At 55.1% G+C, this 57,671-nt stretch carries 52 protein-coding genes (2 of these 52 running past the window's edge); 19 read left to right on the top strand and 33 right to left on the bottom strand.

Translation table 11 applies throughout. From position 1 onward, the window contains the following. Positions 1-2,176, bottom strand: partial view of a [protein-PII] uridylyltransferase gene (locus H142_RS15590; protein ID WP_017932323.1) — the 5' portion only. Its footprint begins 578 nt before the window's first position; 2,176 of the gene's 2,754 nt are visible here — the first part of the coding sequence; it begins with the start codon at positions 2,174-2,176; its stop codon lies beyond the left edge, outside the window. Continuing rightward, positions 2,176-4,887, bottom strand: coding sequence for a DNA mismatch repair protein MutS (gene mutS / locus H142_RS0111665; protein ID WP_026148022.1), 2,712 nt, complete (start codon positions 4,885-4,887; stop codon positions 2,176-2,178). The genes H142_RS15590 and mutS overlap by 1 nt, the downstream gene beginning before the upstream one ends. Positions 4,888-4,996: 109 nt before the next feature. On the opposite strand from mutS, the gene H142_RS0111660 reads away from it, so the two are divergent. After that, positions 4,997-6,649 carry an MFS transporter gene (locus tag H142_RS0111660; protein WP_017932321.1) on the top strand — a complete coding sequence of 551 codons (1,653 nt, stop codon included), beginning with the start codon at positions 4,997-4,999 and terminating at the stop codon, positions 6,647-6,649. Positions 6,650-6,655: 6 nt separating this feature from the next. Here the strand turns inward: H142_RS0111660 and H142_RS0111655 are convergent, their stop codons facing one another. Together H142_RS0111655 and H142_RS0111650 are read right to left on the bottom strand one after the other, a co-directional pair. Further along, on the bottom strand, positions 6,656-7,894 hold the full coding sequence (locus H142_RS0111655) for a response regulator (RefSeq protein WP_017932320.1): 1,239 nt from the start codon (positions 7,892-7,894) through the stop codon (positions 6,656-6,658). A 99-nt stretch (positions 7,895-7,993) separates the two neighbouring features. Then, on the bottom strand, positions 7,994-9,568 hold the full coding sequence (locus H142_RS0111650) for a YifB family Mg chelatase-like AAA ATPase (protein ID WP_017932319.1): 1,575 nt from the start codon (positions 9,566-9,568) through the stop codon (positions 7,994-7,996). Positions 9,569-9,664: 96 nt separating this feature from the next. On the opposite strand from H142_RS0111650, the gene H142_RS0111645 reads away from it, so the two are divergent. Continuing rightward, positions 9,665-10,099 carry an EF-hand domain-containing protein gene (locus H142_RS0111645; protein ID WP_017932318.1) on the top strand — a complete coding sequence of 145 codons (435 nt, stop codon included), beginning with the start codon at positions 9,665-9,667 and terminating at the stop codon, positions 10,097-10,099. Positions 10,100-10,108: 9 nt separating this feature from the next. Here the strand turns inward: H142_RS0111645 and H142_RS0111640 are convergent, their stop codons facing one another. From H142_RS0111640 to H142_RS0111630, 3 genes are read right to left on the bottom strand one after another with little or no spacing between them, the layout of a single operon-like run. After that, positions 10,109-10,741: a hypothetical protein gene (locus tag H142_RS0111640; RefSeq protein WP_017932317.1), complete on the bottom strand. Its 633-nt coding sequence runs from the start codon at positions 10,739-10,741 to the stop codon at positions 10,109-10,111. Between the two features lie 48 nt (positions 10,742-10,789). Next, positions 10,790-11,014 (bottom strand): helix-turn-helix domain-containing protein, encoded by a 225-nt coding sequence (locus tag H142_RS0111635; protein WP_017932316.1) that lies wholly within the window; start codon positions 11,012-11,014, stop codon positions 10,790-10,792. Between the two features lies 1 nt (position 11,015). Beyond that, a complete protein-coding gene (locus H142_RS0111630; protein ID WP_017932315.1) occupies positions 11,016-11,651 on the bottom strand; it encodes a DUF2975 domain-containing protein in 636 nt (211 codons plus the stop codon). Positions 11,652-11,758: 107 nt separating this feature from the next. Here H142_RS0111630 and rdgB point away from each other — a divergent pair, with 107 nt between their 5' ends. Both rdgB and hemW read left to right on the top strand, forming a co-directional pair. Then, positions 11,759-12,373: an RdgB/HAM1 family non-canonical purine NTP pyrophosphatase gene (gene rdgB, locus H142_RS0111625; protein ID WP_017932314.1), complete on the top strand. Its 615-nt coding sequence runs from the start codon at positions 11,759-11,761 to the stop codon at positions 12,371-12,373. Further along, positions 12,370-13,509, top strand: coding sequence for a radical SAM family heme chaperone HemW (gene hemW / locus H142_RS0111620; RefSeq protein WP_017932313.1), 1,140 nt, complete (start codon positions 12,370-12,372; stop codon positions 13,507-13,509). Before rdgB ends, hemW begins: the two co-directional genes overlap by 4 nt. A 7-nt stretch (positions 13,510-13,516) precedes the next feature. Here hemW and H142_RS15585 read toward each other — a convergent pair whose 3' ends face one another. Further along, complete coding sequence (locus H142_RS15585; RefSeq protein WP_169331857.1) at positions 13,517-14,863, bottom strand: penicillin-binding protein activator; 1,347 nt, start codon at positions 14,861-14,863, stop codon at positions 13,517-13,519. 39 nt (positions 14,864-14,902) lie between these two features. Here H142_RS15585 and rsmI point away from each other — a divergent pair, with 39 nt between their 5' ends. From rsmI to H142_RS0111590, 5 genes are all read left to right on the top strand, one after another. After that, positions 14,903-15,853 (top strand): 16S rRNA (cytidine(1402)-2'-O)-methyltransferase, encoded by a 951-nt coding sequence (gene rsmI / locus H142_RS0111610; RefSeq protein ID WP_017932311.1) that lies wholly within the window; start codon positions 14,903-14,905, stop codon positions 15,851-15,853. Further along, the gene (locus H142_RS0111605) at positions 15,850-16,221 is read left to right on the top strand and encodes a YraN family protein (protein WP_017932310.1); all 372 of its coding nucleotides are present in this window, start codon (positions 15,850-15,852) and stop codon (positions 16,219-16,221) included. Before rsmI ends, H142_RS0111605 begins: the two co-directional genes overlap by 4 nt. Positions 16,222-16,243: 22 nt before the next feature. Continuing rightward, entirely contained in the window at positions 16,244-17,335 is a 1,092-nt protein-coding gene (gene hrcA, locus H142_RS0111600; protein ID WP_017932309.1) for a heat-inducible transcriptional repressor HrcA, read from the top strand. After that, positions 17,335-17,991: a nucleotide exchange factor GrpE gene (locus tag H142_RS0111595; RefSeq protein ID WP_017932308.1), complete on the top strand. Its 657-nt coding sequence runs from the start codon at positions 17,335-17,337 to the stop codon at positions 17,989-17,991. Before hrcA ends, H142_RS0111595 begins: the two co-directional genes overlap by 1 nt. Before the next feature lie 213 nt (positions 17,992-18,204). After that, positions 18,205-18,990, top strand: a complete 786-nt coding sequence (locus tag H142_RS0111590) for an SDR family NAD(P)-dependent oxidoreductase (protein ID WP_017932307.1) — start codon at positions 18,205-18,207, stop codon at positions 18,988-18,990. A gap of 71 nt (positions 18,991-19,061) precedes the next feature. Here the strand turns inward: H142_RS0111590 and H142_RS0111585 are convergent, their stop codons facing one another. The 5 genes from H142_RS0111585 to H142_RS0111565 form a co-directional block, all read right to left on the bottom strand. Then, the gene (locus H142_RS0111585; protein WP_017932306.1) at positions 19,062-21,140 is read right to left on the bottom strand and encodes a TonB-dependent receptor; all 2,079 of its coding nucleotides are present in this window, start codon (positions 21,138-21,140) and stop codon (positions 19,062-19,064) included. 124 nt (positions 21,141-21,264) lie between these two features. Next, entirely contained in the window at positions 21,265-22,236 is a 972-nt protein-coding gene (locus H142_RS0111580; RefSeq protein WP_083899024.1) for an FAD:protein FMN transferase, read from the bottom strand. 36 nt (positions 22,237-22,272) lie between these two features. After that, positions 22,273-22,899: a CC0125/CC1285 family lipoprotein gene (locus tag H142_RS0111575; protein ID WP_083899034.1), complete on the bottom strand. Its 627-nt coding sequence runs from the start codon at positions 22,897-22,899 to the stop codon at positions 22,273-22,275. A gap of 69 nt (positions 22,900-22,968) precedes the next feature. Next, a complete protein-coding gene (locus H142_RS0111570; protein ID WP_017932303.1) occupies positions 22,969-23,448 on the bottom strand; it encodes a hypothetical protein in 480 nt (159 codons plus the stop codon). Positions 23,449-23,531: 83 nt separating this feature from the next. Beyond that, positions 23,532-24,410, bottom strand: coding sequence for a DUF1295 domain-containing protein (locus H142_RS0111565; protein ID WP_017932302.1), 879 nt, complete (start codon positions 24,408-24,410; stop codon positions 23,532-23,534). A gap of 131 nt (positions 24,411-24,541) precedes the next feature. Here H142_RS0111565 and rlmN point away from each other — a divergent pair, with 131 nt between their 5' ends. Next, positions 24,542-25,735, top strand: coding sequence for a 23S rRNA (adenine(2503)-C(2))-methyltransferase RlmN (gene rlmN / locus H142_RS0111560; protein WP_017932301.1), 1,194 nt, complete (start codon positions 24,542-24,544; stop codon positions 25,733-25,735). Here rlmN and H142_RS0111555 read toward each other — a convergent pair. Genes H142_RS0111555 through mtaB form a run of 3 tightly spaced genes read right to left on the bottom strand, consistent with a single transcriptional unit; the run spans position 25,713 to position 29,716 of the window. Then, entirely contained in the window at positions 25,713-26,582 is an 870-nt protein-coding gene (locus tag H142_RS0111555) for an EamA family transporter (RefSeq protein WP_156812007.1), read from the bottom strand. The two genes, rlmN and H142_RS0111555, sit on opposite strands and share 23 nt — an antisense overlap. 45 nt (positions 26,583-26,627) lie before the next feature. Further along, positions 26,628-28,403, bottom strand: coding sequence for a signal recognition particle-docking protein FtsY (ftsY, locus tag H142_RS16700; RefSeq protein WP_017932299.1), 1,776 nt, complete (start codon positions 28,401-28,403; stop codon positions 26,628-26,630). Next, on the bottom strand, positions 28,403-29,716 hold the full coding sequence (mtaB, locus tag H142_RS0111545; protein WP_017932298.1) for a tRNA (N(6)-L-threonylcarbamoyladenosine(37)-C(2))-methylthiotransferase MtaB: 1,314 nt from the start codon (positions 29,714-29,716) through the stop codon (positions 28,403-28,405). The genes ftsY and mtaB overlap by 1 nt, the downstream gene beginning before the upstream one ends. 117 nt (positions 29,717-29,833) lie before the next feature. Here mtaB and H142_RS0111540 point away from each other — a divergent pair, with 117 nt between their 5' ends. Beyond that, on the top strand, positions 29,834-30,622 hold the full coding sequence (locus H142_RS0111540; RefSeq protein ID WP_017932297.1) for a hypothetical protein: 789 nt from the start codon (positions 29,834-29,836) through the stop codon (positions 30,620-30,622). Between the two features lies 1 nt (position 30,623). Here the strand turns inward: H142_RS0111540 and H142_RS0111535 are convergent, their stop codons facing one another. Together H142_RS0111535 and H142_RS0111525 are read right to left on the bottom strand one after the other, a co-directional pair. After that, positions 30,624-30,968, bottom strand: coding sequence for an ArsC/Spx/MgsR family protein (locus H142_RS0111535; RefSeq protein ID WP_017932296.1), 345 nt, complete (start codon positions 30,966-30,968; stop codon positions 30,624-30,626). Between the two features lie 458 nt (positions 30,969-31,426). Beyond that, positions 31,427-32,638, bottom strand: coding sequence for an FAD-dependent monooxygenase (locus tag H142_RS0111525; protein ID WP_017932294.1), 1,212 nt, complete (start codon positions 32,636-32,638; stop codon positions 31,427-31,429). 388 nt (positions 32,639-33,026) lie between these two features. Here H142_RS0111525 and H142_RS0111515 point away from each other — a divergent pair, with 388 nt between their 5' ends. Both H142_RS0111515 and H142_RS0111510 read left to right on the top strand, forming a co-directional pair. Then, positions 33,027-35,459, top strand: coding sequence for an FtsK/SpoIIIE family DNA translocase (locus H142_RS0111515; RefSeq protein WP_017932292.1), 2,433 nt, complete (start codon positions 33,027-33,029; stop codon positions 35,457-35,459). Between the two features lie 541 nt (positions 35,460-36,000). Then, positions 36,001-37,527: a hypothetical protein gene (locus tag H142_RS0111510; RefSeq protein WP_017932291.1), complete on the top strand. Its 1,527-nt coding sequence runs from the start codon at positions 36,001-36,003 to the stop codon at positions 37,525-37,527. Positions 37,528-38,146: 619 nt separating this feature from the next. On the opposite strand, the gene H142_RS0111500 is transcribed toward H142_RS0111510, so the two are convergent. The 4 genes from H142_RS0111500 to H142_RS0111485 all read right to left on the bottom strand — a co-directional run bounded on the left by H142_RS0111500 (position 38,147) and on the right by H142_RS0111485 (position 41,426). Beyond that, a complete protein-coding gene (locus tag H142_RS0111500) occupies positions 38,147-39,541 on the bottom strand; it encodes a sensor histidine kinase (RefSeq protein WP_233341676.1) in 1,395 nt (464 codons plus the stop codon). A 473-nt stretch (positions 39,542-40,014) separates the two neighbouring features. Further along, positions 40,015-40,212, bottom strand: a complete 198-nt coding sequence (locus tag H142_RS0111495) for a hypothetical protein (RefSeq protein ID WP_017932288.1) — start codon at positions 40,210-40,212, stop codon at positions 40,015-40,017. Positions 40,213-40,539: 327 nt separating this feature from the next. Beyond that, positions 40,540-40,692, bottom strand: a complete 153-nt coding sequence (locus tag H142_RS16885; RefSeq protein ID WP_156812006.1) for a hypothetical protein — start codon at positions 40,690-40,692, stop codon at positions 40,540-40,542. A gap of 137 nt (positions 40,693-40,829) precedes the next feature. After that, a complete protein-coding gene (locus tag H142_RS0111485; protein WP_017932286.1) occupies positions 40,830-41,426 on the bottom strand; it encodes a DUF1134 domain-containing protein in 597 nt (198 codons plus the stop codon). Between the two features lie 114 nt (positions 41,427-41,540). Here H142_RS0111485 and H142_RS0111480 point away from each other — a divergent pair, with 114 nt between their 5' ends. The 3 genes from H142_RS0111480 (at position 41,541) to H142_RS0111470 (ending at position 43,985) form a co-directional block, all read left to right on the top strand. Beyond that, positions 41,541-41,828, top strand: coding sequence for a GNAT family N-acetyltransferase (locus tag H142_RS0111480; RefSeq protein ID WP_017932285.1), 288 nt, complete (start codon positions 41,541-41,543; stop codon positions 41,826-41,828). Positions 41,829-41,894: 66 nt separating this feature from the next. Then, complete coding sequence (lepA, locus tag H142_RS0111475; protein WP_017932284.1) at positions 41,895-43,697, top strand: translation elongation factor 4; 1,803 nt, start codon at positions 41,895-41,897, stop codon at positions 43,695-43,697. Positions 43,698-43,802: 105 nt separating this feature from the next. After that, positions 43,803-43,985: a YodC family protein gene (locus H142_RS0111470; RefSeq protein ID WP_017932283.1), complete on the top strand. Its 183-nt coding sequence runs from the start codon at positions 43,803-43,805 to the stop codon at positions 43,983-43,985. A gap of 110 nt (positions 43,986-44,095) precedes the next feature. On the opposite strand, the gene H142_RS0111465 is transcribed toward H142_RS0111470, so the two are convergent. Continuing rightward, positions 44,096-44,518, bottom strand: coding sequence for a group III truncated hemoglobin (locus H142_RS0111465; protein ID WP_017932282.1), 423 nt, complete (start codon positions 44,516-44,518; stop codon positions 44,096-44,098). 6 nt (positions 44,519-44,524) lie between these two features. Further along, on the bottom strand, positions 44,525-44,695 hold the full coding sequence (locus H142_RS16960) for a hypothetical protein (protein ID WP_017932281.1): 171 nt from the start codon (positions 44,693-44,695) through the stop codon (positions 44,525-44,527). A gap of 81 nt (positions 44,696-44,776) precedes the next feature. Here H142_RS16960 and H142_RS0111455 point away from each other — a divergent pair, with 81 nt between their 5' ends. Beyond that, positions 44,777-45,220, top strand: coding sequence for an RrF2 family transcriptional regulator (locus H142_RS0111455; RefSeq protein WP_017932280.1), 444 nt, complete (start codon positions 44,777-44,779; stop codon positions 45,218-45,220). On the opposite strand, the gene H142_RS0111450 is transcribed toward H142_RS0111455, so the two are convergent. From H142_RS0111450 to H142_RS15580, 4 genes are all read right to left on the bottom strand, one after another. Then, positions 45,221-46,390 carry a saccharopine dehydrogenase family protein gene (locus tag H142_RS0111450; protein WP_017932279.1) on the bottom strand — a complete coding sequence of 390 codons (1,170 nt, stop codon included), beginning with the start codon at positions 46,388-46,390 and terminating at the stop codon, positions 45,221-45,223. A gap of 69 nt (positions 46,391-46,459) precedes the next feature. Then, a complete protein-coding gene (locus H142_RS0111445; RefSeq protein ID WP_017932278.1) occupies positions 46,460-47,563 on the bottom strand; it encodes an SMP-30/gluconolactonase/LRE family protein in 1,104 nt (367 codons plus the stop codon). Positions 47,564-47,621: 58 nt separating this feature from the next. Then, positions 47,622-48,665 carry a YeiH family protein gene (locus H142_RS0111440; protein WP_017932277.1) on the bottom strand — a complete coding sequence of 348 codons (1,044 nt, stop codon included), beginning with the start codon at positions 48,663-48,665 and terminating at the stop codon, positions 47,622-47,624. A gap of 3 nt (positions 48,666-48,668) precedes the next feature. Further along, positions 48,669-48,917, bottom strand: coding sequence for a DUF6356 family protein (locus tag H142_RS15580; RefSeq protein WP_017932276.1), 249 nt, complete (start codon positions 48,915-48,917; stop codon positions 48,669-48,671). Between the two features lie 115 nt (positions 48,918-49,032). Between H142_RS15580 and H142_RS0111430 the strand changes: the two genes are divergently transcribed. Next, the gene (locus tag H142_RS0111430) at positions 49,033-49,503 is read left to right on the top strand and encodes an Lrp/AsnC family transcriptional regulator (protein WP_026148013.1); all 471 of its coding nucleotides are present in this window, start codon (positions 49,033-49,035) and stop codon (positions 49,501-49,503) included. On the opposite strand, the gene H142_RS0111425 is transcribed toward H142_RS0111430, so the two are convergent. The 4 genes from H142_RS0111425 to H142_RS16425 form a co-directional block, all read right to left on the bottom strand. Beyond that, positions 49,500-50,276 carry an enoyl-CoA hydratase/isomerase family protein gene (locus H142_RS0111425; RefSeq protein ID WP_017932274.1) on the bottom strand — a complete coding sequence of 259 codons (777 nt, stop codon included), beginning with the start codon at positions 50,274-50,276 and terminating at the stop codon, positions 49,500-49,502. The genes H142_RS0111430 and H142_RS0111425 overlap by 4 nt on opposite strands. Then, positions 50,273-52,096 carry an AMP-dependent synthetase/ligase gene (locus H142_RS0111420; RefSeq protein ID WP_017932273.1) on the bottom strand — a complete coding sequence of 608 codons (1,824 nt, stop codon included), beginning with the start codon at positions 52,094-52,096 and terminating at the stop codon, positions 50,273-50,275. The genes H142_RS0111425 and H142_RS0111420 overlap by 4 nt, the downstream gene beginning before the upstream one ends. 143 nt (positions 52,097-52,239) lie before the next feature. Beyond that, positions 52,240-52,713, bottom strand: coding sequence for a gluconokinase (locus tag H142_RS0111415; protein ID WP_017932272.1), 474 nt, complete (start codon positions 52,711-52,713; stop codon positions 52,240-52,242). A 21-nt stretch (positions 52,714-52,734) separates the two neighbouring features. After that, positions 52,735-54,315 carry a glycoside hydrolase family 5 protein gene (locus H142_RS16425; RefSeq protein WP_017932271.1) on the bottom strand — a complete coding sequence of 527 codons (1,581 nt, stop codon included), beginning with the start codon at positions 54,313-54,315 and terminating at the stop codon, positions 52,735-52,737. A gap of 177 nt (positions 54,316-54,492) precedes the next feature. Here H142_RS16425 and H142_RS0111400 point away from each other — a divergent pair, with 177 nt between their 5' ends. Next, positions 54,493-57,051, top strand: coding sequence for a glycoside hydrolase family 3 protein (locus tag H142_RS0111400; RefSeq protein WP_026148010.1), 2,559 nt, complete (start codon positions 54,493-54,495; stop codon positions 57,049-57,051). A gap of 204 nt (positions 57,052-57,255) precedes the next feature. Here H142_RS0111400 and folE read toward each other — a convergent pair whose 3' ends face one another. Beyond that, a protein-coding gene (gene folE, locus H142_RS0111395; RefSeq protein WP_017932268.1) for a GTP cyclohydrolase I FolE crosses the window boundary here: on the bottom strand, positions 57,256-57,671 show its 3' portion. The gene runs 202 nt beyond the window's last position; 416 of the gene's 618 nt are visible here — the last part of the coding sequence; the start codon falls outside the window, past its right edge; the stop codon is at positions 57,256-57,258.

Raw genomic sequence — 57,671 nt, 5'->3', positions numbered from 1 at the left:
CCGTAATATCGCGGCGCTTATCAAGGCGGGTGCGTACGGCTGTGGTCATGCCGTCCTCGATCATAGCGGCGAAAAAACGCGCATGACGGGTTTGCTCCGTCAGATTATTGGACAGCCAGTAACTATCCGGCAGGGCCATCATGGGCTCGCGCGCATGCTCTGCCAGTCCGTCCGGCAGACGTTCAAACAGATTTTGCCGCCCCGCCTCGGCGCGGCTTTGCGGCGCAAGATTGGGCTTATCGTCCAGATAAGCCGCAGTATTGGCGTAAAGCTCGCGTAAAAGCGTTCCTTTCCAGTCATTCCATATGCCCGGCCCGACGGCGCGGATATCGACAATGGTCAGCGCCATTAACAGCTGCAACCGCTCCAGCGATCCTATCATTTTTGCAAATTCGGCTATGGTTGCCGGGTCAGAAATGTCGCGGCGCTGCGCGGTTTCGCTAAATTCCAAATGACGGCGTATCAGCCAGCTAATGGTTTCAATCTCGGACGGATCCAGACCCAGCCGCGCGCAGGCGCGCCGCGACAGGCGCGCGCCCTCGACGCATTGATCGCCCACGCCCTTGCCGGTGTCATGGAGCAGGCAGGTCAGATATAAAATTCGGCGCTGCGACGTCGTAAACCGGGCCACAAATTCCGTCGCGACCGGATTATCACGCGAGAGCTGCCCGGTCTCCAGATCATGGAAATAGCGGACAAGTCCGATCGTATGCTCATCCACCGTATAGGCATGATGCATGTTAAATTGTGTGCGCGCGACGATGCCGCCAAATTCAATCAGATACCGGCCCAGAATGCCCGCATCATTCATCACCCTCATGACCGCTCCCGGCGCTTTGGACTCCAGAAGTGTATCTAAAAATATCTGCGCGTTATCAGGGTCTTTGCGAAAAGCATTGTCGATTAAATTACGGCGAAAATTAATCGCCGATACCGCGTCGGGATGAATGTCTAGATTATTTTTTCCGGCGAGGCGGAATAGATGCAAGATAAGATCAGGCCGCTCTTTAATCTGCATGGGGTCTTCAAAATTCAGGCGCCCATGATCAATAGTAAAACCGTTTTCACGGTTAATGCGGCGGCCACGCGGCAGGAACCGGTCCAACCCAACCGGAAGATTGATGCGGTGATCATGCTCCAGCTTGGCGCAGGCAATCCGGGTCAGCGCCCCGACCTCGCGGGTATTGGTAAAATATTCACGCATAAAGCGCTCGACCGCAACTTCGATAGGGCCGGACGCATGCCCCATTTTCGGCGCCAGCTGCGTTTGATAATCAAAGGTCAGCTTTTCTGTAGGACGGCCTGATAAATAATGCATGTATATGCGTGTGCGCCATAAAAAATCGGCCGCGCTGGCAAACCGCGTCGCAGATTTATGGTCAAACAACCCAAGCGCGACATAATCTTTGCTGCGCTGGGGATCGGTTATCTTGTCTGCTTTGTTCAAAAACCGCGCTATCCAATACAGTACATGAAGATCGCGCAGACCGCCTTTTCCTTCTTTGACATTGGGCTCAATTACATAGCGCGAATTGCCTTCGCGCTCATGGCGCTCATCGCGCTCGGCCAGTTTCGCTTTGATATAAGGCCGGCCCTTGCCGCGCGTAATATCACGGGTAAATTTCTTCTTCAGGCGTCCGGCCAGCGCCTCGTCCCCCGCCAGATAGCGCATATCCAAGAGTGAGGTCAAAACGGTCTGATCGTCTTTGGCCATCTTAATACATTGGTCAATGGTGCGGATGCTTTGTCCGACTTTTAGCCCCAAATCCCACAACATGTACAAAATATATTCTGTGACGCTTTCGCTCCACGCGGAAAGTTTCTGGTCGGCTTGAATAAAGAGTAAATCCAAATCCGAGTGCGGCGCCATTTCTCCGCGTCCAAATCCACCCACAGCGCAGAGACTTATGCGTTCTGCTTTAGTCGGATTTGCAACGGGCAGGATTTGCGAAGTTGTAAATTCGAATATGGCCTGCACAAGCTGGCTATGGGTGACCGATATTCTCTGCGCGGTTTCCAGACCGCCCAGACGTCCCATTTCGAACATGTTACGCGTCAGGGCATTTTCGTCATCCAGCCATGATTTTGCCAGCGCCATTGCTGAGGCGCGCTTGTCATTGTCGGTATCTTCGGCGTCGATCTGCGCGCTTAAAATCTCGGATAGACTCTGGGTCATTATGATTTTCGGGCCTTGGATTTAAGGTCGTAAAGAACGTCCAGTGCTTCACGTGGACTCAAATTGTCAATATCCATAGCGCTAATCGCGGCCTCGACGGGAGAAGCCTTGGCGCGCGCGGGCGGCGGCGGCGCGGTAAAGAGCGGCAGCGCGTTCAGATCGGATGCCGATCCGCTATGCTCAGCCTCAAGACGTTCTAAAACATTGCGCGCGCGCGCGACGGCGGCGGGCGGAAGACCGGCCAGCTTGGCGACTTGGATGCCATAGCTTTTATCCGCCGCGCCGGGCTTAACGTCGTGCAAAAACACCAGATCGCCATCCCATTCTTTGGCCCGCAGACTGGCATTGCTGCCATGCTCCAGCCGCTCAACCAGATCGGTCAGCTCGTGATAATGCGTCGCAAATAATGTCCGGCATGTATTGACCGCGTGCAAATGCTCCGCCGCCGCCCAGGCAATTGACAGGCCGTCAAAGGTCGCTGTGCCGCGCCCGATCTCGTCCAGAATGACAAAATTACGCGGCCCGGCTTGATTTAATATCGCGGCGGTTTCGATCATTTCCACCATAAAGGTCGAACGCCCGCGCGCTAGATCATCCGACGCGCCAACGCGCGAGAACAGCGCGTCTGCAAATCCAATATGGGCGCGCCGCGCGGGCACGAAACTGCCGGCCTGTGCGAGGATAAAGATTAGTGCATTCTGGCGTAAAAATGTCGACTTACCCGCCATATTCGGGCCGGTGATGAGGGTCAGGCGCGGCGCGCTTTGCCCTGAGGCGTCAAGGCGGCAATCATTAGGGGTAAAGTCAGGCTCCCCGCGGCTTTTCAAATTTGCCGCCACGACAGGATGCCGCCCGCCCTCGATCTCAAGACGCAGGCTGTCATCGACGATGGGGCGCACGGCCCCGCTCTCCATCGCCCATTGCGCCAGCGCGCTATCGACATCCAGTTGCGCGAGGGCGCTCGCCGCTCGCCGCACGGCAGGCGATATCAGGTTTAACCGGTCGCAAAAGCCGTTGAAAATGTCCTGCTCTATGGCGAGCACTTTTTCTCCTGCTGCCGCGATTTTGGTATCCAGATCCGCCAGCTCTGCCGTCGTGAAGCGCACGCCGGAGACCAGAGTCTGGCGGTGAATAAAGGGACTGTCCGGTCCTTTACTGAGCAGCGTATCGGCATGGCGTGGCGTGACTTCGATAAAATAGCCCAGCACATTATTATGCTTGATTTTTAGCGTCGATATTTCAGTCTGCCGCGCATAATCGCCCTGAAGGCCTGCGATAATTTTGCGGCTATCATCGCGCAGGCTTCGCAATTGATCCAGCTCCGGCGCCCATCCCGCATTAATAAAGCCCCCGTCGCGGGCGAGCATTGGCGCGCTGTCGCTAATGGCTTTTATACAGTCGCGGACAAATCCAGACAGTTCAGGGTGTTTTGCCAGCGACAAAGCGTCAAAGGCTGCCGCGATATTATCGGGCGGCGCGAGCCAGTTTTTGGCAACGGCATCGGCGCAAAGCTGCTCTCCGCATTGCAGAGCGGCCGCTATGGCGCGCAGGTCGCGCGGCCCGCCCCGTCCCAATAATAACCGTGACAAGCTGCGCGCGGGGTCGCCCGTACCGTCCAGCGCGCCGCGCATTTGCGTTCTAATCGCGGGATTGTCATGGAAATAAGCAACGCCGTCATGGCGGGCTTTGATCTCTTTTAAATCAGTGAGCGGACGGGTCAGACGATAGGATAAAAGCCGCGCGCCCGGCCCGGTCACAGTGCGGTCCATCACCGATAAGAGCGATCCGGCTTTGCCGCCGCGGCTGCTTTGCGTGATCTCAAGACTGGCGCGTGTGGCCGGGTCAATCGCCATATATTGCGCGCGTGAAACCCGCACAGGCGGAGCAAGGCGGGCTTTGTCTCCGGCCTGGGTCAGCTGCAGATAATCCAGCAAAACGCCGCCCGCACTGATTTCCGCTTTGGAAAAATCGCCATAAGCGTCCAGCGCCGTAACATTATAATGGTCGCGCAATACGCGCTCTGCGGCTTTGGCCGAAAAGCGTGATGTGGGCAGCGGGGTCAGCGCGGCGGAGATATTATCAATGATCAGGCGCAGGCGGGGATCTTCATAGGCGCCGTCATGCACGATTAATTCGCGCGGATTGATCGCGGCCAGTGAAGCCGGAAGATCGTCCAGGCTTGTCGCCAATATGGAAAACTGACCGTCGGAAATATCGGCCCAGCTGAGCGCAACGTCCCCCGCCGCTGTGACGGCCAGCGCAGCAATAAAATTGCTCCCGCGCGCATCCAGCAGGCTATCTTCGGTTAGGGTGCCGGGGGTGACCAGACGCACAATCTCGCGGCGCACAACGGATTTACTGCCGCGCTTTTTCGCCTCGGCCGGATCTTCGGTCTGCTCGCATACTGCGACGCGAAAGCCTGACCGAATAAGCTTTTGAAGATAGGTTTCGGCGGCGTGAACCGGCACCCCGCACATGGCGATGTCCTGACCTTCATGCTTGCCGCGTTTGGTCAGCGCAATGTCCAGCGCGGCGGCGGCGCGCACGGCGTCTTCAAAGAACAGCTCGTAAAAATCGCCCATACGGTAGAACAGCAACACCTCCGGTCCGGCTTCGGCCTTAATCGCCAAAAACTGCTTCATCATCGGCGTCGGCCCGACTGATTTTGCCTTTTTGGACGATCTTTTGGATGATGTAGCGGGCGCGGTCATATCGCGCAAATTGGCCAGTTCGCTGTCAAAGCGCAAGGGGCTGTTGCGCGAATAATCTTGATAAATTTGCGGGGTCAATTTAGGCGTGAGGCCGATAAGGGAGATTGACATGGCCAAAGTTTCAACGCGCATGGCCTTAAGTGCGGCGCTAAAAGACCGGCAGGTCTTGGCCATGCTGATTTTAGGATTGGCGTCGGGGCTTCCTTACGCCGCTGTCGGCGGCACGCTTAATGCCTGGCTGACCACCGTTGGCGTTAAGCCCGTTGCCATTGGCCTACTCTCCTGGGCGCTACTGGCCTATGCGTTTAAGTTCATGTGGGCCGCTGCTCTGCAAAGTCACCGGACACCGTTTAATCTAGGGGTCGGGCCACGCCGCTTCTGGATGAGCGTTTTTATGCTTCTGGTTTCTGCCGGACTCCTGGTTCTCGCGCTCTCCAATCCTGCCGCCAATTTAGCCTTTATCGGGATTGTCAGCATTTTAATTGCGGTAGCCTCTGCCAGTCTTGATATCGTTGTTGCGGCGTGGCGAATCGAGATTGCCCGCGACGACCAGCATTTGGATATTTTGTCCAGCGTGGAGCAATTCGGTTACAGAATCGCCTCATGGGTCGCCGGGTTTGTGGCGCTTATTCTGGCCGACCATATTGGCTGGCGGCTGACATTTTTTGGATTGGCGCTGGTTATGGCGCTCTGCCTCGGGGGTGTGGCCTTGGCCTCGCGCACGCCGCTCACGGCGTCCGGTGAAAAAACGGCGACATTTATCCGTCAGGGCGGCCGCCTGTCAGCACGCCAGCGGCGCATAGGCACATGGCTGACTCTCGCAGGTTGGGTTATCGGATTCTACCTCATCGGAGATTTTATGTTCGGTGCGCTGACGGATCCTGAAAACCATAAGGCCAGTACCTTTATCCGTATGCAAGGGCCGTTTGTTATCCTGTCGACTGTTATCTGGCTAGGCATTGTCAGCGCAGTCTTGGTCTGGATGAATGGACGCAATTCTACAGATATCTCCGGCCCTGTTGTCGCAAAGAGTAGCGTCACGGATATTTTATACCGCGCTATATTAGAGCCGATGATGGAGCTCATCTCGCGTCTGCGCTGGGTCGCGGTATTAGTGCTTATGGTCGTGTTGTCCTACCGCTTTACCGACCTGATTTGGGGCGGCTTTGCCTATCCCTTTTATCTTGGCGAAAATTATGGCGCGCTGGGTCACACTCTGACCGAGGTCGGTTTTGCGTCCAAATTTATGGGCGTTATCGCCACGATTGTCGGGATCGCCTTGGGCGGGTTGGCCATGCTTAGATTTGGCCGCATGCCGGTTTTCTTTTTCGGCGCGGTTCTCGCCGCCATTACCAATCTCCTCTTTGCCGATCTGGCGCTGGACGCGCGGTTTACAGACTCTGTGCTGGGGTTTTTACACATTGATGATGTGTTTGCGCTCTTTAGCCTCGATCTGCGCATGGCGCGGCTCACCTCGGTTATCTTCGCTGAAAACCTCGCAGTGGGACTCGCCAGCGCAGCATCTGTGGCTTATCTTTCGTCTATCGTGAATAAGGAATACGCTGCGGTTCAATATGCGCTGCTTGTTTCTTTAATTATGCTGCTCGGCGTATTGGGTCGTCCGACCATCGGAGAGATTATTGAAACTCAGGGGTTTGCCACAGCGTTCATCGTCTGCGCGGGTCTGGGCGCGGTCGCCGCCGTGCTGGCTTTGATAGAATGGATCAGACTGTCACGTCACCCGAAAGAGACGGCCGGATAGCGTCGGCTATGCCGCGCTGGATTGTTGCTCGTCACGTTTTTTAGTCCATGTTTGCACCATATTGGCCAGTTCGTCAGCGCTAACCGGCTTGGTCATAAAATCGTTCATGCCACTGTCAAAACAGGCATTGCGGTCATCATCAAATGCATTGGCAGTCAGTGCAATAATCGGTAATTTCGAGGCTTGCGTCCCCATGGCACGGATTTTACGAGTCGCCTCAAGTCCGTCCATATTGGGCATGCGCATATCCATAAATATGAGATCATAACGCCCGCTTTCCATGGCCGCGACCGCTTCAAGACCGTCTTCGACCGTTTCAACGCTGCAGCCCTCGGCTTCCAGCAATGTCCGGGTGAGCAGAGCGTTGATGGCATTGTCTTCGGCCAGCAGGATTTTCAAACCTTCGCCGGTGGTCGTGACGGGCTGGTCATAGTTTTGCGGGGCCGGCGCGCTGGCCGGCGTAACTTCGACAGGCGCGTCTGATGCGCCAATGGCTTTGGCAATCACGGCATCGCGCCAATTTGAACCTAAAACAGCGTCGCCGTCTTCGACAGGTAATGTGCGGCGCTCAAATTCACGTTTCGGTTCAGGTTCCGGCGCGGCAGGTGGCGGCGCTGTAAATGCCGCTTGTGGCGGCGTAGCAGGTTCTGGCGCGGGTTGCGGTGGGTCGACAGGGTCAGGCTGCGGCGCGGGAATCTCCACCGGAGGCGCTGCAGGTTCAGGTGCCGGCTCAGAAGGTGGATTATGTTGAGGCTGCGCAGGTGCGGGCTCCGTCTGCGGCGGTGAATTGAAATGCGTCTGCTCAGGCGCGGCAGGGGCCTGCACAGCTGCCGGCGGCTGAAATTGAGCCTCAGGCTGAACTTGTGCGCTGGCTTGCGGCGGAGGCGCAACAGGCTCGGCTGCGGGCGGTGCAGTATTGACCAGCACAGATGCGGCCTGTTGATGAAACACGGTTACATCACGGGCCAAAGCAATCGCATTACCATCGGATAATGTGGTTTCAACCCAATCATAGATAATTTCATTTTCGCCCTGTCCGGCGCGGGTTTCAAACCGGTATGGCATGCCTTGGGCGTTAGGCACAGGCCATCCCTGTACAGGATGACCGGTCCAATTTTCTATACGTCCGCCGTAAAGCTGTAAAAATGCGGCATTGACGAATATAACGCGGCCCATGGGATCACGCTTGAGCATGGGATCCGGCCAGGGCCACATATGGGCCGCGAAAATATCATCCGGTGACATGGACTACCCTTATTGTAGCGATTCAATAATCAATTAATCGAAGCCTACAGGGCTATGCTAAACAAGATGTTACTAGATGGGGGATAATTCTTAAAAAGGTTAACCCCCGTAATTGCCGCGATTAGGTCGCGCAGGCACGTGCATCTGAGCGCTTCGCGGGGATGACGCAAAGTGCTGCGGTGTTTGGCGTGACCGTCTGTGTGACAGGGCCTCGGCAATATGCAGGCGGTGGACTTTATCGGCGCCGGATAGATCGGCCAGAGTCCGCGCGACCCGCAAGACGCGGTGATAGCCGCGCGCTGTGAGACCCAATGTCTCGGCGGCCTGAACAATTAAAGTTTGCCCGTCGCGGTCAAGTTCGGCCACATGATCCAGCCGGTCAGGGCTGAGATGGGCATTGAGCGCCCCGCCATTACGCGTGATCATGATCTCACGGGCGCGGGCAATACGCGGCGCGATATCGGCGGTGCCTTCAACTGAAGGCGGTAAGGCCAGATCGGCGGGCGTGACCGCCGGGACGTCAATTTGAATATCCATGCGGTCCATAAACGGGCCGGATATACGGGCTTGATAATCGGCGGCGCAGCGCGGCCCGCGGCGGCACGCCACCCCGTCGGCTCCGCCGCTGCCGCAGCGGCAGGGGTTCATCGCAGCGATCAGCTGAAACCGCGCCGGATATTTGATATGGGCATTCGCGCGCGCGACAATGATCTCGCCGGTCTCCAAAGGCTGGCGCAGGCTGTCTATAACCTGCGGCGTGAATTCGGGAAGCTCGTCAAGAAACAAAACGCCGTGATGTGCCAACGACGCTTCTCCGGGTTTAGCCTTGGTGCCGCCGCCCACCATGGCCGCCATAGAGGCGCTGTGATGCGGGCTGCGATAGGGGCGTACGCGCGATAATTGCCCGCGCTCCAGAAGTCCGGCAACGCTATGGATCATCGAGACATCCAAAAGCTCATGCGGGGCCAGCGGCGGCAACAGCCCCGGAAGCCGCGCCGCCAACATGGATTTCCCGCTGCCCGGCGGGCCGACCATAAGAAGATTATGTCCGCCCGTCGCCGCGATTTCCAGCGCCCGTTTGGCAGTTTCCTGCCCGCGTACATCACGCATATCCGGGCCGTCCTCCGCCGCGATTAAATCCCCTGCGACGGGGGGTGAGAGCAATTGGGCGCCCTTAAAATGATTGATGATCTGCACCAGATTTTGTGGCGCAAGGATATCCAGATCCCCGGCCCAGGCTGCTTCAGGCCCGTTGCCTTGCGGGCAAATCAGTCCCAGACCGTAACTATTGGCCATAACAGCAGCGGATAATGTCCCCGGCACATCAGAGATAGACCCATCCAGACCCAGCTCTCCAATAGCGGCATAGCGCTCCAGCATATCGGCGGGCACGACGCCAATGGCGGCCATAATGGCCAGCGCAATCGGCAGGTCGTAATGCGAGCCTTCTTTGGGCAGGTCGGCGGGGGCGAGATTAATAATAATGCGCTGCCCGGGAAGGCGCAGGCCGAGAGAGGCAAAGGCCGCGCGCACACGCTCGCGCGATTCTGCAACAGCTTTGTCGCCCAGACCGACAACATTAAACATCGGCTTACCCGGGGTAAGCTGAACCTGCACATTGACGCGGCGCGCCTCTGTACCCTCAAAAGCAACAGTTGATATGGCAACAGACATAGGGTCTCTAATCACAAATAATAGAACAAATCAAGAACTAACATTAAGCTTTTTGGCCGCTATTGCCCGCCTTTATGTTCTCGCTTAAGACGGGTTATGCATATTATATCAAACATAGCCTGTCTGCTTCCTCCCGTCATTTTACTCTGCGCCTGCCAGACACTGCGCGGCGCCGCCCCCGTTCACGGCGCGTCAGATTTAGCCGCGCGCATGGGCAGTAATGTAGCCGAGCTTGGGGCTGTCGTGACCCGTCCCATTGGCGCATTGGCGTCCAAGGGTGACATGGCTTATATGGATAAAAACGGGGATATGCGGCTCAGCATTGAAGAGTTTTCAAATGCAATGACGCCGCCTGCCGCCTACCGTTTGGAGGCGGCGATGCTGAACCTGACTGTTGATCGCTATGTCCGCGCGGATTTCTATCTCACAGATATCAATCAAGACGGATTTATTGACCGGGCGGAGCTAACGGCTATGCGCCGCCGTGACGCGCAAGACCGCCGCGCTGCGTTTTTAAACGCGCCCTTATGAGGGTTTAAATTAGACCCTGATACCAATACAGCGCACGGATTGTATCCCGGACGTGCGGGACGATAGCGGTATAGGCGATTTCATATTGACCATAGGGTCGCGCACGTAAAACCCCCGCGGGCTGTCGGCGACAACCATAACCCAGTGGCTGCGGCGGCTGGCGAGACTGAATTTGACCAGTGGATAATAGCCATCGGCCAGACAGCTGCGGACATCTTTATCCGTCCCGTTTTTGAAAAACCGCGCTTTGGCCTTGCCGTCAGTGACGCGCTCCAGCCCGCTCCAGATCAGCCAGCCCTTGGGCGTAAAGCCGTTCTTAGCCGTCAGGCGCGCGTTTAGATCCCCCGGATTAGTCGCAAACCCCAGATTGGACAGCGCCATGGCCGCCGCGGTCACCAAACAGCCTTCGCTGCTCAGAGTGGTCGTCGTCGGGCCCAGAATATGAGCGCCCCAGCGGGGGTCTTGCTGGTGATAATAATTATGATCGGGCAGCGCCAAGCTGGCATCTTTAACGACAATGCTGGCAGGCAGCGGCCCTTTGGCTGACGTCTGCTGAGCGCCTTTAATGGGCGATGGCGTAGAAGCGCAGGCTGTCATCAGCGCGGTGGCCAAAAGCGTAAAATATAACTTATAAAATCTCATCCGCCCCCTATAGAGGCTAAACTTTAAAACAGAGTTTAGACGGGAGAGTTAATTTGCGGCCTCTTCATCATCCGCTTCATAAATCAGCAGGTCGGCGGGTTGGCAGTCCAGCTCGCGGCACAGCGCTTCTAATGTCGTAAACCGCATGGCGCGGGCCTTGCCGGTTTTCAGGATCGACAGATTGGCCAGTGTGATCCCCACACGGTCGGCCAGTTCGGTCAGCGACATACGCTTTTCCAGCAAGATCAGGTCGAGATTGACACGTATAGCCATGTTAAACCGTCAACTTTTCTTGCTCGCGCATATCCGCGCCCTGCCGGAACACCTGCGCCAATACGATCAGGATTAAGACAAGTGACCAGACTTCCCAGCGTAGCGGAATTTTTTTCTCGCCCTCATTCAGCCCGGTCATTTCACCAAACCAGTGATTAGCAAAATTGAGGTCCGGATTATTCCAGACATATACCGTCACCATAAACATCAATATGGTAAATATAATTTCTCCAATCGCGACGGTGATCCATATACGCCGCAGGCGCGCGGCATTGCGCGGCACAAAGGGATCGCCGCGCAGCAGTGTGGCCGATATTTTACGCAGCTCATAAAGAACTAAAATCGCGACAACCGCGCCGGTGACGCGCACGCCGAGTATAATAATCAACACGCGCTCGGGCACATCGGCCAAGGTCTCGAAACCGGGAATCATCTGACCGGTCGCGAGAAAGAGCGCAATCCCGAAACCGATCAACATTAAGGCCAGCCACACCCAAGCGAGGACATTCATAAAGGCGAGGAAAATATCCAGCGCCATGGCCGAGCGCAGGGGCTGCCCGTCCAGCGCGACATCATCAAAATCGATAGCGAGGTCGTCCCCGTCCGAGAGGGATGAATCTGTGTTTTTTCTGCTCATGAAACATTTGCCCGTTATTTAATGTCACAGGGTTAAACAATTGGCGTAAGCGTGGCAAGATGGCACGGTGATAACAATAAATGTACTGACTGGTGACTGGAGACACAATGGGCCTTGATTTTGACCGCATTATTGTGGCCTCGCATAATGAAGGCAAGGTGCGCGAAATCCGCGACCTGCTTCGCCCTTATGGCCTAAACGTACAAAGCGCGGCGGAGCTGGGCCTGCCCGATGTCGAGGAAACAGGCGCAACCTTTATCGCAAATGCAGAGCTTAAATCCATCGCTGCGGCCAAGGCTGCCGGCCTGCCGGCCCTGTCCGACGATAGCGGCCTTGCGGTCGACGCACTGGGCGGCGCGCCGGGCATTTATTCCGCGCGCTGGACCGAAGAGGACGGCGGCGCGCGCAATTGGGCGCTGGGCATGACGCGCGTGCAAGAGGCGATGGAAAAATCCGGCCGGACTGAGACGGACGCGCATTTTGTCTGTGCGTTGTCCCTGGCCTTTCCGGACGGCAGCGCGCGGACATATGTTGGCAAAGTGCACGGCCATATCATATGGCCTGCGCGCGGCAATAGCGGCTTTGGCTATGATCCGATATTTTTGCCGCAGGGTTTTGATCAGACCTTTGGAGAGATGGACCCGGATAAAAAACATGCCATCAGCCACCGCGCCGATGCGTTCACCCAGCTGATTTGCGCGGAGTTCGACAGCCGGCTATGACCCCGCTGGCGGTTTATATTCACTGGCCCTATTGCGCGCGCATCTGTCCCTATTGCGATTTTAATGTGTATAAGTCGAAAGGCGCGGGCGGTGATGATCTCGTTACCGCAATTCTTGCCGACCTGAGGCAGTGGCGCGAGATGTCGGGGCCGCGCGCGCTGACCTCTATTCATTTTGGCGGCGGGACGCCCAGCTTGATGAGCGACTGGCAAATCGGAACACTTATCACCGCTTGCGGCGATTTATGGACAGCGGCAGATACACTAGAAATCGGGCTGGAAGCCAATCCTGATGACGCGGACGCCGCGCTCTGGCAGGGCTATCGCGCGGCGGGTGTGAACCGCCTGTCGCTGGGCATTCAAAGTTTTGATGATCAGGTTTTATCTTTCCTCGGCCGCAATCATGATGGCGCGGCGGCGACCGAGGCGCTGGATATGGCGTGCCGCATTTTCGATAATGTCTCGGCAGATTTGATTTTTGGTCATGACGGGCAAAGCGCGCCGGACTGGGCGGCTGATCTGGACGCGGCGCTGGCCTTTCCGATCACCCATTTATCGGCTTATCAACTCACTATAGAGCCGGGCACGGCTTTCGGACGCGCGGCGCAGCGCGGCAAAACGCTGGATGTTAATGAGGATATGTCGGCGCAGCTCTACGAGCTGACAGAAGCAAGACTCGGCGCAGCAGGCTTCACCCATTACGAAATTTCCAACTATGCGCGCCCCATGGCGTCACAAGCGCAAAACCGCTCGGCCCACAATATGGCCTATTGGACGGGCGTGGATTATGTCGGGGCCGGGCCGGGCGCGCATGGACGGCTCACCACGGATGCGGGCCGTATAGCCACTACGGCACATATGACTCCCGGCGCCTATATTAACGCCGTCGCCGCTACAGGCTCGGGAATCTTAGATACAGAGGCGCTGAGTTCTGATGAGGTGGCCGAGGAATATGTCATGATGGGACTGCGTATCGCCGAAGGGTTTGACGCCGCGCACCCGTATCTGAACGGACGTCATTTTGACATGGCTGAGCTATCTGCCGCAGATTTGATTGAGACCAAAAACGGACGCATTATGGCGACGGATAAAGGGCGGCTTGTGCTCAATGAAGTCACCCGCCAGCTCTTGGCTTAGCTGCGGCTTAGTTCAGCGTAATACCCAAATCCTCGGCGGTTTTCGGGGCAGGATCAATCAGAACGAATTGTCCCTGACGCACTTCATAGACGGCGAGGCCGCGCTCGGGCGTGCCATTTACCCGAAAGCGGACAAATCCGTCCACGCCGTAAAATCCTTGCGGATCCGTCAATCTGGCCTTGCGGTCTTTGGGATCATCTTCGGCTATAAGGGCGGCAATACTGATCCCGTCATAGGCCTGTGAGGCCAAAGTGGACGGCTTGGCGTCATATGTCGCCTCAAAAGCTGATTTGAAATTCGCGCTGGCATCTTTATCAGGCGCGGCAAATATGCCGCCGCGCAGGGCGGGCTCGCGGGTGGTTTCCAAACGATCCCACAGGCTGGTGCCAATAAATTTCACCGAGGCCGGGTTCACATTATAATAAGGCAGGAGCGGACCGAGAGAGCGAAGCGCCGTTCCGGACTCCGGTAAGAGCACCGCATCAAAGCGCTGGCCGCCCTGAAGATAGGCGCGCGCCAGTTCTGATGCAGGCCCCTGCATGTCGTTGATCGAGCTGCCTGAATAGGTTTGGGTAATGACATATTGCGCGCCAACGCCGGAGACGGCGCGGCGATAGGCCGGCTCGACGCGGCGCGTATAGCCATTATTTGGCCCCAGCAGCGCAAAACGGCGTGCGCCCTGCGCAGCGGCGTAGCGGGTAATACGCTCGACCTCGGCTTCAGGCGGGAATGACAGCAGATAAACGCCGTCACCGGCAACAGCCTGATTAGTCGAAAAAGCGATAATCGGAATATCGACGCGGCGTGATTGGTCACGGGCCGCCGTGACATTCGGGGCGAGCACAGGGCCGAGAATGATATCCGCGCCGGCGTCCATGGCCTTTTGTGTGGCCATGCGGGTGCCGTCTTCTGTCCCCGCCGTGTCCAGCGCGATCAAAAGAACATCAGCGCGGTCGCGATCAAATACGGCCATTTCCGCAGCTTGAAGCATGGATCCGGCTTCAGTGCGCAGACGGCTATTGGAGGCTGAAAAGGGAAGGAGCAGCGCAACGCGGCGGATCGGCCGGCCTTGCATATGCGGCGGGGTTAGGCCTTCGCGCTTAGCAATCTCGGCGTCCTTTTCATCGGCCTCTTCTTCAGGCGTTTTTTCCGGCTCTTCTTCGCGCGGCTTAGGTAGCTGCGGATCAACACCGTCGGGATTTTGTATCACGGGTCTGTCGTAAACAGGCGGGCGCGTTGTGGGGTTTTGGGGCGGGGTGGCGCAGGCGGTCATCATCACGCCAAGCATGAGCGAGGCCAGCCATGGCGTTAATCGGGGGGCAAAGGCGCTTGCGCGGCGTTTGGAAAACGTCATGATAACCTCTTTCACATCCCGATACATATAGGAGCCTGCGTGGCCAAATCGGAAAAAAATTCAATTGTGTCTGATACTGGGTCTAAAGCCAGCGCGGCGCTTTCGCAATCCCCGCTTGCTGCTGCGCCGCAGGATAATCCGGCCCGTCAGGTTGCGCTCGATCCTGCCCTTTATCTGGTCGCGACGCCGATCGGCAATTTACGCGATATATCGCTGCGCGCGCTGGATGTGCTGCGCAGCGCCGATCACCTTTATGCCGAAGATACTCGAAACTCCCTTAAACTGCTGCGCGCTTTCGGTCTGACCCGATCCTTAGCCGCCTATCATGACCATAATGCGGCAAAAATGGTGCCAAAACTGGTGGCGCAGATCGAGGCGGGGCGCTCTGTTGCTTTAGTCAGCGATGCGGGGACGCCGCTGGTTTCTGATCCGGGCTTTCGTCTGGCCCGCGCCTGCGCCGCCGCCGGGCTGACGATCCGCGCCGTGCCCGGGGCGAGCGCGCCTTTGGCGGCTCTGTCGACAGCGGCTTTGCCAAGTGACCGCTTCTTTTTTAACGGTTTTCTACCGCCCAAAAGCGAGGCGCGCCGGACCGCGCTGGCAGATCTGTCCGCTGTGCCCGGAACGCTAATCTTTTTTGAAACCGCTCCGCGCCTGCAGAGCAGTTTGTCGGATATGAGAGATATTTTCGGGGACCGCGAGGCGGCGATTGCGCGCGAGCTGACGAAAACTTATGAGCAAACGCGGCGCGGAACACTGTCGGAGTTGATGGAGGGCGTGATCGCCGATCCGCCGCGCGGCGAAATTGTTGTTCTGGTCGGCCCGCCTGATGCGGGTGAATCTATCTGGGACGCCGCGCGGCTTGACGCCGCTCTGCTGGCGGCCATTCCCGAGCGCGGGGTCAAGCGCGCGGCAAATGAGGTGGCGGCGCTGTCAGGGCATAATCGCCGCGAAGTCTATGCGCGCGCTTTGCAGCTTAAAGATAGCCTATGAGCGAGCGGCGCAGGCAGGCCGAACGCGCCGGACGCAAAGGCGAAACGCTCGCGGCGCTTTATTTGCGGCTCAAGGGCTATAAGATATTAGAGAGCCGTTACCGCAGCTATTACGGCGAGATTGACCTGATCGCGCAAAAAGGCCGCGCTATTATTTTTATCGAGGTCAAACACCGCCGGAATTTGACGGACGGCTTAGAGTCGGTCACGGATTTTCAAACGGACCGGATTATGGATGCGGCAGAGGTCTATATGAATACGCTTTTTGACCGCAGGCCGGACGCGCTGAATTTCGAAACCCGCTTTGATATTATCATCACCGGCGCAAAACTCCGGCCCGTCCATTTTAAAGATGCTTGGCGCGGATAGGGCACGTCCTTATATAAAGACTATGACCCCGCCCGATCTCATCCTCCCCGGTTCGCCGCTCGCCGCAATTGACGCGCGCGCGCGGGCCGTTTTCGCTGATCTGGTGCAGACCTATCTGGCGACGGGGCAGGCGGTGGGATCAAAATCGCTGGCGGAACAATTATCCGGCCGCGAAGGGCTGTCATTCTCGGCGGCGACCATCCGCAATATTATGGGCGAGTTGTCTCAGCTGGGCCTGCTCGGTAAAGACCATATCAGCGCCGGACGCCGCCCGACACAGCACGGGCTGCGCCTCTTCGTCGACGGCCTGCTTGAAATTGGCGACCTCTCCAAGGCCGAACGCCGCCAAATGGAAGCACAGATTACAGCGTCGAACCAGTCTCCTGATGATGTGCTGGCGCGCGCCTCGTCATTACTCTCGGGTCTTGCCGGCGGAGCGGGACTTGTTTTGACGCCGTCTATGCAAAATGCGCTGCGTCATGTCGAATTTGTCGGGCTGGACGTGGACCGCGCCCTCGCCGTTCTGGTTTATGCCGATGGACAGGTCGAGAACCGGATTATGAATCTGCCGCGCGGCGTTTTGCCGGCGCAGCTTGAGCAGGCGGGTAATTATCTCTCCGCGCGCCTTAAGGGCCGAACGCTGGATCAATCGCGCACACAGATTTTAGCCGAGATCAGCGATGGCCGCGCGGCACTGGACAGCGCGGCGGCGAGCCTGATCAAACAGGGGCTGGCGGATTGGTCAGGTGATAAAAAACGCAGTTTGATTGTACGCGGGCGCTCGCGACTCCTTGACAATGTGCAGGCGCAAACCGATTTAGAACGGGTACAGCGTCTGTTCGAAGAGCTCGAACGCAAAGAAGCGCTGATTGACCTGCTCGACAGGACAGAAACCGCAGATGGTGTGAAAATTTTTATCGGGTCGGAAAACCCGCTTTTTGCATTATCGGGTAGCTCTATGGTGGTGGCCCCTTATCTGGGTGCTGACGCCCAAATTATCGGAGCTGTGGCGGTCATCGGGCCGACGCGGCTAAATTATGCGCGGGTTATTCCGATGGTGGATTATACGGCCCAAATTGTAGGGCGGCTTCTGGGCCGTCCAAAGGATGAATAATGAGTACGAACAAAACCGAACCGACAATGGATGAACTGGACGCTGTGCTGGAGCAGATCGCGCAGGGTCAAAAAGACAGCCCGCCTGCCGCTGCCGCGCCTGACATGGCCGATGCCGCGTTTTCAGATAAAGCTTCTGATCCCGATCCTGAACCGCGCGACGCGCCCGATGCCGATGAAAAAATCGCCGCGCTGGAAGCTGAACTGGCGGATATGAAAGACCGCGCCTTACGGGCCATGGCCGACGCGCAAAATGTTAAAAAACGCGCCGAACGCGAAGCGGTCTCCGCACGCGCTTATGCGATTGAACGCTTTGCTGTTGATATGCTCTCCGTTCATGACAATCTCTCCCGCGCTCTACATAATCTGGACGGTAAAGCCCGCGAAGATATGGGTGAAAATGCCATTAGTCTGCTGGAAGGCATTGAGCTGACGGAAAAGAACCTCATGGCGGTGCTGGCGCGTCACGGCGTCACAGCCGTGCCGGGCAAAGGCTCCAAATTTGATCCGAATGTGCATCAGGCTGTCGCCAATATCCCCTCGACCGAGACCAAAGGTGACGTCGCCGAGGTGATGCAAAACGGATTTAAATTGGGCGAACGCACATTGCGCGCCGCTATGGTGGCTGTGTCTACCGGTCCCGCCCATCTCGGTTAAGGATTAGCGGGATATTAACCTCGTATTACTTTGATGTGAGACTTCAGTGACAGAGGGAACTAACAGGCTCACAGGGCATTGTCCCTATAGCTGATTTGCCCCACATTGAATCAGCGGAGCCGTCCCAGCGCCTTGCGCAGGGACGGTTTTTTGGTTTTACGCGTCCCCATTTATCTTTATACGACCCACGCATAGGTAAAAAAGGATATTTCCATGAAACTTGACAGCTCGACAACCGCTATTGTGACAGGCGGCGCCTCCGGACTCGGAGAAGGGACCGCCCGGCTTTTCGCGTCGCGCGGCGTGAAAGTCGGTATTTTCGATATGAATGAAGAGCGCGGCGAGGCTGTTGCAAAAGAGATTGGCGCAAGCTTCCATAAGGTCAATGTCGCCGATGAGGCCAGTGTTCAGGCCGGATTTGACGCGGCCCGCGCGGCGAATGGACAGGAACGCGTCATGGTCAATTGTGCCGGTATTGGCGGCGGCATGAAAACGGCCTCGCGCAAGCGCGATACCGGAGAGATTAGCGCTCATGACATCGCTTTTTATACCCGCATTATCAATATTAATTTGATCGGCACATTTATCTGCGCCTCGAAATCCGCCGCCGGCATGATGAGCCTTGATCCTACCGCGCCTGATGGTGAGCGCGGCGTGATTATCAATACCGCTTCCGTGGCTGCGCAGGACGGACAAATCGGACAGGTCGCTTACGCCTCATCCAAAGGCGGCATATTAGCTATGGCTTTGCCGATGGCGCGCGATCTGGCGCGCGAAGGCATTCGCTGTAACACCATCCTGCCGGGCTTTTTCGAAACGCCGATATACGAGCAGATGAAACCCGAAGTGAAAGAAAACCTGCGCGCCCATGTACAGTTCCCCGCGCGCTTCGGCACGACGCAGGAATACGCCAAAGTGGTCGAATTTATGGCCGAGAATATTTATATTAACGGCGAATATCTTCGCGCCGACGCAGCGGCCCGCATGCCCCCGCGCTAAATATATCTCTTTTCAAAATAAAAACGCCGGGTCACAGCCCGGCGTTTTTTGATTTTAATTTAAAATTAAATCTAGAAGGTTTTGGCGACAGTGAAGCGCGCATTGAGCGGCTTGCCGGTCGAGATATTATCATTGCTGTGCGCGTCAGGAAAATAGCTGACATCAAACAGGTTTTCGACATTGAGCTGCACGCGCAGATCCTCGCTAAGATTATAATAGGCGGCGGCGTCGACGCGCGTATAGCCCGGAACTTCTACGGCGTTATCTTCGCGCACAAATGAAGCGCTCTGATAGGTCACGCCCAGCCCCAGACCGAAATCCTGGGTGACGTCATAGCGGTTCCAAACTGACAGCATATTTTCCGGTGTCTGGCGGGTTTCATTCCCGTCCAGCGCGCCGCCTTCGACCTGCCCGTCCATATAGCTATAGCCCGTACTGATGAACCAATCGTCCGTGATATTACCGGCCAGCTGGACTTCAAAGCCGCGCGTTGTTGATCCGTCAATAATCAGCGTTTGCGCCGGATCGGCCGGATCAACCGTTGTGAACGCTTCGCGGCCTAATTCGAACACGGCGGCCGTCAGGCTGAGATTTGAGCGAATATCCCATTTCGCGCCGATCTCTTTATTTTCATAAAATTGCGGGCGCGTGCCTTCACTGTCCAGACTAAGCGTCAAAAACTGATCGCCGGAGCGCGGCAGGAAGGTTTCGCTATAGCTGGCATAAAATGAGATATTATCCGCAGGCTTATAAATTGCGCCGACACGCGGCGTAATCTCAGCATCGCGGCGGCTAAATTGCGCGCCGCCCGCAGCAATGTCAGTGACGTCAATATCGAAGACATCATAACGCGCGCCCAGAACGATTTTAAACGCTTCGGTCAAGCTGACCTGGTTTTGGATATAAAACGAGCTGAACTGCACATCCGAGGCGCGGTTACGGGCGGGATTGGAAAATGAGAAGGCCGGAATGTTGAGCGGATCCGTGAATCCGATTGTGATCTGGTCATCATTATTGGCGGTAAAGACATTATCATTGCGCGCATTGCTCGTGTCTTGGCTTCCCACTTCCGCACCGACCAGTAGGGTATGCCCGATTGCACCGGTTGCAAACTCGCCAACCAGATTGCCTTGCAGGATCAGATTCTCGCGGCCTGTTGTATCCTGATAGCCGTCCAGCACCAGAGTATTCGCCGCTGCGTCATAACCATTGACGTAAATGTTTTGGTACAGCTTGTCATAATCAGCATAGCGCAGAGTGACATTGGCGCGCAATGTTTCGGTCAATTCATGCTCAACACGCCCCGTAAAAATATTGGCTTCCAGCGTGGTTTGGTTCTCATCAGCTGAGCCGAAAAATGTAGTATCAAATCCTTCGAGCGGACGATCCGGCGCGCCTGCAACGCTAACAGACGGCACGCCGCGATCGACAACGCGGTCATCGCTAAGATATTCATAAGACAGGTTGACCCGCGTCTTTGGCGAAATATCAAAGCCCACGGTTGGGTTGAGGCCGTACCGCTTACCGTCATAAAAATCACGGTGATTGTCGAGCTGTTCGTAAAATCCGTTTAGCCGAAACGCGCCCGTCTCACCGACCGGCATATTGGTATCCGCGGAGAGCTGGAAGGCGCCGAATGTGTCGACGCTGCCCGAGAGCGTGGTGAAATTATCGCTGTTATCCGCGCGCTTTTGCACGCGGTTAATCACGCCGCCCGCGCCGCCGCGCCCAAACAGCAATGCGTTGGATCCGCGCAAAATTTCAACTTTTTCAAGATTATATAAAGGCCGGAAATATTGCACGTCATCACGTAGACCATCGAGAAAGAAGTCGGCTGTGCTCTGGTTTCCGCGAATATTAATCGCGTCGCGGTGACCTTCGCCTTGGCTGATTGAGAGGCCGGGCGTGTAACGTAAGATGTCGCCTATAGTGGTGAAGGCCTGCTCTTTCATCTGAATTTCCGAGATAATCGACAGGCTTTGCGGCACATTGATAATCAGTGTCGGCGTTTTCACCGCGTTTAATTGATCAAGGGACAAATATTGGCCCGTAACGATGATTTCATCGTCATCGCTTTGCGCCGCGCCATATGCAGGGGAGGAAAATATACCGGCCAGAACGGTGCCGATGAGCAGGTGGGTACGCAACATGAGAAGTCTCCGATAGATGTTGCGTAGCCTTTAATAAGAATGAATTGCAATTACAACAGCAAATGCGAATGATTCTCAACAAACTGCAGAGTCCTAAGAAATTAACCTCTCATTTACTTATGATTTACCCCCTAACGGCAATTTGCTGTCCGGCTCTATTGACCAGATGCACATCCAACCGCGCGCTCAGTCCACCGGCCAGAAGCGCTTTGCGGCGCGCGGTTATTTCCGCCATGGGCATAAGCGAAAAGGCCGAAGACAGCGCATCCGCCAGAACGGCGCGGTCAGCGGTCACGATAACATTGCGGTAAAGGGCGGGCTGTTGTCCCTGGCGCGGATCCACCATAAATCCGTCTTGCGCAAAGCTCTCAGAGGACAGCCCTGCGCCGTCTAGCGGTAGTGACATCGCATCAGGGGCTGAAATATCAATTGACCACGGGCGGCCATCAGACCGCGTGCCAATGGCGGCAAAGCTGCCCGTATTGATCAGCGCGCTTCTTATGTCAGCGCCGGTCAATTGCGCTTTGATAATATCGGCAGTAAAGCCGGTCAGGCAGGTTTTAAAATCCAACTGCATATCGTCGCGGCTGAGCTTTAGTCCGAAGCGGCCCGGCAGCGCATAGCCCTGCGCGGCGATCAGAGCGGCGGCGAGCGATTCGGGATCAGGCTGGCCACCCTGCACGTAAAGCGCGGTAATAGGCGCCGCCGCAATATTAAATGCGCCGCCCGTGCCGATCGTAATCTCCCGGGCAAATTGATTGAGCGCCAAAAGATAATCTGACGGCGTATCCAGATGCCCCTCGCGGTTCAGGCGTGAGAGCTCGCTATCCGGATTATCCAGTGAAAATACAGCGTCCAGCGCGGTCATACGCGCCATTATGGCGTCGCACAGGCGTTCCGCACGATCCTGATCGGTCAGATCGAAAATGACGGACATATTCCGCCCCAAGGCGCTGGCGTCCATACGCAATAGCGTTTCATCTTCGCGGCTAATTTTATAAGCGCCCCGCTTACTGCAGGCTGGAAGTCCCAATGCAAAGGCCGCCCCGAACGGAGCGGCCATGAGGCGTGATGTAAAGGCCCGTCTTGAGAGCATAAGGCGTCGTCCTGATAGTGCAGATATAATCAGGGTTTAGGACGGCTCTTCGGGGAAGACAACTTTAGGGCCAAGATTTTGCAAGACTTCGCGGGCGTTAAAGCTGCGGATATCGCCGTCGGGTTTTGTCCCGTGGCCCATCACGACCTGCGCGCCGGCTTTGAAGCGCGTGACTTCGCGGTAGTCAAAATCGTCATAGAACGGGTCGTAAAACGGGCTGCCAAAGCCGTTGTAAAACCCGCCGCGCCGCGCGCGAAAAGCGCTGCTAAATTGATAGCGGGACCGCCAGCCATAACGCGGATGGTAAAAATCATAGCGCGGAGAAAATCCGCGGTAATATGGATCATTAAAGCCGCTATAAGGCGAGGGCGTCGCGACTACGCGGCGGTTAGCGTCAGTTTCCGCCTCGGCCACGGTGAAATAATCAAAGCCATTGGCGACGGCCAGCTCTGCTGCGCGGTATAAGAGATAGGTTTCAACGGTTTCGCGCTCGGTCAGGCTATTACCGGAAAAGCTCACTGAAAACCGATTGCTCTCGATCTGTTGTTGGTCAAAACCATAAGCGCCGACTTTGGCCGCCGGTTGATAGGGTGTCGCCGTGGCGCAGGCCGCAAGCAAAGCTGCGGCGGAGGCTACCATGAGCGATTTAATATGTGATGCCATCATCAACTCCTTTAAATCTGCCTCTCTCAATCAAAATATAGAGAGGCAGCAGCCGCCCTGCAAGTCACATCACTGTGCTCGCCGCCTCATCCGCCCTGCCGCACGCCAGATTACGGTGGCGATAAGCGCCAGCGCGATAACACAGATTAAAGTCAGAGCGGCCCAAAGCCGTCCGTTATAGTGATTTAAAAACCCGGCCAGGCCGATAAGGGGCAGCGTAAAGGTCAGGAGGTACAGCGCCAAAGCGCGGCTTGCGCCGCGGCGCAGCAGGGTGTTTCCCCAAACATATAAAAGCGCGCCGGGCACCATGCCGAAGCTGCCCGCAAAAAGATAGAGCGGCGTGCCCGACAAACGTTCGGGAATATTTTGCCCGTCCATCAGACCGAGAAGCGTAAAAATTAGGGTCGCCGCCAAAAACACACTGAACACTATTGCGCCCAAACAGATGAACCACAGCGCGATGCCCAAATTGGCCGGCCGTACAGGCACAGGCGGGAGAGGCTCTGCGGGCCGGATAATATCGGCCGGATTATGGGGCGTATCGATCACTCAAAGGTCTCCGGCGATGCAGGCATTGAGATGAGCATGCATCTCGAAGCTCTATCGGGCCTAAGCGGATCAGGCAATTTAATTTAGTCAGCGGCGGGCGGCCAAGGCAGCAATCGATTGGTATTCGCCAAATAAGCTTGGTACTCTGCGTCGTCGCCCCATTTCTGTTTCCCGCGGCGTTCCAGCATGGGAATGCCCGAGACGCGGGTGAGCAGCAGATAAATAAAGACGGGCGAGATCAACACGGCATATTGCCAGCCTGACAGGATGGGGAACGCCAGGATTGCCATGCCTGTCCACAGGGTAATTTCGCCGAAATAATTGGGGTGGCGCGACCAGGCCCACAGGCCCTCATTGATAAAGTCGCCTTCATTTTTTAGGTCATTTTTAAATCGCGTCTTTTGGTGATCGGCGATAGCTTCTATGGCGCACCCGATAATCCAGACCGCTATTCCGATATAGCCGACGAGGCCTATGGGTTTATCGATACCCGACGTGATAATCGCCAGCGCGCAGGCTACGGTCAGCACGCACCACAGGCCTTGAAGTGTCCAGACTTGAAAAAAGATAACGGGATGGGTTTTAAGATCGTCAAAGCGCCCGTCTTTGCCCGCCTTTTTCACGCGCCGGAATAAAAAAGCGCCCAGACGAATGGCCCATATCGCGACCATCGTGCTGGCGATGACCCCGCGCGCGCTGAAATTTCCGCTCATAAATAAAGCCGCTGCGATCATCGATAAATAGGTCAGCGCGCCCGTCAGATCGAAATAATGTTCGGTCTGCGCCAGGGCTGACGGCACATATATAATCCAGTTGATGAGATAAGCGAGCAGGGTGCAGAGCATGAAAATGCCGATACCGCCAAGTTGCAGCCCGCCTTGGCTCCCGGCCCAGCCCATCCCTAATCCGATGAGCGTTCCAAAGATAATGGCGATGACGGCGCGGCGCGTATGTTTTGGCATGATGTTCTCCCTGCCCCTATCAGGCTTAGACTGGTTACGCGTCAAATGTCCATCAGGATGCATTCGGGCAAGATACGGCAGCCGCCATTGCCCGTTTTAAATATTTTACGCCCGTGTTAAGGGCGCGCTCTATGGCAACAGAGCTTTTAAATAAAACACCGGAGGTTCCGGATCTTCTCCCGCGCGCATTGCGTGATGGCGAAGGCCGCATCATGCTGGCCGGTCTGGGGCGAGACGAGCTGGCGCAGGCGCTGGCCAGTATCGGTATTGAGCCCAAGAAAATCCGCATGCGGGTGAAACAGGTGTTTCACTGGATTTATAATTACGGCGTCACGGACTGGGACGCGATGACCAATATCGCCAAGCCCCTGCGCGAAACATTTGCCGGAGCCTTCTCGCTGGCCCGCCCCGAAATTGTCGAGCGCCTGATCTCCAAAGACGGGACGCGTAAATATCTGATCCGCATGGCGCCGGGCATAGAGGTCGAAAGCGTCTTTATTCCTGACGTGTCCAAAACCGGCGCGCTGTGCGTGTCATCACAAGTGGGCTGCACGCTGACCTGCACCTTCTGCCATACGGGAACGCAGCGTCTTGTCCGTAATCTGACTGCACAGGAAATCGTGTTGCAGGTCATTGCGGCGCGTGATGATCTGGATGAATGGCCGACGACGCAGGATGTGCGCAAATTGACCAATATTGTGTTTATGGGCATGGGCGAGCCGCTATATAATACCGATGAGGTCGGCGACTCTCTGGATATCATTTGCGACCCCGAAGGTCTCGGTATTGGCCGCCGCCGTATTACTGTCTCGACCTCTGGCGTGGTGCCGCAAATTGTGCCGATGGGCGCGCGCACCAATGCGATGCTGGCGATATCCCTTCATGCCGCCAATGACGAATTGCGTACGCAGATTATGCCGATCAATAATAAATATCCGCTGGCGGAGTTGATGCAGGCCTGCCGCGATTATCCCGGCCTGTCCAATTCAAAACGGATCACCTTTGAATATGTTATGCTCAAAGGCATTAATGACAGTCCGAAACATGCGCGCGAGCTGATTAATTTGCTGCGCGGCATACCGGCCAAAGTGAACCTCATTCCGTTTAATCCGTGGCCGGGAACAGATTATGTCTGCTCCGATTGGTCAACGATTGAGCGGTTTTCCGATATGGTCAATGCGGCGGGCTATGCCAGCCCGATCCGCACGCCGCGCGGCCGCGATATCTTCGCCGCGTGCGGACAACTTAAATCTGACTCAGAGAAAAAACGCGCCAGTACGATCAGAAAAGAGAAATTGGCGGCTAGCCAAATTGCATTGCAATAAGCCCGGCTGATAAAATAACGGCGAGAATAATTCGCCGCTGTCCAAACGGTTCTTTTAAAATTACGGCCGCGAACACCGCGCCAAAAACAACGGACGTTTCGCGCATGGCGCTCATCGGGCCAATCGGCGCGAGCGAAAACGCGATCAGGGCCAGTCCATAAGAAAACAGAGACGCTATGCCCGCAATTGCGCCGGAACGCATCGCGCCTTTTACGGCGGTGCTTAACTGGTTTCGCCGCATATATATCGCGACCGGAACCAGAAAGACCCAATCGAGCAGGAAAAACCAGACGAGGTAACTCCAAATCTGTCCCTGCCCCTCACGCGCAATTCGCATTCCTGCGCCGTCTATTACGGAATAAAATGCAATCATAATGCCGCAGATGATAGCAAATATCATCGCGCTACCCCACCGCTCAGGCCGCCCGCGCGAGGGCCAACCAAAGGCGATTAGGGCAAAGGCTGCGATCAATAAGCCTGACAGCTCAATCGGGGAGAGCGTTTCTTTTAAAATTAAAAAGGCAAACCCCGCCGCCAAGGCCGGGGCCATGCCGCGCATGACGGGATAGACCAGCCCCATATCGCCGCGCTCAAAAGCGCTGATCTGGCTCAGCTGATAGACGAAATGAATAACCGCCCCGCCGATTAAGAACGGCCAGGCCTGCGCGGCCGGAAGCGGAATAATAAAGGCGAAAGGCAGAACCAGCAAAGCCGTAGAGAGTGCGAGAACAGCGCGAAAGGCGAGCTTGTCGTCTGATTTTTTTAACCATAACCCTATCGCGGCATGAATGACCGCTGATGCCAACATCATTGCGGCGGGAAGAAAGGATACAGTGTTAAGGATCAAATTAATTCTGAACGCCGATATGGTAATTATATTTGTTAGTCACAATTATCCCGCCACCATCTCATCCGCGACGCCGGAGATTGCCGCCGCAAAGACAGGCGCGGAGAAATATTCCAAATCTTCAATGCGCTCGCCAATACCGATGGCGTGGATGGGCAGTTTAAATTTATCTGATAGCGCGACAAGCACGCCGCCTTTGGCCGTACCGTCCAGCTTGGTCATGATCAGCCCCGTGACGCCGGCTGTATTTTTAAACGCCTCGGTCTGCATCAGCGCGTTTTGGCCGACCGTGGCATCGAGCACTAATATAGTGTGATGCGGCGCGGTGGGGTCCTGCTTGTTAATCACGCGCACGACTTTGGACAGCTCGTCCATCAGCTCGGCGCGGTTTTGAAGACGCCCTGCCGTATCGATCATTAAAATATCAACGTCTTCGTCGCGCGCGCGCTCAATCGCGTCATAGACCAAAGCTGCTGCGTCCGCGCCGGGTTTGCCGGAGACCACAGGCGCGCCGGCCCGCTCACCCCAGATTGTGAGCTGCTCGACGGCGGCAGCGCGAAATGTGTCGCCCGCGCAAAGCATGACCTTTTTGCCCTCATCGGTATAGCGCTTGGCGATTTTGCCCAGCGTCGTGGTCTTGCCGGATCCGTTGACGCCGACAAATAACATGATCTCCGGCTTGGCCCCGGTCAGCCGCAGCGGCTTTTCCAGCGGGGTCAGGATCTCAGAGATGACATCGGCCAGCGCGATTTTAATCTCCATATCCGTGACTTGTTTATCGAATTTATCGCGGGCCAGCGCTGCGGTGACACGCATGGCCGGACCGACGCCCAGATCGGAGGCAATCAGCAGGTCTTCAAGCTCTTCAAGCGCAGAATCGTCTAATTTGCGTTTGGTAAAGGCGGCGGAAACGCCGTCGCTCATCTTGCCCGTTGATTTGGACAGACCTTTGGTGATGCGGTTGAAAAACCCACCATCCGCCATGGGGTCAATGTCGGGAACGGGCGGCGCTTTGGCCGCGCGTTCGGCCAGCCGGGCCTCTTCTTTGGCGCGCTCTTCGGCATTAATACGCGCGCGCCGGGCGGCGTCTTCGGCGCGACGGTCTGCCTCCTCGGCTTCGCGGCGAAGGCGATCGGTTTTGGCGGTCTCGACGGCAAGGCGTTCGGCTTCGATGCGCTCAAGCTCGGCCTTCTGCGCGGCGGCTTTCTCCTTCGCCGCAATGCGTTGCTCGTCGGCAATGCGCGCGGCTTCGGCGGCCTCACGGGCTTTGGCCTCAATCTCTTGGCGGGCTTTATAGGCGGCGGCTTTAGCGGCGTCTTCTCTGGCGAGACGGTCAAGCTGCGCTTGCTCTTCGACCCTACGTTTAGCCTCTGCCTCACGGCGGGCTTTGGCCTCTAATTCTTTTCGGCCAGCATCCTCGGCGGCTTTCTGCCGCGCTACCAAGACGCGGGCCTCGGCCTCGGCCTGGCGGGCGGCGGTGGCGTCTTGCGCTTTAGCTTTTTCCTCAGCGTCGCGGGCGCGTTCTTCGGCGAGTTGTTTGGCACGGGCGACATCGCGGGCGGCTTGAATTTCAGCTTCACGCTGCTCGTTAGCTTCAATGCGCGCGCGGTCTTCATCAGAAAGCCCCGCTGCGCTCTCGTCCTGCTCCCGCGCGGATTTTAGGGCAGCGGCATTAATCGCGGCCATGCGCGCGGCCATTTGGGAGTCAACGCGCTGCTGCGCTGCGGCCCGCTCTGCAGCCTCTTCGGCCCGCTTTTCATCCTTGGATTTAAAGCCCAGCTTGGATAAAAAACTGCGCTTTTTCTTAGTACCATCAGCCATTATGTGACGAGCTCTCCTGTCATATTATTCTTACCGTAACCCGTCATGTGCACCTTGCAAAGCTGTCCTGCAAGGGCGTCCGAGCCCGGTAAATCCACCAGCGTAAAATCGGGCAAACGCCCCACGCCGCCGCCTTCGATCAGGGCCATATCTGTACCACCCACGCGCGTTTTAAAATGCGCTGTGCGGATATGCGCGGCCTTTTCGCGCAGGGCTTTGGCGCGCGCTTTGATAATACGGCCATCGATTTGCGGCATGCGCGCAGCGGGCGTGCCGTCTTTTGGCGAGAACGGAAAAATATGCGCCCAAGCAATATTGATCTGCTCTAATATAGAGAGGCTTTGGGTAAATTGTTCATTCGTTTCCGTCGGGAAACCCGCAATAATATCCGCGCCAAATGTAATGTCAGGCCGCGCCGCGCGCAATTTTGCGGTCAAAGCCAGCGCATCATCGCGGCTATGGCGGCGCTTCATGCGCTTTAAAATCAGGCTGTCACCATGTTGCAGAGAGAGGTGCAAATAAGGGCAAAAGCGCGGCTCATGGGCAATCACGTCCATCAGCACCGGATCAATTTCGGCCAGGTCAATGGAGGACAAACGAATGCGCGGCAGATCAGGAACCAGCTTTAAAATGCGCCGCACCAAATCCCCCAGCGGCGGCTGTCCGGGCAGGTCACTGCCCCAGCTTGAAATGTCCACCCCTGTCAGGACGACTTCTTTATAGCCTTGCGCAGATAATTGCCGGACATGGGCAACAACTTCGCCCGCCGGAACGCTGCGTGAATTACCACGCCCATAAGGAATGATGCAAAAGGTGCAGCGGTGATCGCATCCGTTTTGCACTTGGACAAAGGCGCGGCTGCGCGACTGGGTTTGCCGGGGCGCGTTCGCGCCTGGCCCAAAAGAATTAGACAGTATTTGCGGCGCGTGTTCGGTCACCGCCATAATATCATTGACGCGGATCGGCTCGCCGCCATCAAATAAGGTCTCGGGATTAAAAACCTGCGCGCCCATTTTATCGTCATTTCCGATGACGCGGGTGACGCCGTCTATCGCCGCAAAGCTTTGTGGATCGACCTGCGCCGCGCATCCGGTGACAATAATTTTGGCGTCGGGATTGTCTTTGACGGCGCGGCGCACGGCTTGGCGGGAGGCGCGCACAGCTTCATTGGTCACGGCGCAGCTATTGATAATGACAGCATCGGTCAGGCCCGAAAGATTGGCGTTTTGCGCCATCACATCGGACTCATAGGCATTTAGCCGGCACCCCAATGTGACAGTCTTGACGCGGTTATGTTCAGGCCGTGTGTACATTGCCGCGAAATGGGCGCTTTAGCGGCCAAGGTCAAGCTTTGGCGGCAGGGCAATCCCTTTGAAGTTGCATTGTGAGTTAATATAGGTTAATAGAAACCATCATATGCGGGGGTGATGATGAGAAATACGGTATCTATAATTTGTGTCTTGGGTTTGGCTGCGGGGCTGGCGGGATGTGCCACATCACAACGTGAATCCAATAATGTTCTACAAGGCGATGGTCTGCAAACATCTATGATGGCGGATGTGGATGTGCCTGGAGCTGTACGGCTGGGAAATGTATTTTTACTCAGCTATGGCGAAAAAATGCAGGACTCGGCACATTGGCGCCGTAGATTTAACATCGCCTCACTTTTATTCGGAGCCTATACGGGGATCGGCGCGGGTCTAGACGTTCACACAGATAATCTTGTGGTCAGCACAGCGTTAGGCGCGTTAATGCCCCAGCTCGAGCCGCAATTTCAAACCAGCGGCTCGCCGGAAACAATCGGCACGGCGGTTACAAAAACAGCCTGCGTTGTCCGGGCGGCGCAGCCGGCCATTAGCGCCGAAATCTTATCAAAACGGGGCAGTCTAGCGCTTTATCAAGATAGCAATCCGGATAATCCGGATGTGAACGCTGCACTGAGCGCCTATGAAAACCTAGCCGAGGCCATACGGTCAGGGTATATTTCCGTTTATATTAATTACTCCGTCGCTAGCGTTCCGCCACAGATTAATGCGGGGGATGTTGCGGCCGCAATGACGCCGCAGCAAGGCGATAATAAAGGAAATTTTGTCCCCGGAGGGATGGGCATCCCTCTTGCTGTATTGAGCGACGATGAAGCCCAAAATGAGGCCAGTTACCTCAAAGGATTTGTAGACGGAGTGTCTAATTCCGTATCCACATGCGTTAGCGCGGCCTAAATTAAAGAAGCGCGTCTTGCGTATCCGTGCCCCATCCGACGAAAATCTCATTGCCCCATTGCACGACGGGGCGTTTGATCAGGGCGCGGTGTGCGGCCATTAGTTTGACGGCTTTTTCCTCGTCAATATCCGTCTTGTCGGCTTCCGACAGTTTGCGCCAAGTAGTGCTGCGTTTATTGAGCAGGGTGTCCCAGCCCGCCTCATCAGCCCAATCCTCAATCTTGCGGGCATCAACGCCCTCACCGCGAATATCGACGAATGTGACTTTTTTGCCGACACCCTCAAGCGCTTTAACCGCCTTGCGGCACATATCACAATTTTTCAGTCCGTAGAGTGTGTAGGTCATTTTAGCCTTGTAGTTTATAATATGAATTTGGCGGATTGTAAGGCATATTCATTTCTGACTAAAGAGAGCGGACGATAATAATGCTGCATTTACCGAAAAAAATGTTGAGCCAAAAAATGAGACTGCCTACCTTCGAGCCCATTCCAATGCCGCTTTATTATCGCTTCATGTTTCTGAACACAGTTATTGGTGTTGCAGTCATTATGATACTGCTGACTGTAAACGCGATGATATTTAACCCTCACTCGCCTAAAACTTATGCTGTAATCAATTGCGTCATCTTGTTGGTTGCAGTTTGGGAATATGTCATCGGAAACTTATGGTGGATTTCCAGATATAAGATTGATTATCCGTTCCAGGATCCGACTTATCGCCTAACCAGCATAATCCAATACATATATTTAGGCGTGGCGACAATTTTTCTGGGTTTGCTAATTTATGCTGAAATAATAAAATAACTAAACCAACAGTCCCGGCACGTCGCCTGTTTCGCCTGCCGCTTCGCGCATGAAAAAACTGCGCAATGTATCGCTGCGATCGACCGCGCCGAGGCCGAGGCGGCGCAGATGCCTAAGCGGCGCAATGCGGTTTGAAAACAGTTTCTCCAGCCCGTCCGTCATGGCGGCGAGCTGTAGCGCGTCGGATTTACGCCAGCGGCTATAGCGCCCCAGCATATTCGGCCCGCCCAAAATCTCTCCGACGGCCAGACCATCGGCTACGCTTTGCGCCAGAGCAGCCGCGTCGCGCAGGCCAAGGTTCAGACCCTGCCCCGCCAGCGGATGAATGATATGCGCCGCGTCCCCGACCAGGGCCAGCTTGTCACTATGATAGGATTTGGCCAATTGCATCTTTAAGGGCCAGCTTTGCAAGGGCGCGATGGTTTCAATCTTGCCATAGAGATCGCCCATGCGGCGGGCCAGCTCTGCCGTGAACAGATCGACGGGCAAGGCCAGCGCGGCCTTAGCGGCGGCAGCGTCTTCGCTCCAGACGATAGAGCATTGATGGGGATGCTCTGCGTCCCCAATCAGCGGCAAAAGCGCGAGTGGTCCGGAGGGCAAAAACAGCTGTTGAGCGCAGCCCTCATGCGGAAGCTCGTGCGCAATTGTGGTAACGATGCCGGATTGTAGGTAATCCCACCCTGTCGTTTCTATGCCCGCGCGGCGGCGCAGCACACTGCGACCGCCATCGGCGGCGGCGATAAAACCGGCTGTGATGGTCTGCCCATTATCCAGTGTTAGCGTGCCGGGCGCGCTATCGGTGACGCGCGCCGTGATTTGGGTGATACCGGAGGCGTCTACCGCGCTGCGCAGCGCGTCGGTGAGATCGGCGTTTTGAACCATATGGCCCAGAGGCTGCGCCACGCCGCCGCGCATATGATCGCTATCGCTGAAATGCAGCGATAAGGGCGAAGCCGCCTCTCCGGCGACGCCGTCACTGATCAGCATATCGCTCACGTCCAGCATTTTACCGGACAGCGCCTTTGCCAAGCCGAGATTTTCTACCAGCCGCCAACTGCTCGGCGCGAGCATAGACGCGCGTCCGTCAACCGGCGCGTGGCCTGCGTCAATGACAGCCAACGACAATTCGGGCCGCAGCCTGTGTAGCGACAGGGCTGCCGCCAGCCCCGCAGGGCCGCCGCCGACAATCGCAATATCAAAATCTTGGGTCATGCCCGCCTATAGCCCGCAAATGCGGGCGGCGCAAAGCGCGCAAATTGCCGCCCGTCCTAACGCCTTCATGGCTCCTCCATACCACGGCCTGACCATACTTTGTCCCAAAGCGCCAAATCCATGCTCAACGCTTGTGCAGGATATGAGTATGACAGAGAATTAGGATGCCTGCCATGTCCCTGTAAGGCGCGCTGTGACACACAGAATACGAATACGGCAACGTGTTCTCCCTATGTGATAACTTGCCCTGCTTCCCTCATGGGTCGCAGGGCTTTTTTTGCTCTCCTTTAGCGCGGCCACCCTCCATCTCTTAACACCGCGTTTACGGCTTTTGTTTAAGTCTTGTTAAAGACTTGACCCTTTTAAATTTGAGCGCGCGGAGCCTGCCTTGACCTATTCCGATCCAGCTGCTGATTTTGGCGCCGATTATACGAGCGGCCGCGCGCGCGATTTAATGCATGATGTGAACGCGGCCGGGCCGCAGATGTTCTGGCGGGCCGCCCGCGCGCTGATATCGCTCGGCCTGGGCGGCGCTTTATTTTTATCCGCCGTCTCTTATTCCGCGCTGGACAGCACATTTGACACCGCCGGATCCGCCGGCACGCTCAACTGGCTGGGCCGACCGGGTGCGGCGCTGGCTAATTTTTCCCTGCAGAGCCTGGGCTGCGCGGTGATCATCCTGTCGCTCATCCTGATCTATGCGGGCGCGCGCGCCATTTTAAAGCCCCGCCCCGTCTTTACTAAAGCCGAGCGCGCAGGGCGGATTGTCTCCTGCACCGGCGCGGTAATCTTTAGCGCCATTGTATTTGCCGCCGCCCCTCACCCGCAAAGCTGGCCCTTAGCGGTCGGTCTTGGCGGTTTTGTCGGCGACGGCCTGTTTGCGATGGGGCTGGGCGCCTTAACCGCCATGCATTTTCCGGTACCCGGCCTGATCATCGGCGTGCTCGCCTTTTTGTTCGCTGCGTTCTGTCTGGGCCGCTATATGGGATTTGTCTCGCGCGACGCCGCCTTGTTCGCGGATGCCGCCCTGACCGTCTGGGCGCATATCCGCGTCTATATTGACCGCCTGACTGCCTATATCCGCCGCCGCGTGGATAAAGCCTATGGCCAGGACATCGCTGACGGCCCCGCGCCGCTGCGCGCCTGGCTGGATGAAAGCCCGGCGCAGCAACTCGCCAACGCCCCAATTGCGCCCGCTGCGCCGCTCACCGCAGGCCTGTCCCCGATTGCGCCGCCGGTGGCCAAGACCAAACGCAAAAGCCGCAACCGCGCCGCCGCGCCTAAGCCCGGCGCCTATAATAAATATAACTTTCCTGATGACGGCACATTTGTCCTGCCCGGTTTGGAGCTGTTAAAAATGCCGCCCGCGCGCCGCGCCATTACCGATGAGCGCAGCCTGCAACGCAATGCCCAGCGCCTCGCCGAAGTTCTGACTGATTTCGGCGTCAAAGGCGTGATCGGCGAAGTGCGCCCCGGCCCTGTCGTCACACTTTATGAATTTGAGCCGGCCCCGGGGGTGAAATCCTCGCGCGTGATAAATCTGGCCGATGATATTGCCCGCTCCATGGAGGCCGTCTCGGCCCGCGTCGCCGTTGTGCCGGGCCGCAACGCCATCGGCATAGAGCTGCCCAATTCACGCCGCGAAACCGTTTACCTGCGCGATATGCTGGCCAGCCGCGCGTTCAAAGACTCCAAAGCCGGACTGCCTATGGCGATGGGCGAAGATATTGGCGGACAGCCTTTCATTGCCGATCTATCCAAAATGCCGCATTTGCTCGTCGCGGGGACGACCGGCTCGGGTAAATCCGTCGGCGTAAACGCCATGATCCTGTCGATCATGTATACGCTGACGCCCGATCAGTGTAAATTCATCATGATCGACCCCAAAATGCTGGAGCTATCGGTCTATGACGGCGCGCCGCATTTGCTTGCTCCCGTCGTGACAGAGCCGAAAAAAGCCGTAGTGGCGCTGAAATGGACCGTGCGGGAGATGGAAGACCGCTACCGCAAAATGGCCAAAATGGGCGTGCGCAATATGGCCGGCTATAATGAAAAAGTTGTTGCCGCCAACGCGTCGGGGGAAGTCATGACCCATACCGTCATGACCGGATATGATAAAGAGAGCGGCAATCCGATCTATGAGACCGAAGAGCTGCATTTCGAGCCTATGCCGTTTATCGTCGTCGTCATCGACGAAATGGCTGACCTGATGATGGTTGCGGGCAAAGATATTGAAGGCGCGGTGCAGCGCCTCGCGCAAATGGCGCGGGCGGCGGGCATCCATATGATTATGGCGACGCAGCGCCCGTCTGTGGACGTCATCACCGGCACGATCAAAGCCAATTTTCCTACCCGGGTGTCCTTCCGCGTCGGCTCTAAAATCGACAGCCGCACGATCTTAGGTGAACAGGGCGGAGAGAAGCTGCTCGGCAATGGCGATATGCTGTTTATGGGAACAGGCAAGCCGCGCCGCCTTCACGGGCCGTTCGTCTCCGATGGCGAAGTCGAAAAAATCGCAGGCTTTGTCAAAGCCCAGGGCTCGCCGCAATATCTCGCCGATATCCTGATCGACAAGGACGAAGAGGCAGAGCTCGCCGCGCTCGCCGAGGGCACGGACGAAGAAGCCTCGCTGTTTGACAAAGCCGTCGCCATCGTCGCCTCTGACCGCAAAGCCTCGACCAGTTATATTCAGCGCCGCCTGGGCATCGGCTATAACCGCGCCGCCAATGTGATTGAGGATATGGAACGCCAAGGCATGATCGGCCCGTCCGGCCCGGGCGGCAAACGCGAGATATTCCTGCCTGAGCATGGCGGGTATTAATCGTCAAAATTCCGCGTGAGCGGGCCCGTTAATCGCGAAGGCGATTAATCGGGGATTTTGACGCCTTAGTTCAATAAAGTATTGTTACAAGAATGACTACTAATCCCCGATAGCAGACCTCGGCGAGCGACTTACATTGCGCGATTTTAAAACGCTAGGGCACGTTTTATGCCGCCTTGGAAAAAAAAGCGAGCTTGAGGTAGGCACGTTTACCCGCATATTTTTAATCTATTTCAGCTAATTCACGACCTCAAACGTCTCATAAAACGTAGGCGAGATCTTGGATGAAACCCGGAATTGAGAACGCTTTTCTATGTTCGTGATTGGCAGAGAGGCGTTTTCCAGTTTGATACCTGGGTCATAATAGACTTTAGAGAACTCCCCCTTAGCATTGTGATTGCGAAAATGACAAATATATGTATCACTAACTCAGGATAGAAAACCCTGTGTTTTATTCAATAATTTTAGGCTCGCTAGCCGAGTAAAACTGATTGTTGCGCTCTAAGCGTACATTCGTTCACTCGTAGTCTGAGGTAAATTTATGAGTACGGTAAAAGTATCTGGAAGCGCCATCTTTCAACATACCGAGACAGGCGAAACATTAGAAATTTCAGCTGACGATTTACAAATTACTTCCGATGGCTCTAGTTCAGGGGGAATGGGTCCAGATATTTTGTGGAGAATATACGCCGAACTGGAGGAAATAGAGTATTTGGATTGGACGGTTTCTGAATATCCAGTCGGTATACTTAACTTGCCCGCCACTCTTACTCTTTACGGCGATTACGCAATGGTCAAAGATAATATAGCAATCGAATTAAATCACGTTGAAACGGATGATGATCTTGATGACGAAGACTGGGATTCCGCTATTAAACAGATGGTTGATTGGTTCTTAGCTCATTATGAAGATCCTGCAGAAAGTGTTTCATACGAAAGCGCAGAAGGAGGGTACCAATGGGGTGGTCGCGGCCCATATAGAGCCATTGAAGTGCTTTCAGATGAATTCCCTGAATATTCAGAGAGTCTGCACGAAATTAGCGCTTCTCAATTAGAAGAAGATGGAACGGTAGACTGGGCGATCCAGTTCCACGCCATGGACGATCAAGAGCCTGATGATGAGGAGGAGCAACTTTTTGAACCCTCAGGACGGTCTGACACACCCATGTTGATGCCAAAATATGAAATCCCCCCTCAAGAACCTGGAGGGATTATTTTCGCTATCAACGGCGAAGGTAAAATTGATCTCGCCAAGTCTGCGGATATTCCTAACATCACTGGGTCTGGCTTGGTCTTTACAAACCTAGAGAATAATTTGTGGGATAAAATTCAAGAAATTTCAGTTAAATTGTCTGCCGCCCTATTTGGATCAAACGCTCTCCCAAATCTTGCACAAAAAGTAAGCGAATATAACCAAGTTGCGGTCGCGGAAGAGCGTTCGATAAGTGCTTTATATGTGGAAGGAGCACTAGTTAGAAGTCAAACATATCGAGATATGGTGCGATTGGATTCTGGAGAAGGTCCGGACGGAGTTGCGGAGGATTTAGAGGACTTATTAGAGCTTCATTCAAATTTAATTGGTGTGTCTACTATTGGCAAAAGCCTACTTGAAGGTGCTCATAACCATGCAAAAATGGATGCTGAAATTAAGGTCTATAAGAAAGAAACTCTCGCTTTTATTGAAGGCACGTTAGTTAATAGCGAATTGGTCACACCCGAAGCGGCTCAAGCCTTGAGAAGTGTAATAGAGTTTGCGGGAGAAGCTCCTGATCCGAATGTTTCGGCCCAGATTGCTCAGACATCCGGAAGTAATTTTGTAAAGGCATTGGCTTTACTCCTTAAGGGTGGTTTTTTAGGTGCGGGGGCAATGATTATAGGCCCAATAATACAACAATCCTTAGTAGGAGCTGAGGCGATTCAATCAGGTATTATTGCGCTTAACTTTGCGACAGCATGGCTTGCCCTTAATTTACCTGCTTTGCAGAGTTTGGTTGGTGTAATCGGTCCAGATGCGCATTGGTTACAAGCATTTCAGAATTGGCTAAATTGGTATGAAGATACCCACTAATGGGAAAACCTATCCCAAGAGTTTTCTAGCGAAATTAACGAAAGTAAGCGAGCGTCCTTCTTTGGGAGCTTTTGGTCTCCGAGCTAAGGTCTAGTTTATGCTACAAAGCTGACATGAGTGTACGAAAGTCTCTACCCGCTTTTAAAAATACGTCCTCACCAGTTTTAACATCTAATTTCTACAGCGTGCTCAACCCCGCTATCCACAAATCGGGCGTGGATGTATTTCGAACTGCTCTCCCCCTGCCGTCATCCGGTGCGCCGGTCCGACTCTGGCTTGACCCGAGAATCTATTTTACAATTGAGAGCCGTGCATGCGAATTTGTAAGCCTCTGTTTCACCAAGGGTTTCTAAAAACGACATGGGGTTGAGCCATGGATCCTTGTGTCGAGCCCGAGGATGAAGATGCGGGGCGTTGAGCGCTTCAAAGCCGTGGTAAACAAAACAACCCCCGCCCCTCGCATTGCCCCTATCTTCAAACTGTTCTTATCTCATAGTGCGGAAAACTCGAAATTTTCTGCCCGAGCACGGCAGGATTTTGGCGCGTTGGTTCAATAAAGTATTGCTTCAGGAATGACTGCATAGCCCCGCTAAGCGGGCATCATGAAGCTATATGGACGCTAGTATGAATCATATGGAAATTTCATAATATACCGCGTTCCATCAGTGCCGGTCTGTCGCTCCATCTTTCCATTAAGCTGCTGAACAAAAGCTTTTACCAGCCGTCCTCCAACGCCTGAATCAACCCGCGCATTTTCGTCAACGCCCTTGCCGTTGTCTGAAACAGAAAATAGGATTTCTCCTTTCGTTTCGATAAGGGCCACAATTATTTCGCCGGCCTCATCTTCATCAAAGGCGTATTTAATCGCATTGGTCACCAATTCATTTAGAACAAGTCCCAAAGGCACAGCAATGCGCGTCGTGATGATCGTCGGACTCAGGCTCTTTTGAAATGTAACGCGGGCCTTACGATCCGAAAGAAGCGAAGTTGATAACTGGTCGGCAATCGCCGATAAATACTCATTAGCGCTGACGGTATGCGTAGAGTTCATACGGGTAAGGTTTTTGTAAAGCTCTCCGATTGCAACAATGCGGGTTCGCATGCGGTCAAAAGCCGCCTTACAGTCTGCGTCGCTAAGGGTGCGCCCCTCCATGGATATGATCGAGGCCACAACCGTTAAACTATTCATAACACGGTGGTTTAATTCCTCTAAGAGATCGTTGGCGCGTTTAAGTAGGTCATCGCGCTCAGCTTCCAGGCGCCTGCGCTCTGTTATGTCTTCCATAGCCAGCAAGAGCGTTTTTGAATTGTTGCCCTCTCTATAAATTTTCCTGGCATTCAAGAGGAGAATTTTTTGGCCAATATTTGGAAAATCAAGTTTGACTTCATAGTCGTCTATACGCTGGGACTCAGGAATGACCCCATCAAGCAGATGCGTAAGCTCAGGGATATTCCATTGACCGTTGCCAAGCGTTAACAATTCACGCCCTATTGTCTCGGCAGGGTCAACTTCAAATTTGGTATAAAAAGAACGGCTTGCCGCGATAACAATTTGATCCCCGTCGACAACAAGAAGCGGCTCTCGCAAAGTATCAACAATACCTTCTGCAAGACGCTTTTGTCGGTCAAGCTGCGCGAGGGCATCATATCGGGTTGTTACGTCTTCTATCGCCAACAAAATTAGTAATGACCCGTTTCCGGTGCGGGTCGTTTTTCTTGCGTTAAGCTCCATCACTTTTCGGCCAATGTCTTCAAATTCATGCTCTACGATATATGATTCAATGGTTTGCTGTTTAGGTAGAATCTCTTCGAGTAGAGTGCGTAATTTAGGGATGTCCCATTGACCGTTTCCCAAATCATAAAGCTTGCGCTCAGCAGTGTGCGCCGCATCGACATTAAACATTTTCAAAAAAGCGGAATTGGCAAATAATACTTTCAGGTCCTGATCTAGGACCAGAAGGCCTTCCCGTATTGTTTCAAAGATCTCTCGTGTGCGTAGCTTATTAATCGCCATATTATCAAAGTCCAAGAAGCCTGCTTTCACCGTTTAAAAATAAAAACTGCATACAAGGTGTCTCTGAATGAGACTTGCGATTAAGCTTATGCTTAAATGAAAACAGTTATTTTCTAAAATGCTTCTATCAAGGCTGTATGGACAGTGCAACTTAGCTCACCGAAGAATATAGGGCTTGGAAAATAGTATCGTTGCGGCCGTCATAGTGATGACGGCTCCTGCCTAAAAAACGGGCGTAAGGAAGTCAAGACAGCCGCCTTCCCCGTTCGGGACATGGATGAATTGTCGCTGAAATCTCAATATCCGTCATCCGGTACGGGATGAGAGGTGCCTCAAAAAAAACGGATAAACAAATAACAATCCCCGCCTCTCCGATCTGACCTATGTTTAAATTGTTCTTTTGGTCAGGACGGGGAAGACGTTTCTTTTCTGCCACGAGACGGTATTGGATTCGGGCGAGGTGAGGTTATGGCTCACATCAAACGGGTTTGGGAGCAGACTGCGCTGTGGACTGTGACCTTAGCGAGAGCCGCGTATCGGCCGTGAGATATCGCTGCGGGGATGGCATCTTCGTAAACACTAGAAAAACCTTTGGCAGCCTTCGGAGCTGCCGCCCCGCAGGCCTCCTGCTTTTTTTGCGGCGCGCCGCCGCCGACCAACCCGGCGCGCATGTGGTCACTCGATGGGCCATCGCATAACGGCGCTTGGCTATAATTACGGGCTTGCGCCTGTCAGCCCGCGCGGGCGGCCCGTTCACCGCGCTCTAGCTGTCCTATAAGTCTGCTCTGCCTCGTAGATGGATAGAGCGCAGTGAAAGGCCAAGCGGAAACGCCCGTCCCGCAGCTCTGCGGCGGAGGATCAAAAACAACATGCGCCGAAATCCCCAATTGATCGTAGTGCGATCAACGGGCCCGCAGTATACTTATTGTGGGATGCGCTGACCTATCCAATGCCGCCTTTGGCGGCACGGGCCCGCTATCGCGAAAGGCCAGCAACGCTCAATCGTAATAAGCGGTTTTGTGATTGCCTTGTTTACGTTTGTGCTTGCCGCGGGGTTTTGCGCCGCGCGGAGCCTCATACATATTATCGGCAAAAGCGAGTTCGTCTTCGAAATCGAAGTCCATTTTCGTTTTTTTGAGACGCTTGGACATAAAATTCTCCATCAAACGTCGTGGGGGCCGTAGCCTATAAAGCGCCGGATAAGCTCCGGCATAAGTTTATTTTATCCGCAAAACGACAGTCTGCAAAGCGTTTTTTGTACACGGCGTTTCAACTGCTATTTCAACAGTTAAAACGGCAGCATCTGACGTTTGCGGCTATAGGACGAATAGCCGACATTGGCGCCGAGGCGCAGGCCGATGCCGGAGCGGATCGGGGCGAGCGTAATGCCGTTGGCGCGTTGATAGTTTACGCCCATGCCGGCAATGAGAAAGGCGCTGCCTTCGGCTTTGGGAAAGCGCTGGAAGATATAATTCGGATCATCCAGATTATAGACCAGCGTGAAAACTTTGGAGGCGTCCCCGCCGGCGTCCCATCCAATTGTCGGGCCTTGCCAGAAGACGGGTATAGAGCTTCCGTCTTTCATCCATAACGTGCCTTTGCCCCAAAACAGGCCTGCGACAAGCGCGCCGCCGCCTTCTTCGCCGGTGATATAGCCGTCGGGGCGGCCTTGTTCACGGAACAGGCGCTCGACGACGGATGCCGCGCTCTCAGACGTGACGCCCAAATGGGTGGAGACGGCTTGAACTACGTCGCTTTGTTCAAAGTCGGTTTTGGCATTTTGCGCCTGTTGCCTTGGCGTTTGTGGGTCATTCGTCGCACAGCCGGAGAGCATGGCGGAGGCCAGAAGAATGGCGGTCAATGAAGATGTCGCAAATTTAAGCATGGTCGGCTCCTGTTTCTGGCAACGATGTGCGCCCGTTCGGGTTAATGAAAGACAAATATACGCGTTTCGCCAAGTTACGATTTGGCAAGCTGTTGACAGGAAAGTGAGAGCACAATGGATAATATAGAGATTGAACGCGAAGAGACCGGACGGTTTGTGACCCGCATTGACGGGCATGAGGCCGAGCTGACCTATAAGCGTGTCAGCGATGATGTTGTCGACGCCTATCATACCGGCGTACCCAAAGTGCTCGGCGGTAAAGGCGTCGGCAAGGCCCTCGTCGCGGCGCTGTTTTTGGACGCTCAGACGCGCGGTTATAAAGTTATCCCGTCCTGCCCTTTTATAGCCTCTATGGCCAAGCGCCGGGCGGAATGGGGCGAGATGGTGGTTGCGGCGGATTAATCCACAGCTTGGGGCCGCGCGGTAATATCGACTTGCCAATTTCGCCGCGAACAATACAAGCCGCCTATGACTGACCAGAGCAAGATACGTAATTTTTCCATCGTGGCCCATATTGACCACGGCAAGTCCACACTGGCTGACCGTCTCATCAGCTTTTGCGGCGGGCTGACGGATCGCGAGATGAGCGAGCAAGTGCTCGACAGCATGGATATTGAGCGCGAGCGCGGCATCACGATTAAAGCGCAGACCGTGCGTCTGGAATATACCGCCAATGACGGGCAGACATATATTCTCAACCTGATGGATACGCCGGGCCATGTCGATTTTGCCTATGAAGTCTCGCGCTCGCTCTCGGCCTGTGAAGGCTCCATATTAGTCGTCGATGCCTCTCAGGGTGTTGAGGCGCAAACGCTGGCCAATGTCTATCAGGCGATAGATCACGACCACGAAATTGTGCCGGTTCTCAACAAGATCGATCTGCCGGCCGCCGAGCCGGAGCGCATCCGCCAGCAAATCGAAGAGGTCATCGGCATTGACGCTTCCAACGCAGTTCTGTGCTCGGCCAAATCCGGTCTGGGTATTCAGGACGTTCTGGAGGCCATAGTCACGCGCCTGCCTGCGCCGACCATTGGCGATACATCCGACCCGCTTAAAGCGCTGCTCGTCGATGCCTGGTATGACCAATATATGGGCGTTGTCGTTCTGTTTCGCGTCTATGAAGGCGAGATCAAAAAGGGCATGAAAATCCGCACGATGGCCACCGGCGCGACCTATACGGTGGACAAAGTCGGGACATTTAATCCTAAACCGACCGACCGCAAATCCATCGGCCCGGGCGAGATCGGCTTTTTTACCGCCTCGATCAAAGAAGTCGCTGACGCCGCTGTTGGCGATACAGTGACGGAGGATAAACGCCCGACCGCCGCGGCGCTGCCCGGCTTTAAGCCCGCGCAGCCCGTTGTCTTTTGCGGTATCTTCCCGGTTGACGCCGCCGATTTTGACGATCTGCGTGCGGCCATGGGGCGCCTTCGCTTAAACGATGCCAGTTTTAGTTATGAGATGGAAACCTCTGCCGCGCTGGGCTTTGGCTTTCGCTGCGGGTTCCTCGGCCTGCTGCATTTGGAGATTATCCAAGAGCGGCTGGAGCGCGAATTTGATCTTGATCTGATTACCACCGCGCCGTCCGTGGTCTATACGATCATGATGCGCGACGGCACGGAGCAGCAGCTCCATAACCCCGCCGATATGCCTGACGTCATGGCGATTGAGGAAATACACGAGCCGTGGATCAAAGCGACGATCATGACGCCGGATGACTATCTGGGCGGGATATTAAAACTGTGCCAGGACCGCCGCGGCATCCAGACCACATTATCCTATGTCGGCTCGCGGGCGATGGTGGAATATGAACTGCCACTCAATGAAGTCGTCTTTGATTTTTACGACCGCCTGAAATCTGTGTCCAAAGGTTATGCCAGCTTTGACTACGCCGCCATTGGCGTGCGGCAGGGCAATCTTGTGAAGATGAGCATCCTCGTTAATGGCGATCCGGTCGACGCGCTGTCCATGCTCGTCCATCGGGACCGCGCCGAAGGCCGGGGCCGGCAAATGTGCGAACGCCTCAAAGAACTGATCCCGCGCCATTTGTTCAAAATCCCCGTCCAGGCCGCCATTGGCGGCAAAGTCGTGGCGCGCGAAACGATTGCCGCCATGCGCAAGGACGTGACCGCCAAATGTTATGGCGGCGACGCCTCGCGCAAACGTAAATTGCTGGATAAGCAAAAAGCGGGTAAAAAACGTATGCGCCAATTCGGCCGCGTCGAGATTCCGCAAGAAGCGTTTATTGCGGCTTTGAAGATGGACGATTGACCGTTCAAACCGCCCGTAAGGGCGCATGCGCGCGGCCTTGCCGAGCATGTAGGTTTGGACACAACCCGAGCTTAAACCAAAGACTTAATTCTTAGAAAGCCCATCATGACCCAATTCGAAATCGGCCAAATCGTTCGTCTGAAATCCGGCGGCCCAAAAATGACCATTAAAGGGGCTGACGAGGATGCATGGGCCTGTCAGTGGTTTGACCGCAATGGCAAGATCCATAATGACAGCTTCCCCGCCAGCATGCTGGATCTTTTTGTCATGCGGCCGCGCGAAGACTAGTATCGGTCTCCGAAGCACATGCCCGGAGTATGTGCTGAAAATCAATCCACACCTATCCCGCGTGCGCTATATTACATCTGTTGTTTAACAGTGCGGGAAATATTGCGGGACTAAATGCTTGGCCGCGTCACACTGAAATCCTCAAACGGATTTTGCCCCGATTGAGTTTTAGTATGGTGAAAGGCGAGGCCCATCTGAAAGCTTTGAGCAATACGGTTGGCCATTGTGTGAATGGCGTCAGCATCCTTTGGCGATAATGTATCATCAGCGGTGGATTTAAACAGCGCAAGCCAGCGGGTGAAATGCGCAGGCGTCAGGCCGGACAGCGCTAAATGCTTCATCATGGGATTGCCTTTAAACCGCCCGGTTTTCAGCATCACAGAAGACCAGAAGTCGGCAATATGCGCTTCATGCGCCGGCCAAGCGGGGCCTTGGATGCGGCTCGCAAAGACAGGCGCCAGAAGAGGATCGCGCCTCACCGCTGCATAGAACTGCGTCATAAGGTTTTGAATGTCGGACTCGCGAAGTGCCATAACGGCCTATTTTAATAAAATAGGAAGAACAATCATCGCGCTAAGGATGCCCCAAAAAATCATATTGATCAGAGACCGAAAAATACCGCCATCATCATCGACGGATACGCCGACCATTTTAAGCACAATCGTGCCGGGCAGGAGAAACATAGTCGCCAAAAAATTGAGAAATACCATTTTCGATCCTTTTATACGTATTTCATTTGCGTATTTAATATAGACACGCTAGCCTCGGGTCAAGTTAAAAGAGTGCCCCTTATGAATATTACAACATTTTCTGATTATGCCCTGCGCGTTTTGATCTATCTGACCACGAGCGGTGAGGGGAAAGTCTCGGCCGCGCAGATTGCCACGCGCTACGATATTTCATTTCACCACGTCGCCAAGGCTGCGCAATGGCTCTCCCGCGAAGGATATATCGTGGCTGAACGCGGGCGCGGCGGCGGCATGCGGCTCGCGCGTGATCCCGAAGACATCAATATCGGGGCCGTATTGCGGCAAAGCGAAGCCGGCTCGGCCTTAGTCGAATGTCTGCGCGAAGATGGCGGCGCGTGCTGCATCGCCCCGGCCTGCGGATTACAACATGCGCTGGCCGAAGCTCAGGCCGCGTTTTACGGCGCGCTGGACGCGTTCACTTTAGTCGATGTGACAGCGCAGAAATCCGCGCTTCAAACATTGTTGATGGTCAATAGTGCCGACTAATCACTCAAACCGGAAATAAAGTCCCGCATTATCGACCATGCGTTTAATGCCTGCACGGCCCAGCGCGGCGGCGGGGGTGTAGATACCGCCAGGGGTGGCGGTGCGGTCAACGTCGCGGGTCAGGGCCAGCGCGCATTCGGAAATCATCCGCGACGTGCTGCCATAACCCGGGTCAAGATTACCGCCGACCACGGACGTAATGCGCGTGCCGTCCGGGGCGTCGCCTGTGAAAATGACCTCATAAAAGCCGTTTTCACGCTCGTCTTTGGACGGGCCTTCGCCGGGCTTAGGCGGGTTTTTACCCATAGAATTGCCGCTTTGCGCGACGGCATTGGCCGCCTGCTCACCTTTATCGCCCGGGCCGGTCAGCACCATTTCGTCATAGACAAAATCTTTGCCATAGATGTGACCGAGAAGCGCGTTAGAGCGGTGGACATTTTTAGTATTGATTGAGGCCATGATGAAGGGCGCAGACCAGCTGCCGATATCCTCGTCATAAACCGGCTTCATACCGTGGGGCTGTTGCGGCCCTTCAAAATCAGGCGTCAAGCTGAACGGATCTTTCAACCAGACGAGGATTTCGGGCTGTTTTTGCGCGCGCTTCATGGTTTCCATAAAGCTTGCCGCCGTGCCGCCCGAGAATGTGCCCTGCATTTTACGCACGCGGCCTTTCATGCGCTGCACAGGCCCGCCATGCTCGCTACGCGCTTTGTCCTGCGCCGCATAGACGCCAAAATCGAACGGCACGGAGTCAAAGCCGCACGAGTGCACAATCCGCGCGCCGGATTTTTTCGCGGCCGCGTCATAGCGGCGGATAGTATCGTGCATCCAGGCCGGCTCGCCGCACAGATCGACATAATCCGTGCCCGCCTCGACGCAGGCTCTAACCAGCGGATCGCCGTAGAGTTGGTACGGGCCGACTGTCGTGATGATAGCTTCGGCGCGCGCCGCCATATCGGCGAGGCTTTGCGGATCATCGCTATTGGCGACGATATGTGCGGCCTTTGTCGCGCCGATCTCTTTGGCAACGGATTTAAGCTTGTCCGCGCTACGCCCCGCCATGGCCCATTTGAGATCGGGATAATGCGCCGCCAGATATTCGGCGACGAGGCGTCCCGTAAATCCTGTTGCGCCATAGACGATGATTTCAAATTCGCGGGCCATATGCATATCCTTTGCTGCGGTCGTTTCTTATGCACTTTGTTGCATATGAATGCTCACCGGGCAATGGATGCCGGTTTACTCTTTAACGCGCGCCAGATCAGGCGCGGTCAGGCTGGTCAGGTAGAGATAGCCGTCACCGCCGACAAACGCGCCTGTGATTTGCGGATAGGCCCCATCAGGGTCCTGGCGCGTTTCCAGAACCTCGCCTACTGCGGTGATGCGCACGATGTGGCCGTAATTCTCCGCCTTGGGACGCATAGAGGCGGGCAGGCGCATCGCCATGGCACGGGCTTTGGGCTTGGCCGAATTATCATCCAGCCATTTGGAACGCGGACTGATCAGGCCCAGCCAATATGTGCCATTATCAGCGCGGTTAATATTATCCGGAAAGCCGGGCAGGTTGTCGATGATCACGTCATGCTGTCCGGCGCGGGGGCCGGAGACCCAGACGCGCAGAACGCGGTATCGCCCCGTCTCGGTCATCAGCACGCTCTCGCGGCCATCAGAATGAGGCGGCTCCATTGCCACGCCGTTGGAGAAGCTAAACCCTTCCGCGACAACGCGCGTGGATTGATCGGCGGGATTATAGGCGAGCAGGCGGCCCGTGCGTCCCTGCTCCATAATCTCGAGCAGGCTGGCATCCATTGTGCTGCCAACGGCCTGCGCCCCGAATTTAGTCGAGGCATCAGAAAAATAGATCGTCCCGTCCGCGCCTATATCCAGATCATCGGCATAGGCAATGGGCGTGCCATCCACGCTATCGGTTAATGTGGTAACCTTGCCGTCCATAGCCACATGAATGAGGCCTTTATAAGCATCAGCGACATAAACCCCGCCATCTCGCGCAGGCTCCATCCCCAGCGGTTTGCCGCCCGTATCGGCGATTTTGGCCACAGCCTTTGCGTCAAAATCAATTTTTGTAATCGCGCCTGTATGCGACGCGGCATAGACTGCACCATCAATAATGACGACGTCTTCAGGGCCGGGATAATCGCCCAGAGATATTGTCTCAAACGTAGCGAGTTTCGTATTGGACAAAAAATCACCGGTATAGCCGGCATCTTCTGGCGCGTCCCAAGCTTGCGGGCTTATCGGCACGGGCCAAAAGGCCAGATAGGCAAAGCCGAGTATGGCGAGAATGAATATCACGCCCAGAGCGCGCAGGATAAAACGAAGCATGACTGTGCCCTATAATTTAAGGCATTATCGGCGCGCTAACCGCTAGGGTCAAATGGGATTAATAATTCAAAACAAATTTGATAAGCGCGGCGCAGACGACAGCCAGCCACACTGATTGCAAAACCAAAACTGTCGTCGTGACCAGACCGGACTTTTTAATATCCCCCAGCGAGGTCTGCGTGCCAATCGCCGCGACAGATATCAGCAGCGCCCCGTGCGAAATATCGACCAAGCCTTCGGTCAATGCAGCACTAAAAATCCCCGCACTATTGATCACCATGACAATGAGAAAGCCGATTAGAAAAAGCGGCAGTATCGGGGGGCGCTGTGAGGCTTCCATGTGCGGATTTTGCCGGCGAAAGATAATTGATATAATGATAACGACAGGAGCCAGAGTGGCCACGCGCATTAACTTTAACAGCGTTGCCGTTTCTGCTGCGCTTTCTGAAACAATAAACCCTGCGCCGACAGCCTGCGCCACATTATGAATGCTCATGCCCATAAAGGCTCCGGCTTCCAGATCATTAAATCCTAATATTTTGGTCAGTAAGGGATAGGCGATCATGGCAATTGTACTCAGCACAGTAATGCCGAATAATGTCATGGCCAAATGGCACTGACTATTTTTATCTTTTGGGATAACCGAAAAGACGGCCATGGCAGCTGAGGCTCCGCAAATGGATACGGCGCCGGCTGTCAATATAGCGTGGGCCGACGAGAGTTTGAAGGCGCGCGCTATGACGGCGCCTACGCCAATGGAGAGCATTACGGCGGCCAATACGCTCACCACGGTCAGCCAGCCCAGGCTTGTGATTTCTCCGAAGGTTATCCGCGCGCCGAGCAAAATAATGCCGAGTTTCAGAATTGTGGACGCCGAGAATTTAATGCCCGGCGCAAATGCGCGATGGTTATTGAGTGTGCTCGCGCACATGCCGATAACCAAAGCGTAGAGCATGGCCGCGCCGCCAAATTCGCGCTCAATAAGCACGGCCATCCCCGCGATGAGTATGGACAGAGCAATGCCCGGCGCAAGCTGACGACCCTTTATGAGAAAAGGATTATCACGCTTAAAACCCGCCGGTATCGCAGAGAGGTCGGCCACGGTTTAGCCGCCCGCGAGATCTGTTATTGTCGCCTCAAGGCAGGGGTCGCGTCTGTCGCGATGGGTGACCATTTTATGATGGAGTGTCGTGACCGTTTTGCTGCCTGTCTTGACACACAGAAACGGGAAAATGCCGTGCAATAAACAGCCCGCGCCCGCCAGAAACATCCGTCCGGCAAAACTAAATGATGAGGCCATGTGTTGAAAATAATTTTCGCCAACGGATTGCGGGTGCTCTGTAAAGGCTTTCATATGTCGTCTCCGAATAAATAATCTTGTGCATTATGCGTGAGACACGATCAAAAAGCATCGCAGGCTGATGCAGAAAATACGCTGTTATTCGAAGAAAATTATGATAGATACCATTATGAGCGAAAAAATTGATGATATTGACATTCAAATTCTAAAGCACTTGCAATCGGATAGTTCGCAATCTCTGGACTCACTGGCGCAAATCTGCGGCGTGTCGATCAATACTTGCTGGCGGCGGGTTCAGCGTTTGGAGCGCGACGGCATTATTGAACGCCGCGTGGCGCTCATTGATAATGACAAGGTGGGGTTGCCGCTGACCGTTTTCGTGGCGGTAAAAACAGATGATCACAGCGCGGCATGGGCGGAGAAATTTCGCAGCGCCGTTGATAAAATGCCGGAAATCGTCGAATTTTACCGTCTGGCGGGCGAGGTCGATTATATTTTGAAAATCATGGTCGCCAGCGTTGCCGATTATGACCGCGTCTATCAGCGCTTGATCACCAAGGTCAGCCTAGCCGATGTCTCGGCCAGTTTTGCGATGGAAAAGCTGAAATTTACGACAGAATTACCGCTTCCCCCGACCTAGCTAAAATCCGGTTTTCGTTTCTCCATAAAGGCGGTGTAGCCTTCTTTGAAATCGCTGGAGGAGAAAGCTTTTAAATATATGTCTTGCGTCTCGGCGCTATCCACGCGCTGCCCCGCCTCATAGGCTAAAAACATTTTCTTGGTCATAATGTTGGATTGCCCTGATGTGGCGCAGATGGAAAGGGCATAGTCGCGCACGACCTGATCCAGCTCATATTGGTCAACCAGACGGTTAATCAGCCCCATATGTTTGGCCTCCTTGGCGTCAACTTTGCGGGCGGTATACAGCATATCTTTTGCCGCGCTGACGCCGACGGCCTGTATCAACCGCGCTATGTCGGCAAAGGGATAAACCAGACCGAGCTGTCCGGGCGTAATTGCAAACACCGCTGTGCCGTCCGAAATGCGTATGTCACAGGCCAGCGCAATGCCGCAGCCGCCGCCCACGCAGGCGCCGCGGATTTTGGCAATTGTCGGTTTGGGAAATTTCGCCAAAGCGTCCATAGCTCCGGCGATCATTTTTGAAATTCCGGCGGATGATGCCGGCGTCTCGTAAAGCGTACTGAACTCTGTAATATCGGCGCCGGCGGCGAAATGCTCGCCTTCACCGACAATCATCAACACGCATAAATTAGGGTTTTTGGCCGCTTCGGATATGGCTATGCGCAAATCCGCCCACATTTGCGCGGACAGGGCATTGCGCTTTGACGGCTGGTTTAATCGAATACGCCCGATTTGCTGGGTCGGATAATCAAGCTTAATATCATCGCTCATGAGTCTTTAACCCCGTAAATATCTTCGATTTTATCATTATAAGCCGTAATGACTTTCGCCCGTTTAACTTTCATCGTCGGGGTTAGAAAACCGTCTTCAATAGAGAGCGGCTTGGGGAGGATACGAAATTCGCGTACGGATTCGACGCGGGCAAATTTGTCATTCATCTGCTCAATCGCGCCGCGGATGGAATCGCGCAGCCGCGCGCTTTTGGCCAGTTCGGCGTAATCGGCTTTCACGTCCAGACTGCGGGCGCAGGCCTCTACGTCCAGTGTAATCAGCGCGGAGATGAAGTTAAATCCGTCTCCCACAGCGATTGCATGCTCAATATAAGGAATGCTCATCATCGCGGTTTCCAGATTGGACGGGGCAATGTTTTTACCACCCGATGTGATGATGAGATCTTTCTTACGGCCGGAGATGAACAGATAGCCGTCATCGTCAATATAGCCCAGATCGCCCGTCGCGAACCAGCCGTCTTTGAGGACGGCTGCGGTAGCTTCGGGGTCTTTGAGGTATTGCGTGAAAATCGTATTTCCGCGCAGCCAGATTTCTTCGTCATCGGCGATTTTAATATCAAAATTCGGCACAGCCGGCCCGACAGAGCCGATTTTCACGCGGTGCATAGGCAGGTCGCAACTGGCGCCGCCGCCGGTTTCCGATAAGCCGTAAACATTCCCGATCTGAAGGCCGATGCCGTTGAAAAATAAAGGCGTGTCTTTGGCAATCGCCGCCGCGCCGGAAATGCAAACCCGAACGCGGTCCAGCCCCAGCGCCGCCTGTATTTTGCTGTAAGCCAATTTATCATAGAGCGCATATTTGACTTTAAGACCAATGCCGGGCTTGGTTCCGGCGCGCTGATGGACAAACCACGCCTTGCCCGTATCCATGGCTTTTTTCAGACTAGCCTGCTTTTTAGGTTCGGCGGAGGCAAATTTTAGGCTGAGCGCGGCCTGTATTTTTTCCCAAACGCGCGGCACGCCGAATAGGATATGCGGGCGGGACTGCGCGATATCTTCGGCGAGTTTATCCATGCCGCGCGAGAAATAGATGACGTGCGGGCCGCCGGCAGGGCCGTAAATCGACAGGGCTTTTTCCGCGATATGAGACAGCGGCAAATAGGACAGCAGGACTTCGCCGTCCTGAATATCAAGAAACGCATTGGCATTACCGGATATGCCGTGAATGCATTTATGGGACAAAGCGACGGCTTTGGGCGGGCCGGTCGTGCCGGATGTATAGATCAGTCCGCCAATGTCGTCAGGGTGGATGGCGGCAATGCGGGCGCGTAATGCGTCGTCGGGCACCTCTGCTGCGCGGGCGAGGAAGGCGTCCCATGTCTCTGCACTCGGATGATCGGCGGGCGCGCCGTCCATCATCACAATTTGCGTGAGGTGCGGGCATTGGTCAAAAATCTCGGCCAATTGCGCAAGATAATGGGCGTTTTGCGCGACAATGACGGGCGCTTCGGAGTGGTTTAAAATATAGGCGATCTCTTCCGGAGATGAGGTCTGGTAAATCCCCGCGCTCATCCCGCCTGCCATCATCGCGGCCAGATCCATCGTCACCCATTCAGGAGTATTATCGCCGATAATGCACACGACCTGCCCGCTTTGAAACCCGCCTGCCATGAGCGCGCGCGCCGCGCGGGTAATGTCGTCATAATGTTGCGCCCAGCTCACCGCTTGCCAGTCGCTTCCATTATGGGCGTAATAGGCGTCGCGGTCGCCGCGATTCTCGGCTTGGAGCGCGATAAGATCTAAAACAGTTGTCCCCGGAAGCGGCGGCGTTTTCGGGCCGCTGGTCATTGTCAGTGTCATAATTTTCCCTATATTTTTGCTTCTTTTAGGGGGAGCGGGGCCGCTTGAAAAGCGCGCATTGGCTCTGCATAGTTTTCATACCGCGTTGGAGGCATAGTGTGGTCGCACCGCACTTTTTGGTACGGCCCTTTTCGGATATGGGCCTAGCGGCTCATTGAAATGCGCGTACAGGCCGCGGTGACGAGCGCGTCTATAGTCTGATCGATATCTAAAATTTCAGCGTCACTCGGCTCCTCCAGCGCTGCAAACTGGCTGGAGAGCAATGCCGGATTGAAGAAGTGGCCTTTGCGGGAGGTCAGCCGCTTTGCGATTAAGTCTTCGCTGCCGCGCAAATATATAAACCTGCAATGGCCGTTCAAACCGCTTTGCAATCGATCTCTAACATACTGCGTCAGCGCCGAGCAGGACATAACGACATCACCGTCATGGCGGCGGGCCTGCCACACAAGCGCTTCAATCCACGGGACGCGGTCGGTCTCCTTCAGGGACGTGCCGCCCGCCATTTTGGCTTTATTGGCGGCGCTGTGAAAATCATCGGCCTCAATAAAAGGCAGGCCCAGACGCCGCGCCGCGGCTTTGCCAATTGTACTTTTCCCGCAGCCTGAAACGCCCATCATCACATAGCACGTCACGCCACCCTATGGATTGCGCGGTATGCGGGACATGTCCGCGTCGAGGCCTAGGTTCATAATAAATAGAGGCCCCAGACGCAGGGTCTGCGTCGCGCCGGAGAGGTGCAGGCTATATCCCGCCTCGCCCGCTTTGTAATCGCGCGGCGCGGTGCCGGCGATATAATATTGCTGCCACTCATCACTTAAGCTGACCGGTTCGGCCATGATCGCAGTATATGGCTCGCTATTGAGCTGCAATCCGGCCTGCGCAATCCTGCCGTCGCCTTGGATATTTTTGCCATAGAATGACAGCACGATAACGTCGCCCGCTTTGATTGGCATGGCAATTGCCGTGCTCGCCCCGCTATCCCAAGCGTTTTTACTTTTGACAGTTTTGACTTCCATGGCTGTGCTGCCCGGCACGCCCGTATCGGTGACCATTTCGGTTTTGGCCTGACCGTAAAAGGCGATTTCTTTGGCGTAGGGACGGTTCATTAATTGTCCGTCTTTGGGTAAATTGCGGCGCAGCGCATTAAAGCCGTCATCCAGCGATTGCCCTTCAAACCGCGACCCGCCTGTGGTCATGGGCTTGGCCCCCGGCATAATGGCAAAACCTGCTTTATTAGGCGCAAGGCCCAGCGCGGCCAGTTTGGGACCATCCCACTGCCCGCTCTCGCTGTCATAAAGCGGGAAGGTCTGCGTAAAGCTCCACGCACACCACGATAGGCCGTGTTTTTCAAAGGCTTTTCGGGTGGCCTCATAATATTCAACCGTGTCTTTATAAGGGGCTTTATCATAGGCCCCGAACTCGCCGACAAAGATTGGCTTTCCGGTTTCGCGCATAATTTTGGCGGCATAATCCATATTTTTGTCAAGCGCTTTATAATCCGCGCGGCTTCCAAAATTAACGGTTCCGCTATCTTTTAAATCGGTCCAGCCGGCTTTTTGATGGGTAAATTCAAATGGCGTGTAATAATGGAATGTATAGACCTGATTAGGGTCATCTATCACGGGAATGCTGGGCAAGGACTCAAGCCCGTTCCATTTCTCACCGCCCAGAATCACAATGCGCGTTGGATTAGTCTTGCGGATTTCTTTGACCGCCGCGGTCATAAGCGTGCGCATTTTCTGGCCGCCAAAATTCTCATTTGGCTCATTTATAACTTCGAAATAGACATTAGACGGATAATCGGCATAACGCGCCGCAATCTGTGACCAGAGCGAGAGGAGCTTGGCGGCATGGGCGTCCGGGTCTGTGTTGAGCTCTTCGAAATGGTGAATGTTGACAATGACATTTAGTCCTGCCGCCTTAGCCGCATTTATCACCCCGTCCACACGCCGGCCAAATTGCGGATTAATCGTGAAGTGCGGTGCGGGGCCTGTATGGGCGCTCCAGCGCACAGGGATGCGCACCGTATCAAAGCCGGCGGCTTTGATCTTGGCAAAGCTGGCTAAATCAATGACATGGCCCCATTCGCCTTCACTGGGCGCGTCCAAGGCATTGCCCATATTCACACACCGTTTGGTCTCGAATGTGTCGGCCGTTGCGGGCCCGGCCAAAAAGGCTGCTGCCGCGGCGGATAGACAGAGTGTTGTTAAGCGGATCATGCTGATCTCCCCGGTGATTTTGCGCCCATTTAATTATGTATTGACAGCGCTGTCAAATTTTGCGCATTTTCTAGATCTAAAAACGCATCCAACTTTACAAAAATAATGTTAAAGTGGACAGTATATAAAACAGGGAATGCGCGGGCTCACGCCGGACGCATCGGAACGGGATTAATCATGAAGACTTCATATTTGATGACGGGCTGCGCGATAGCAGCGATTTTACTGGCCGGGTGTAGCAATGGCGCACCTGACGCGACGGTCAAAGTGACAGCGGAAGCGCCCGGCACCGCCCATCCTGAATTGTGGCCTGAAGCGAAATCCCCGCTTGCGGTAGAGCCCGCGCTGGAAAAACGCATTGACGGCCTCATGGCCAAAATGACGCTCCGTCAAAAAGTCGGCCAGATTATTCAGGCGGATATCGGCTCCATTACGCCGGAGGATTTAAAAACCTATCCGCTCGGCTCTATCCTGAACGGCGGCAATAGCGCGCCTGATGGAGATAACCGCAGTCCGGCTTCGGCCTGGCTCGCTCTGGCTGACGAATATTACGCCGCGACTCTGGAAGCCGATCTTGAAGGCGGGCCGTTTATTCCTATGCTTTGGGGTACAGACGCCGTTCACGGTCACAATAATATCCCCGGCGCGACCGTGTTCCCGCATAATATCGGACTTGGCGCAACGCGAAACCCGGCCTTGATGCGCCAAATTGGGGATGTGACAGCCAAGGAAATCCGCACGGGAGGCCAGGAGTGGACATTTGCGCCGACCATTGCCGTTGTCCGCGATGACCGGTGGGGGCGCACTTATGAAGGCTATAGCGAAAATCCGGAAGTGACGGCGAGCTATGCCGACCAGCTTATCCTCGGCATTCAGGGCGAGCCCGGCGCGGATGATTTTCTGTCCGGCGAAAATGTGATTGCCACGGCCAAACATTTTATTGGTGATGGCGGGACAAAGGGCGGCAATGACCAAGGCGATAATATTGATAGCGAAGAAGAGCTACGCGATATTCACGGCGCAGGATACCCCATAGCGGTTGAGGCTGGCGCGCAGGTTGTGATGGCCAGTTTTAACAGCTGGCAAGGCAAACGCATGCATGGTCACAAAGGCCTGCTGACCGATGTGCTAAAAACCCGTATGGGGTTTGACGGATTTATCGTCGGCGACTGGAACGGACATGGACAAGTGGATGGCTGCACCAATACGGATTGTCCGGCCTCGCTGCACGCCGGGCTTGATATGTTTATGGCGCCCGATAGCTGGCGCGGTCTGTTTGATACGACTTACGCGCAAGCCCAATCAGGCATCATTAATATGGACCGCCTAGATGATGCGGTGCGCCGTATTTTGCGGGTTAAACTCCGCTCGGGTCTGTTTGAAGCCGGTAAGCCGTCCAGCCGCGCTTTGGCGGGTGATTTCAGCCTGCTGCAAAACCCTGAGCATAAAGCTGTTGCGCGTCAGGCCGTGCGCGAGTCGCTTGTGCTTTTGAAAAATAACACCCTCGCAAATGGGCGGCGCGCCTTGCCGCTTTCACCGGGCGATACAGTTCTGGTTGCAGGCGATGGCGCGGATGATATCGGCAAACAATCCGGCGGTTGGACCTTAAATTGGCAAGGCACGGGCAATACGAAAAAGGATTTTCCGGCCGGCAGCTCGATTTATGATGGCGTGAAGCGTCACACGGATGCGGCGGGCGGCAGAACCGTCCTGTCCGTTGACGGCAGCTATAGCCGTAAACCCGATGTCGCTATCGTGGTGTTTGGCGAAGACCCTTACGCGGAGTTCTTCGGCGATATTGAGCATTTGGGATATAAGCCCGGCGATGACAGCGATCTGGAGCTCATTAAAAAGCTCCGCGCTGACGGCATTCCGGTGGTTGCTGTCTTCCTCTCGGGACGTCCGCTCTGGATGAACCGCGAAATTAACAGCTCCGATGCCTTTGTCGCAGCCTGGCTGCCCGGAAGCGAAGGCGGCTATGCTGCTGACGTTTTGTTTGCGGGCCAAGATGGCCGCGTCGCCTATGACTTTAAAGGCACATTGCCCTATAGCTGGCCGCGCACAGCCATTCAGACGCCGCTTAATGTCGGCGATGAAAACTACGACCCGCTCTTCGCCTATGGCTACGGACTGACATATGCGGCGTCCCAAGATATGGAGACATTGCCCGAGGAAGCAGGCGTAGATCTGTCCGGGTCAAATACGGATAATTATATGATAGCCGGCGGGGCAGTCTTCCCGTGGATGACGCAGATTGAAGACAGCTCCGGCGGAGCAACGGCTCTCAACAGCCGCGCTGTGTCCTTAGGAGGTCACGTTATTTTGCGCAGTGAAGATGACGGCGCGCAGGAAAATATCCGCACGGCCGAATTTTCCGGTAAGGATACCGGACGGTTTATCATTGGCGGCGACGCGGTGGATTTATCGCGTCAAAATACGGCTGATATGGCGCTCTATATGCGCTACCGCGTCAATGCAATTGGCAGCGGAACAACCACTCTGGGCGTGAATTGCGGTGAGACAGCCTGCGCGGTTGAGAACATGCACGACTATCTGGCCGGCCAGCCCGTCGGGCAGTGGCAAGAGGTGTCGGTCAAGCTCTCCTGCTTTGCCGAAGGCCCGTCTATGACCACGGTCAACCAGCCGGTACGGATTGAAAGCGACGCCACATTAAGCCTGTCATTTTCCGATATTCATCTTGTGGCCAATGAAGGCCAAGCGGTCTGTCTTGACTAAATGGCGATATAAAATGTGATGAAAAGGCGGGCCTTGGCTCGCCTTTTTTTATGAAGATGCACGCCCATAAACGCCCCCTTTGTCATCCAGAGGGACGAAGTCCCGAAGGATCCAAGTCTAGACTTTTCGACATTTCACACTGCTGCATTTTCGAGGAATGGATCCTTCGCTACGCTCTGGATGACGAAAATTGAGGGTGTTGATTTAGTCCTTCACCAAATTCAAAAACCGTTCCTGCAAAGCGGGATTGGTTTTAAATTCGCCGGTAAAGCGCGTCGTAATGGTTGAGACATTGGCGTGGTGGACGCCGCGCGTACTCATGCATTGATGCACGGCCTCGATCATCACGGCCGTGCCGCGCGGCTTTAGGCCGGACTCAATAGCGTTGATGATCTGCGTTGTCAGGTTTTCCTGATTTTGCAGGCGTTTCGCGTAAATCTCGACGACGCGGGCGAGTTTGGAAATGCCGACCACATTTTCGGCGGGCAGGTAAGCGACGCTGGCTGTGCCTAGAAACGGGGCCATGTGATGCTCGCAATGGCTCTCCACATCGATTTTGCGCAAAATCACCATGTCGTCATAGCCGTTAATATCCTCAAATGTCTTGGACAGGATTTTGG

This window comes from Robiginitomaculum antarcticum DSM 21748, assembly GCF_000365025.1.
GTDB lineage: Bacteria > Pseudomonadota > Alphaproteobacteria > Caulobacterales > Maricaulaceae > Robiginitomaculum > Robiginitomaculum antarcticum.
Note: the sequence above shows the minus strand (reverse complement) of the source record. Positions and strands in the feature narration are given on the sequence as shown.

Bases quoted from the DNA above. Each gene is read 5' to 3' on its own strand.
- mutS (WP_026148022.1), bottom strand. From the start codon at position 4,887: ATGACCGCGCCCGCTACATCATCCAAAAGATCGTCCAAAAAGGCAAAA.
- H142_RS0111660 (WP_017932321.1), top strand. From the start codon at position 4,997: ATGGCCAAAGTTTCAACGCGCATGGCCTTAAGTGCGGCGCTAAAAGAC.
- H142_RS0111655 (WP_017932320.1), bottom strand. From the start codon at position 7,894: ATGTCACCGGATGATATTTTCGCGGCCCATATGTGGCCCTGGCCGGAT.
- H142_RS0111650 (WP_017932319.1), bottom strand. From the start codon at position 9,568: ATGTCTGTTGCCATATCAACTGTTGCTTTTGAGGGTACAGAGGCGCGC.
- H142_RS0111645 (WP_017932318.1), top strand. From the start codon at position 9,665: ATGCATATTATATCAAACATAGCCTGTCTGCTTCCTCCCGTCATTTTA.
- H142_RS0111640 (WP_017932317.1), bottom strand. From the start codon at position 10,741: ATGAGATTTTATAAGTTATATTTTACGCTTTTGGCCACCGCGCTGATG.
- H142_RS0111635 (WP_017932316.1), bottom strand. From the start codon at position 11,014: ATGGCTATACGTGTCAATCTCGACCTGATCTTGCTGGAAAAGCGTATG.
- H142_RS0111630 (WP_017932315.1), bottom strand. From the start codon at position 11,651: ATGAGCAGAAAAAACACAGATTCATCCCTCTCGGACGGGGACGACCTC.
- rdgB (WP_017932314.1), top strand. From the start codon at position 11,759: ATGGGCCTTGATTTTGACCGCATTATTGTGGCCTCGCATAATGAAGGC.
- hemW (WP_017932313.1), top strand. From the start codon at position 12,370: ATGACCCCGCTGGCGGTTTATATTCACTGGCCCTATTGCGCGCGCATC.
- H142_RS15585 (WP_169331857.1), bottom strand. From the start codon at position 14,863: ATGACGTTTTCCAAACGCCGCGCAAGCGCCTTTGCCCCCCGATTAACG.
- H142_RS0111605 (WP_017932310.1), top strand. From the start codon at position 15,850: ATGAGCGAGCGGCGCAGGCAGGCCGAACGCGCCGGACGCAAAGGCGAA.
- hrcA (WP_017932309.1), top strand. From the start codon at position 16,244: ATGACCCCGCCCGATCTCATCCTCCCCGGTTCGCCGCTCGCCGCAATT.
- H142_RS0111595 (WP_017932308.1), top strand. From the start codon at position 17,335: ATGAGTACGAACAAAACCGAACCGACAATGGATGAACTGGACGCTGTG.
- H142_RS0111590 (WP_017932307.1), top strand. From the start codon at position 18,205: ATGAAACTTGACAGCTCGACAACCGCTATTGTGACAGGCGGCGCCTCC.
- H142_RS0111585 (WP_017932306.1), bottom strand. From the start codon at position 21,140: ATGTTGCGTACCCACCTGCTCATCGGCACCGTTCTGGCCGGTATATTT.
- H142_RS0111580 (WP_083899024.1), bottom strand. From the start codon at position 22,236: ATGCTCTCAAGACGGGCCTTTACATCACGCCTCATGGCCGCTCCGTTC.
- H142_RS0111575 (WP_083899034.1), bottom strand. From the start codon at position 22,899: ATGGCATCACATATTAAATCGCTCATGGTAGCCTCCGCCGCAGCTTTG.
- H142_RS0111565 (WP_017932302.1), bottom strand. From the start codon at position 24,410: ATGCCAAAACATACGCGCCGCGCCGTCATCGCCATTATCTTTGGAACG.
- rlmN (WP_017932301.1), top strand. From the start codon at position 24,542: ATGGCAACAGAGCTTTTAAATAAAACACCGGAGGTTCCGGATCTTCTC.
- ftsY (WP_017932299.1), bottom strand. From the start codon at position 28,403: ATGGCTGATGGTACTAAGAAAAAGCGCAGTTTTTTATCCAAGCTGGGC.
- mtaB (WP_017932298.1), bottom strand. From the start codon at position 29,716: ATGTACACACGGCCTGAACATAACCGCGTCAAGACTGTCACATTGGGG.
- H142_RS0111540 (WP_017932297.1), top strand. From the start codon at position 29,834: ATGAGAAATACGGTATCTATAATTTGTGTCTTGGGTTTGGCTGCGGGG.
- H142_RS0111535 (WP_017932296.1), bottom strand. From the start codon at position 30,968: ATGACCTACACACTCTACGGACTGAAAAATTGTGATATGTGCCGCAAG.
- H142_RS0111525 (WP_017932294.1), bottom strand. From the start codon at position 32,638: ATGACCCAAGATTTTGATATTGCGATTGTCGGCGGCGGCCCTGCGGGG.
- H142_RS0111510 (WP_017932291.1), top strand. From the start codon at position 36,001: ATGAGTACGGTAAAAGTATCTGGAAGCGCCATCTTTCAACATACCGAG.
- H142_RS0111500 (WP_233341676.1), bottom strand. From the start codon at position 39,541: ATGGCGATTAATAAGCTACGCACACGAGAGATCTTTGAAACAATACGG.
- H142_RS0111495 (WP_017932288.1), bottom strand. From the start codon at position 40,212: ATGCGCGCCGGGTTGGTCGGCGGCGGCGCGCCGCAAAAAAAGCAGGAG.
- H142_RS16885 (WP_156812006.1), bottom strand. From the start codon at position 40,692: ATGTCCAAGCGTCTCAAAAAAACGAAAATGGACTTCGATTTCGAAGAC.
- H142_RS0111485 (WP_017932286.1), bottom strand. From the start codon at position 41,426: ATGCTTAAATTTGCGACATCTTCATTGACCGCCATTCTTCTGGCCTCC.
- H142_RS0111480 (WP_017932285.1), top strand. From the start codon at position 41,541: ATGGATAATATAGAGATTGAACGCGAAGAGACCGGACGGTTTGTGACC.
- lepA (WP_017932284.1), top strand. From the start codon at position 41,895: ATGACTGACCAGAGCAAGATACGTAATTTTTCCATCGTGGCCCATATT.
- H142_RS0111470 (WP_017932283.1), top strand. From the start codon at position 43,803: ATGACCCAATTCGAAATCGGCCAAATCGTTCGTCTGAAATCCGGCGGC.
- H142_RS0111465 (WP_017932282.1), bottom strand. From the start codon at position 44,518: ATGGCACTTCGCGAGTCCGACATTCAAAACCTTATGACGCAGTTCTAT.
- H142_RS16960 (WP_017932281.1), bottom strand. From the start codon at position 44,695: ATGGTATTTCTCAATTTTTTGGCGACTATGTTTCTCCTGCCCGGCACG.
- H142_RS0111455 (WP_017932280.1), top strand. From the start codon at position 44,777: ATGAATATTACAACATTTTCTGATTATGCCCTGCGCGTTTTGATCTAT.
- H142_RS0111450 (WP_017932279.1), bottom strand. From the start codon at position 46,390: ATGCATATGGCCCGCGAATTTGAAATCATCGTCTATGGCGCAACAGGA.
- H142_RS0111445 (WP_017932278.1), bottom strand. From the start codon at position 47,563: ATGCTTCGTTTTATCCTGCGCGCTCTGGGCGTGATATTCATTCTCGCC.
- H142_RS15580 (WP_017932276.1), bottom strand. From the start codon at position 48,917: ATGAAAGCCTTTACAGAGCACCCGCAATCCGTTGGCGAAAATTATTTT.
- H142_RS0111430 (WP_026148013.1), top strand. From the start codon at position 49,033: ATGAGCGAAAAAATTGATGATATTGACATTCAAATTCTAAAGCACTTG.
- H142_RS0111425 (WP_017932274.1), bottom strand. From the start codon at position 50,276: ATGAGCGATGATATTAAGCTTGATTATCCGACCCAGCAAATCGGGCGT.
- H142_RS0111420 (WP_017932273.1), bottom strand. From the start codon at position 52,096: ATGACACTGACAATGACCAGCGGCCCGAAAACGCCGCCGCTTCCGGGG.
- H142_RS0111415 (WP_017932272.1), bottom strand. From the start codon at position 52,713: ATGATGGGCGTTTCAGGCTGCGGGAAAAGTACAATTGGCAAAGCCGCG.
- H142_RS16425 (WP_017932271.1), bottom strand. From the start codon at position 54,315: ATGATCCGCTTAACAACACTCTGTCTATCCGCCGCGGCAGCAGCCTTT.
- H142_RS0111400 (WP_026148010.1), top strand. From the start codon at position 54,493: ATGAAGACTTCATATTTGATGACGGGCTGCGCGATAGCAGCGATTTTA.